Origin of the sequence: Sphingobium sp. YR768, from assembly GCF_900111125.1 — a bacterium.
GTDB lineage: Bacteria > Pseudomonadota > Alphaproteobacteria > Sphingomonadales > Sphingomonadaceae > Sphingobium.
In genome coordinates this window covers 1-44,539 of the sequence record NZ_FOGE01000034.1, presented here as the reverse complement: position 1 = coordinate 44,539, position 44,539 = coordinate 1, and the positions used below count along the sequence as shown (strand labels likewise).

Genomic DNA, 44,539 nt, shown 5'->3' with positions numbered 1-44,539 from the left:
GCATCGGATCGCTGCTCGATGCTTTCAGTCCCGCAGAATGCCGCAAATATCTCATCAATTCCGGATACGGATCAATCTGATGTCATCCGACTCTAAATCTTTCCAGTTCGGCTCTGCGTTATCTTAGCTGCCCTTTTTACAATAGATAGTTGCTTTCATTGCATATTCGAAGCGCATGAACGCAGCTATAAATTCGCAAATAAGCGCAGCGTCGATCTGAAGCTCTTCAAATGGCGACTTCAATGCGCCGCGCCCCAACTCGGCCCCGTGCCAATCTCCACGCCGAGCGGGACGCTCAGCTTCACGATCGGCTCGGCCGCGCTCTCCATCACCTGCCGGATGACCGCGCTGGCCGCTTCCACGTCGCCTTCGGGCAGTTCGAACACCAGTTCGTCATGCACTTGCAGCAGCATCCTGACGTTGGGCAGGGCCGCCGCCTCCAGCGCCGGTCCCATGCGCGCCATCGCCCGTTTGATGATGTCGGCGCTGGTCCCCTGAATCGGCGCGTTGATCGCGGCGCGTTCGGCGCCCTGCCGTTCGTGCTGGACCGATGCTTTTATGCGCGGGAACCAGGTTTTCCGGCCGAACAGCGTTTCGGTATAGCCACGCTCGCGGGCCTTCTCGATCGTTTCGTTGATATAGATGCTGATGCCGGGGAAGCGCTCATAATAGCGGCTGATCATGTCCTGCGCCTCGTCCGCGCTGATCTCCAGCCGACCGGCCAGCCCCCAGCGCGAAATGCCGTAGAGGATGGCGAAGTTGATCGTCTTCGCCCGGCCGCGCGTGTCGCGATTGACCTCGCCGAAGAGCTGCGTCGCGGTGGCGGCGTGAATGTCCTCGCCATTGGCGAAGGCTTCCTTCAGTGCAGGCACGTCGGCCATGTGGGCCGCCAGCCGCAGTTCGATCTGGCTATAGTCCGCCGCCAGGATGACATTGCCCGGTTCCGCGATGAAGGCATGGCGGATCTGCCGGCCGACTTCGGTGCGGATCGGGATATTCTGGAGGTTCGGATCGGTCGAGGACAGGCGACCGGTCTGCGCGCCGGTCAGCGAATAGCTGGTGTGGACGCGGCCTGTATCCTTGTTGATCTGCGCCTGAAGCGCGTCGGTGTAAGTGGACTTCAGCTTCGATAGCTGCCGCCATTCCAGCACTTTGCCGGCGATCGGCGCGCCTTGGGCGGCCAACTGCTCCAGGATGGTGACGTCGGTGGAGTAGGCGCCCGACTTGCCCTTCTTCCCACCCTTATACCCCATCTTGTCGAACAGGATCGCGCCCAGTTGCTGGGTGGAGCCTATGGCGAAGGGTTGCCCTGCAATCTCGTGAATCTCGGTTTCCAGCGCGGCGATGCCGGCGGTGAATTCGGCCGACAGGCGGGACAGATGCTCGCGATCGACCTTGATCCCCTGATGCTCCATGCCTGCGATCACGCCGACCAGCGGCCGGTCGACCAGTTCATAGACGCGGTTTACGCCCTCGTTGGCGACGCGCGTCTTGAACCGCTTCCACAGGCGCAGCGTCACATCGGCATCCTCGGCCGCATATTCAGTGGCGCGGGGCAGGGGGACTTCGGCGAAGCTGATCTGGCTCTTGCCGGTGCCGACCACCTCCTTGAAGCTTATACATGTATGATTGAGGTGGGTCTTCGCCGCCTCGTCCATGCCATGACCAGCCAGCGATTGCCCTGCATCCAGGTCGAAGCTCATGACGATCGTGTCATCATAGGGTGCGATCTCGATACCGTGACGGCGGAGCACGGTCAGGTCATATTTCAGATTCTGGCCGATCTTGAGGATGGAGTCATCCTCCAGCAACGGCTTCAGCTTGGCGATGACCAGCGCCTTGTCGAGCTGCTCGGGGCGTTCGGCGAACATGTCGGTGCCGCCATGGCCGACCGGGATGTAGCAGGCCTTGTTGGGGCCGGTGGCCAGGCTGACGCCGACCAGCTGGCAGGATATGGCGTCGAGCATGTCCGTCTCGGTATCGACCGCCACCAGCCCCTCGGCATAGGCGGCGGCGATCCAGCGGTCGAGCGCCTCCTCCGTCACGACGGTTTCATAGAGGCTGCGATCGATCGCCGGTTCTTCCGCAGGCGCCGGTGCGGTGGGGGCCGCAGGTGCGCTGGCCGTCGCGGTCGCTGCTACCGGGGCGGCAGCGGCTGGCCCGCCGAGGCGGTTGAGCAATGTCTTGAAGCCGTGGTGCGACAAAAATTCCTGCAAAGGCTCCTTGGGAATGCCCTTGAGCGTCAGATCGTCCAGCGGTTCGGGCAGGTCCATGCTGTCATGCAGCGCCACCAGCCGCCGCGACAGCCGGGCCATGTCGGCATGGGCGATCAGGTTTTCCTGCATCTTCGACTTCTTCATCGAAGGAGCAGCCTCCAGCGCGGCCTCCAGCGATCCATATTCGGTGATCAGCTTGGCCGCCGTCTTGGGACCGATGCCGGGGATGCCGGGGACGTTATCCACGCTGTCGCCCATCAGCGCGAGGACGTCGCCCAACTGCTCGGGCTGCACGCCGAACTTGCCGACCACATAGTCCGCGCCGCGCCGCTCATTCTTCATCGTGTCGTACATGTCGACGCCGGGCTGGATCAGCTGCATCAGATCCTTGTCGGAGCTGACGATGGTGACATGCCATCCCGCGCGCACGGCGGCCTGCGTGTAACTCGCGATGATGTCGTCGGCCTCGAACCCCGCTTCCTCGATGCACGGCAGGGAGAAGGCGCGGGTCGCGTCGCGGATCATCGGGAATTGCGGGACCAGATCCTCCGGCGCGGGCGGACGGTTCGCCTTATACTGGTCGTACATGTCGTTGCGGAAGGTGTGCGATCCCTTGTCCAGCACCACGGCCAGATGGGTGGGGCCTTCCGCTTTACCCAGTTCCTCCGCCAGCTTCCACAGCATCGTCGTATAGCCATAGACCGCGCCGACCGGCTGGCCATGCTGGTTGGTGAGCGGGGGAAGCTGATGATAGGCGCGGAAGATATAGCCGCTGCCGTCGACGAGATAGAGATGATTCTGGGTCATGGGGGAGGGGATAGCGGGTAAAGAGCGCCCCCTCCAGCCTTCAGGACCAGTCGCGCGTCAATGCCTCCGCCGTGGCGTCCATCAGACGCGGCTCGCCGCTGCCGGTCAGGGCATAGGACATGTCGCCGCGCCGCCAATAGGCGACCGATTCCGCCCCTTCCTGCACCGCGTCGGGCCGCTCGGGCGCGCGGCTGCGATCACGGAGCGCAAAGAGCGAGAAATTCTGTCCTCCTTCCGTTTTCACCGCGATCACCAGCGCCGGGCCGCGTTCGGTGGGGAAAAGCTGCACGTCGGTCACGCGCCAGTTGTCGGGCAGATGCGGCATGGCGATCTTGGTATTGAAGGCGATTTCGCGGGCGTCATATTTGGGCGTTTCCACCTGCGACACCATGGCGGCGCGCATCATGGCGATGCGGTGCGAATTGACTGCATAGTCGACATAGTCGGGTGGGCCGGAGGGGCGCAGGAAGACCATTGCCAGACCGGCGGCGGCCGCGAGCGGGGCGACCAGAGGCAGGGACCGGCGCCATCGGGGCCCGGCAGGCATCGCCTTCAACCGGGCGGCGCTGTCGAGCATCGCTTGGGGCGGGCTGTCCGGCTGCGGGGTCATCAGGCGCAGCGCGCTGCGGGTCGACAGGTCGGCCATGACCTGCGCCGCCTGATCGGGATGGCGGGACAGATGGGTTTCCACCACGAAGCGGCGGGGCAGGTCCAGCTGATCATCGACATAGGCGTCGATCTCCAGCGCGTTCACGTCATTGGTCATCTTGTCCTCCCACAATCCGCAGGCGCGGCGCTAACGTCTTCGAAGATGGCCCACTCTCTTCGCGCAGCGCGGCGCGTGCCCGCGACAGGCGCGACATCACCGTGCCGATCGGCACGCTCAGCACGTCGGCCGCCTGTTGATAACTCATCCCCTCGATCGCGGTGAGGTGCAGCACGGCGCGCTGGGCGTCGGGCAGGGCAGCAAAGCCCCGCGCAATCTCCGCCAGTCGGACATGCTCCTCCTGCTGCGGATCGATGCTGGACGTCAGACTCTCGGCAAAACGGTCGTTGCGCCGGGCTTCGGCCGCCTGTCGCCGCTTGCCCGACACGAAGACATTATGGACGATCGCCAGCAGCCACCGGGTGCGGCTGCGTTCGGGCTGATAGGTCGCCTTGCGCTCGATCGCGCGGAGCAGGGCGTCCTGCACGACATCGTCGGCATCCACATCGTCACGGGCCAGGACGCGTGCATAGCGGCGCATCGCCCGCAGGTCCGCTTCCATGTCGTGCCGGTCGTCCATCATCGTCGCTTATCCCGTGCCGGTGCGGGGCGGGCAAGCGGCAAGCAGTCGGGGCGATGGCTGACGCGGCAGAAGGCCGGCATAGGCCTGCACCACGGCGTCCAGCACATCCTCCCACCGATAGGCCGATGCCGCCTGTGCCGCCGCCTGCCGCATCGTAGCGAGCCGGTCCGGATGGCGCATCATGGCGATGGCCGCGTCGGCATAGGCCATGGCATCGGCGGGCGGCAGCAACAGGCCGGTGCGGTCGTGGTCGATCAGGGCGCTGGCGCTCGGCACATCGGCCGACAGCACCGCAAGGCCGGATGCCATCGCCTCCAGATTGACGTTGCCGAACGCTTCGGTGACGCTGGGGTTGATCAGCAGGTCGGCGCTCGCCACCGCCCGGCCCAGATCGGTGCCGCTCTGATGCCCCAGAAAGGTGGCGTTAGGGAGTCGCTGGGCCAGCCAGCCGCGCGCCGGCCCTTCGCCCACGATCAGCGGGCGGACATGATGGCCCTGCGCCCGGATCGCGGCGATCGCATCGGCAAAGATGCCAAGGCCCTTTTCCAGCACCAGCCGCCCGAAGAAGAGCGGCACGATATCGCTATCCTCATAGCCATGGGCGGCGCGGAAGGCGGGATCGCGCAAGCTGGGCGAAAAGCCATGGGGATCGATGCCCCGGCTCCAGATCGCGACCCTGTCTGCGCCATGGCGGGCCGCCATCTCGTCGCGGATCGGCGGGGTCGGCGCCAGGATCAGGTCCGCGTCGCCATAAAAGCGATTGAGGTAGCGCTCCATCGTTCCGCGCAGGAAGGACAGGCGATAATAGTCCAGATAGGTTTCGAACCGGGTATGCAGGCTGGCGACGACGGGAATGCCGCGTGACCGGCCATAATGTTGCGCCTGCCGTCCCAATCGGTCGGGGCAGGACAAATGGATGATGTCCGGCGCAAAGGCTTCCAGATCGCGCCTTACCCCGCGCGTCAGGCCGATTGCGACCCGATATTCCGGGCGGCCCGGAATGGCGAGTGAGGGCACCGACCGGACATCGCCGATCGACTGGAAAGCGGGCCAAGGCGCGGTCGGCGAATAGATGCGCACCGCCATCCCGGCCCGGTGCAGCAAATGTCCGACCAGCCGGTTGAGCGCGCGATTGGCGCCATCCTGCACGCAATCATAATTGCCGGAAAACAGGGCGACGCGGATCGGTCGGCGACCGGACCGGTCGGGGCGCAGGGGGACGATATTCTGGTCGGTCGGGAACGGGCTATGGGCATTCATGACCGGCTTACGCCTGTCGGGGGTGGTTTATTCCCTGCGAAAGCCAGCTATGGAAATAGGATGTGCGCCGCTTAACTTCGCATGTTTCCCGCGGATTCTGACATTTTGTTGCGCTGCCTTGATCCTATCGGAAAGGGGCGATGTTCAAGGTCTGGCGCGATTATGACGGTTGGAGAGGGGATAGGATAGTTATACGCCGCCGGCTTCGTCCTGCGGCGGGACGACCGGCTCCATCGGCCGCCGCACGCCCAGCGCATGGCCGATCAGCAGCACGGGCAGCAACACGCCGATCCCCACGAAGATGGCCATCAGCCGTTCGAGCGCCGGTTCCAGCCCGACGGCATCATAGCGATCGGGCACCAAAGTCACCAGCACGGCCAGCGTGAATTGCGTGCCGATATAGCGATGGGCCGGGTCGCCATTTTCCAGATGCCGGCCCAGCGTCACGCCGATCAGCGTGCCGATCAGCAGCAGCGTGGGCGATCCGTTCGCGGCGAAGAGGAAGGCGGCGGCAAAGAGCGCACCGACGCCGCAGCCGATGATCCGCTGAAGGATGCGGCGGCTGACGGGGACCAGCCCGCTATGGCCGATGCCGGTGATCGGCAGGACCATCACCGCCATGACCATGATCGCCCCCTGCGCCAGCGCGGGCAGGCGGAAAGCTGCGCCCAAAGCCACCAGCAGCGCCAGCGCGACCCCAGCCTGACAGGCGTGGCGGAAGGCGTCGCGATGCCACCGCGCGCTGGGTGGCGGCGGATTGGGCGGGGCGGGCCAGCGCCGCCGCAGGCTGAGCGTGGACAACAGGCTGACGACCAGACAGGCGGCAATGCCCGCCACCGTTTCCAATATGCGGGTCTGGACGAAATCGCGCAGCGCGATGTCGGGATGCTCCAGCTTGTCGAGCATCACCATGGCGAAGGTCAGGCCGAAGAAGAGCCAGGCATAGGAACGGCGCGAGGCGATCGCTGCATAGAGGCTGACCGTGCCCACCAGCATCATCGCCAGCGCGGCCAGCGGCCAGCCGGGCAATATGACCGGCGCCGCCGCCAGCGCCAGCCCGCCGCCCGCCACCGTGCCGACGATGCGCAGCGCCCCGCGCATCAGCGTTTCGGTCACATGGCCGCGCATCACCATATAGCCGGCAAAGGCGGCCCAGGAGACATGATGCGCGCCCAGCAGATGCGCGAACAGGATCGCCAGCAGCACCGACGCGGCGCATTCCGCCTCGTCAATCGTGCGCGGGGTCACCCGATCCAGCAGCTTTGTGCCTGATGCCATGCCTATCCCATGCCGCACGGCGAAGGCGATTGCCAGCCTGCGACGGAACAAGTGGCCGCGCCGATTATTTCCGATCCGTTTCCGGGCTGTTTGTGGGAGGGGCGGATATGAAGGCGGCGCGTATCGTGGCGGTTCTGGCAGGGTTGCTATCCATGTCTGCCCTTGCTGCGGCAAAGGAATCGACGGGGCGCGATCTCTGTGCGGATCGGCCGGGCCTCGGCACGCCAGCCTGTACGGTGGAGCCGGGGCATATGGTCTTCGAAGTCGGGCTGGGCGACTGGACGCACGAGCGCGATGCGCAGAGTCGCACCGACACGATCGAGGCGGGCGATATGCTGCTGCGGGTCGGGCTGACCGACGATCTGGAGGCGCAATGGGGCTGGAGCGCCTATGGCCATGTCCGCACGCGCGACCGGTTGAGCGGCGCGGTCGACCGGGATGATGGCGTGGGCGACATGACGCTGGCGCTGCGGCGGAACCTGCATAATCCGGACGGATCGGGCTTTTCGGTCGCGCTGATGCCCTATGCCAGCCTGCCCGTCGGGGGAAAAGCGATCGGCGCGGGGGACTGGGGCGCGGGCCTGCTGCTGCCGGTCAGTTTCGATCTGGGCCATGGCCTGTCGCTGGGCGTGACGCCGGAGGTCGATGCGGCGGTGGACGAGGATGGCGACGGCCGCCATCTGGCCTTTGGCAGCGTCATCGGGCTGGACGTGGCGCTGGGCGATACCCTGTCGGCGACGATCGAAACCTCGTTGATGCGGGATGATGATCCTGGCGACCATGAAACGCAGGCACTGGGCGGGCTGGCGCTGGCCTGGCAGCCGACCGACGCCATGCAGTTCGACATCGGCGTTGCGACCGGCCTGAACAGCGCCAGTCCGGACAGTGAAGTCTATCTGGGACTGGCGCGGCGTTTTTAGAGCATGAGGTTATAACCATAACCCGTTCGCCCTGAGCCTGTCGAAGGGCGCGTAAGGTTCGTTCCTATCGCGCGTGCTTCGACAAGCTCAGCACGAACGGAGTAAGTTAAAGCATGTTGCGCCAGTGCACGTCGCTAAACCAGCCCGCTTCATCACCGTTCGTGGTTGGCCGCGACCGCCTTGGCCACGCCCTGCATCAGCGCCCAGCGTTCGGGGATCGACACGGTGGTCGATCCGATCATCACCGCGACCGCATAGCTGGTGCCATCGGGCGCGGTCATGATGCCGATATCGTTGAAACCGGTGGAGCGCGGCGGCAGATCCTGCCCGGTGCCGGTCTTGTGCAGATAGGACCAGCCCGGCGGCACGCCGCCCTTGATCCGCTGCGGCCCGGTCTTGGCTTCCGACATGATCGACAGCAACAGGCGGGACGAGGCGCTGGACAGCATTTCATTCTGCTTCAGCTTCGCCAGCGCCTGCACGATCGAGGCGGGGGCCGCGCCGTCTGGCGGATTGGCCAGATAATTGTCGAGCGCCTTCACTCGCACTGCCATCGGCAGCTTGGCGCGGGCGGCGTAGAAATTGCGGCCGATCGAATAATCCTGTCGCCAGTCCATGCCCGCCGTCGCCGACTGCAACAGCCGTTCGCCGGGGCCAAAGCGGATATCCTTGATCATCCGCCGGGCCAGGAAGCCGCGCACCGCATCCGGCCCGCCGACCGCGCGCAGCAGCGTGTCGTTGGCGGTATTGTCGCTCTGCGTCATCGCCCGGCGCATCAGGTCGGAATAGCTGCTGGTCCAGCCGCCATTTTGCGCGACCAGCGCGGCGGTCGGCTGATGGAACAGGGTCAGGTCGTTGCGGGTGATGGTGGTCGTGTCGGCCAGCCGCAGCTTGCCCCGGTCGACCGCGTCGAGGAAGGTCATCGACACCCAGAGCTTGGACACGCTCTGCTGCGGGAACAGGGCGTTGCCATTCCAGGCGACGGTCCAGTCGGAGCCGATGCGGCGGACGGCGATGCCCACCTTGCCCCGGAAGCTCTGCCCCAGATTGCGCACGACATTGACCAGCGCGGGCGGCGGCGCCTCATGCTGGTCGACGGCCTGATAGGGCAAGGGCGGGTTGACGACCGGGCGGATCGGCCAGGTGTTGGTCGTGGGCTGCGGGCGGCCGGGCAATGGCTTTTGCGGTGATGCGGCAGCGGCCTCCGCCCGGCGCGGTTCGGGCGCACCCACGCAGGCGGACAATGCCGCCATCAACAGGACCAGGCGCGCCGATCCGCCCCGGCTTTTATTCGATGTCATCCGCGTCCCCGCACTCTTTACAGGCCATAAGGCGCGGCCTGCCCCATATCCGGCAAGGTCCGTGCGACGAATGATTCCACAAATGCGATATAAGGAGGATGAATGCCGCAACCTACCGGATCGGGCAGGACGTGCGCTCAGTTGCGGTTCAGCGGCGGACGGGCAATAGCGGCGGCATGATCGGGATGATGGACAGACGGGCATGGCTGCTGGGTGCAGCGGCGGCAGGGATGATGGCGGGTGGTGGCGTGGCATCGGCCGCGCCCTTTGCATCGCGCAGGATCGCCGTGACGGTGCGGGGCCAAGGGCGTGATGTTCTGCTGGTCCCCGGTCTGGCGAGCGGACCGGGCATCTGGAACGGGGTGGTCGGAGCCTTGCCGGGCTATCGCTATCATCTGGTCCATGTGCGTGGTTTTGCAGGCCTTGCGCCGGAGGCCAACGCCAGCGGCACGCTGTTGCAACCGATCGCCGATGAAATTGCCCGCTATGTGCAGGGCGCCGGGCTGAAGCGTCCGGCGATCGTCGGCCATTCCATGGGCGGCACGCTGGCGCTGCTGCTGGGGCTGAAGGGGCTGGCGGGCCGGGTCATGGTGGTCGACATGCTGCCGGCCGGTGCGGCGATGGTCTGCGGCACGGCGAGCGGCATGGGCTTTCTGGCCGATCAGTTGAGCGGCTATCTGACCGGGACGGCGGCGGGGCGGCGCTATCTGGCGCAGATGGTCGGGCAAATGCCTGGCGCGCAGGGCAGCGATCCCGACGTCATCGCCAATGCGCTGCGCGATCTGGCGAACACCGATCTTGGCCCGCAATTGCCGCGCCTCGCCGTGCCGCTGGAGGTGGTCTATGCGGTCGGATCGGACATGCAGCAGGCCGCCGCGATCACCAGCCGCTTCCGCACCGACTATGCCGGCAAGAAGGATGCGCGGTTGAAGGCGATCGGCCCCAGCGGCCATCTGGTGATGGCGGACCAGCCCGCCCGCTTCACCGCGACGCTCAGGGATTTTCTGACCATTTGACGCCGGTCAAAGCGGGCGCGGGAGAGGGCGGATAGGGAAGAGATCCCGGATGCGCTTGCAGCGCGTCCCTCCTCCACCTCATGGCGCGGCGTCCACTACCCCGGACGACCGCGCCGTTTTTTATGGCGCCAGCACCGTGTCCACCGCCCGGTCCAGCGTTTCGGGATAGTCGAGCGTGTAATGGAGGCCCCGGCTTTCCTTGCGGTGGAGGGCGGAGCGGACGACGAGGCGGGCGACTTCCAGCAGGTTGCGCAATTCGATCAGGTCGGGCGTGACGCGGAAATTGCCGTAATATTCGTCCACTTCCTTCGCCAGCAGGTCGATGCGGTGCTGGGCGCGCTCCAGCCGTTTGGTGGTGCGGACGATGCCGACATAGTCCCACATGAAACGGCGGATTTCCTTCCAATTATGCTGGACGATGACCTCTTCGTCGCCATTGGTGACGCGGCTTTCGTCCCATGGCCGGATCGGCGGCGGCGGGGGCAACTCGTCCCAATGCGCCCGGATATGCTTGGCCGCCGCCTCGCCGAAGACGAAACATTCGAGCAGCGAGTTGGACGCCAGACGGTTCGCGCCGTGCAGGCCGCTTTCGCTGACTTCGCCGGCGGCATAGAGGCCGGGCAGGTCGGTGCGGCCGTCCAGATCGATCACCACGCCGCCGCAGGTATAATGTTGCGCGGGGACGACCGGGATAGGCTCCCTGGTGATGTCGATGTCGAGGTCCAGCAGGCGCGCATAGATGGTCGGGAAGTGGTGCTTCACGAATTCCGGGTCTTTATGGCTGATGTCCAGATGGACATAGTCCAGCCCCAGGCGCTTGATTTCATGGTCGATGGCGCGGGCCACCACGTCGCGCGGGGCGAGTTCGCCACGGGCGTCGAAGCGGGGCATGAAGCGCTCGCCGCCGCCGGCCACGCCGGGGGGCAGTTTCAGATGGCCGCCTTCGCCGCGCACCGCTTCGGTGATCAGGAAATTCTTGACCTCCAGATCATAGAGGCAGGTCGGGTGGAACTGGTTCATCTCCATGTTCGACACGCGGCAGCCCGCGCGCCAGGCCATGGCGATGCCGTCGCCGGTCGCGCCGCGCGGCGCGGTGGAGAAGAGATAGGTGCGGCCCGCCCCGCCGGTGCACAGGATCGTCGCGCGGCCCAGAATCGCGTCGACATGGCCGGTCGCCCGGTTGAAGGCATAGACGCCCCAGACATGGCCGTCGCCCGAATAGCGCTCCCCATGGCGGGAGGTGATCAGGTCGATCGCGACCATATCCTCCATCAGGGTGATGTTAGGATTGGCGCGGGCGGCCTTCAGCAGCGCGACCTGTACCGCATGGCCGGTGGCGTCATCGACATGGACGATGCGGCGGTGGCTATGGCCGCCCTCGCGGGTCAGGTGCCAGCGTTCGCCGAATTCTTCGCCGCCGTTGAAGGGCACGCCCAGATCGGCGAGCCGGTCGATCGCGGCGGGGGCTTCGGAGACGACGAATTCCACCGTTTCCAGATTGTTGAGGCCCGCGCCCGCGACCATCGTGTCATGGACATGTGCCTCGAAACTGTCACCCGCGTCGAGTACGGCGGCAATGCCGCCCTGCGCCCAGTTGGTCGACCCGCCATCCAGCGCGCCCTTGGCCAGCACCAGCACCTTGCGATCCTGCGCGAGGTTGATGGCGGCCGTCAGCCCCGCCGCGCCGGAACCAATGATGACGATGTCGTGGGTGGTGGTGGGCATCTGCGTTCTTGCTGCTTCTTACTTACTCCCCTCCCGCAGGCGGGAGGGGTTGGGGGTGGGCTTGCGCAAGGGTGGTTTTGATGTGCGACACCACGCCTTCAAGGTTTGTCATCACATCGTCATTGGAAATACGCAAGATTTGGAAGCCAAGCGAACGGCAGCATGCATCGCGTCGACTGTCATGGCTGACGTTCTGATAGTGGCTTGTGCCGTCAAGTTCGATGATGAACTTCCGCTCCCGGCACAGGAAGTCGGCGAAATAAGGACCGACTGGCATTTGACGGCTGAACTTCTGTCCCAGCTTTCGCCCCTTCAGGCACTGGCATAGCAATTGCTCAGGCGTGGTGACGCTGCTGCGTAATTCTTTTGCGCGAGCGGTCGCGCGTTGTTTGAAAGGTTGCGCTGGCCCACCCCCCGATCGGGGTAAACAGCGCCCCGCGCTGTTTAGGGCAATTTGGGGGATTGCCCGACCCCGATCGCCCCTCCCGTCAACGGGAGGGGGAACAGGTGGCGCTTCATCTCTCACTCAGCCGCCGCGGTCAGGTTGAGGAATACATCCTCCAGATCGGGGTCGCGCGTGACCACGTCGACGATGGCAAGGCCGCTCGCCTGCACGGCGCTGAGCACCTGGCCGGCATTGGCGCGGTCCTTCATATAGGTGATGGTCAGCGTGCGTTCGCCCGACAGTTCGACCTTTTCGAAACAGGGCGCGTCGGGGGCTACCGTCACGTCGCGGTCGACCGTGACCTGCACCACCTTTTCCTGCGCCATCGCGAGCAATTCGCGGGTCGGCTTGTCGGTGATGACCTGCCCATGGTTGATGATGCCGATACGGTCGCACAATTGCTCGGCTTCCTCCAGATAATGGGTGGTCAGCACGATCGTCACGCCCAGGGCATTCAATTCACGCACATATTGCCACAATTGCTGGCGCAGTTGCACGTCGACGCCGGCGGTCGGCTCGTCCAGCACCAGGATCGGCGGGCTGTGCACCATCGCCTTGGCCACCAGCAGGCGGCGCTTCATGCCGCCCGATAGCGTGCGGGCATAGGCGTTCGCCTTGTCGTCCAGATGGACCGCGCGCAGCAACTCCATCGACCGGCGCCTGTCCTTGGGCACGCCATAGAAGCCGGCGGTATTCTCCAGCGTCTCGAACGGGGTGAAGAAGGGGTCGAAGACGATTTCCTGCGGCACGATGCCGATGCTGTTCTTCGCATTGCGCGGGTGCGCGTCGATATCGAAGCCCCAGATGCTGACATCGCCGGCCGTCTTGTTCACCATGCCGGCCAGAATGTTGATCGTGGTCGACTTGCCGGCGCCATTGGGGCCGAGCAGCCCGTAAATCTGGCCGCGTGGGATAGTGAGATTGATCCCGTCGAGCGCGCGCTTGCCGCCCTTATAGACTTTGGTGAGGTTGCGGATCTCGATTGCGGCTTGCGGTGCGTCGGTCATGGCTGATCTCTATGGGGATCGTAGCGGGGGAAAGAAAGGGGGGATGTCCTCGTGGCGATATGACTGACAAAGTTCAGGATGTCGTCGGCTTACTTTGTAATCGGGATATGCTTGCGAATAGAATTGGGTGCAGAAAATCGAGATTAATGGATATTTCAGTTTAAAAATGAAATAAAGTATGCTTCATTCAGGAAGAGGATCTTTTCCTTCGAATACTAGTCCAGCATTTATGATGGTAACGCCTAGCTGATCCAAGTTCTTGTAGCCTTCCGATAGCTCTTGCAGTTCCAGCGTGCGGCTTGTGTCTTCTCCCTTTCGTGGCTTCCGTTTCAAAACATATTCTTCATCGGGACCGATTCCGGCCCAGAATCCATGGACTATGTCGTTACGAAGTTGGCGGAGTGGGACGTGTGCGATTATTATTTTATGAAGATAGGGGGTTGTATCATGATCTGGGCCAAGGTCGTGTATGGTCTTGCGTATTTCTATTTCATAAGAAGAAATTTGACTGTCTAGTAGATTGTCTCGCAGATTTACATAATCTACTTGGCGTATGCGCGAAAGCATGCCAGCTAGCATTCGTTCATGCTTAGCCCACGTCATGACAAATTGTCCAATCAAGAAAGGGACGGTAATCATGCGTGTTTGAGCTTTTGGTATTCCGGGCAATATTTCTGAAAATATGCGATCAATCATAAAATTAATCCTAAATTTATTAATTTTATCTGTGAAATTCACCGCATTATTTTGGTGATTAGGCAGTTTTCGAATGCTTATTTTCTTAATGGTGTGCCAAAATAAGTTAAAACTGATCGGCGATATCCATCAGGCCCAGCAGCTTCTTCGGCGCGATCTGGCGCCAGCTGGCGCGGAGGCGGTTGGCGATATGGTCCCAGTCGGTGTCGCCCAGATCGAGGCGGATGCCGACCCAGTCGGTGCCGAAATAGGCGGGGCGGTAATAGCGTTCCGGGTCCGCTTCCATCAGCGTCGCCTGTTCCTCCGGCGCGGTGGTTTTCACCAGCACGGCGATGATGCCGTCGCCATGATGATCGCGGGTGAAATAGGCGAATTTCTTGCCCTTCATGACGCCGAAACAGGGCATGCCGTGCGAGACGATCTCGTCCGCCTGCGGCAAGGCGAGCGCGGCTTCGCGGACCTTGTTCAGCAGCCAGTCGGGCTGGCGTTCGCGGGTGACGAAGCTGGCGAGGGTGCGGGAATAAAGCTGATGCTCGGCGATGAGGATGCGGGCAGCGAGGCTGCTTTCGGTGTCGCCGGGCAGGATCGCCACCGGGGTCTGGCCCAGGACCGGGCCGTCGTCCAGTTCGGCGGTGACGATATGCACCGAGCAGCCGGCATGGCTGTCCCCTGCGTCGATCGCGCGCTGGTGGGTGTCGAGGCCTTTGTATTTGGGCAGCAGGCTGGGGTGGATGTTGAGCATCCGACCTTCCCAGCCCGACACGAACTCCGGCGAGAGCAGGCGCATATAGCCGGCGAGCGCAACATAATGGGCGCCGGCGTCGCGTAGCTGCGCGTCGATGATGCGGTCGAACTCGGCGCGTTTGAGGCCCTTGTGGCTCTGGCCGAAGGTCGCGATGCCTTCTGCGGCGGCAAGGGCGAGGCCCGGCGCGTCGGGATCGTTGGCGGCGACCAGCACGATCTCATAGGGGCAATCGGCGGCCTTGGCTGCGTAGAGCAGGGCCGCCATGTTCGAGCCACGGCCGGAAATCAGGACGCCGACTTTTGCTTTGGCCATTTCAAAACTCCGTTCGGGCTGAGCCTGTCGAAGCCCTGCTCTTTCTATAAAGAGAAGTACGGCCCTTCGACAGGCTCAGGGCGAACGGAAAATTTTGATTGCTTACCCCAGATGCGTGGCGGACCAGTCCGCCTTGGCGCTCCAGGTCTCGGCGCTGCCCTTGACGGTGCATCCCTTTTCGCCTTCTTCCACCGCGCCGATGCGGAACACGGTTTCGCCCGCATCCTCCAGCGATTTCGTCACGGCGGCGACATGCGCCTCGTCCACGGCCAGCACCATGCCGACGCCGCAGTTGAAGGTGCGCGCCATTTCTTCCGGCTCGATATGGCCCTGCGCCTGGAGGAAGGCCATCAGGCGGGGTTGTTCCCACGCATCGGCGTCGACCGTGGCATGGGCGCCTTCGGGCAGGACGCGGGGGATGTTTTCCAGCAGGCCGCCGCCGGTGATGTGGGCCAGCGCATTGATCATGCCAGCGCGGACCAGCGGCAGCAGGCTCTTCACGTAAATCTTGGTCGGCGCCATCAGCGCGTCGATCAGCAGCACTTCATTGTCGAAGATCGCCGGGCGATCGAGCTTCCAGCCCTTGTCGGCGGCGAGGCGGCGAACCAACGAGAAGCCGTTCGAATGCACGCCCGAAGAGGCGAGGCCGATGAGGACGTCGCCGGCCTTCACCCGGTTGCCGGTCAGCGCCTTGCTGCGTTCCACCGCGCCGACGCAGAAGCCGGCAAGATCATAGTCGCCCGGACCGTACATGCCCGGCATTTCGGCGGTTTCGCCACCGATCAGCGCGCAGCCGGCCATGCGGCAGCCTTCCGCGATGCCGGCGATGACGCGCTCGGCCACGCCCGACTCCAGCTTGCCGGTGGCATAATAGTCGAGGAAGAAGAGGGGTTCTGCGCCCTGCACGATCAGGTCGTTGGCGCACATGGCGACCAGGTCGATGCCTACGCCGTCATGGCGATCATGGTCGATCGCCAGCTTCAGCTTGGTGCCGACGCCGTCATTGGCGGCGACCAGCAGCGGGTCGTCATAGCCCGCGGCCTTCAGGTCAAAAAAGCCGCCAAAACCGCCCAGTTCGGCGTCGGCGCCGGGGCGGCGGGTGGCCTTGGCCAGGGGCGCAATGGCGCGGACAAGGGCGTTGCCGGCGGCGATGTCGACGCCAGCCTTGGCGTAGCTGTAGGATTCGTTGTCGCTCATGAGGCTGCGCTCTACGGTCGAAACGGCGCTATGTCGAGTTTTGCACCGCCATAACCCATATCTCCGTTCGCCCTGAGCCTGTCGAAGGGCCGTTCTGCCTTATCCGGCCTCATCCAAAAGAAAGGGCGGGGCTTCGACAGGCTCAGCCCGAACGGGGAAAGGGGATGCCGGGTGCACCTATTGCCAACACGGACTCTTAGCTGGGGATAAGTCTCGCCTTGGCGCTTGGCATCACGGGCAAATCCCGCCAAAAGGGCGCCCGTGAGCCTGAGCCAGTCCCTTTTCCGCCCCGCAGCCGTCCTGCGCCTGCTCTCGCGGCCCGTCCAGATCCTGTTCGCCATCGCGCTGGGCCTCGCCGCTGCGGCGCTGTTCGCGCAGATGGAGGGGGAGCGGGGCGTGCCGCCGATCGCCAGCGGCGGCGATTTCGAGGTGCGCGGGGTAAAGGTCGACGTCTATGCCAAGGATGCCGACAGCGCGCGTTATGCCGGCTGGCGCATGGCGCAGCGGAAGGCCTGGCGGATGCTGTGGACCCGCACCCATGGCGGAGGCGGCGCCCCGGCTCTGTCCGATTCGCAACTTGAGGCGATGATCTCCGGCATCGAGGTCGAATATGAGCAGAATGGCCCCAATCGCTATGTCGCGACGCTGGGCATATTGTTCGATCGCGCACGGACCGGGCAGTTGCTGGGCGTGTCCGGCAATGTGATGCGGTCGCCGCCTTTGCTGGTGATCCCGGTGCTATGGGATGGCGGATCGGCCGTATCCTATGAGCGGATCAATGAGTGGCAGAAGGCCTGGGCGCGATACCGCACCGGGGACAGCGCGATCGATTATGTGCGCGTGGCCGGATCGATCGCCGATCCGATCCTGCTGAACGCGGGCCAGACCGGGCGGCGCGGGCGCCTTTGGTGGCGCGTGCTGCTCGACCAATATGGCGCCGCCGACGTGGTGATCCCGATCGCACGGCTGGACCGGGCCTATCCGGGCGGTCCCGTCACCGGCACCTTCACCGCCCGCTATGGCCCGGACAACAGTCTGATCGGCAGCGTGACGCTGCGCGCGTCGAACGACAGCGGCATCGCCCAGATGATGGACGAGGGCGCGCGGCGCATTGACGAGCTTTATATCCGTGCGCTCAATGACGGCCGCCTGCGCCCCGACCCGTCGCTGATCATCGAGGAGCCGGTCGATCCCGACGCGCTGGCGATCGAGAATGCGGCCGACACGCCGATCGAGGCGCTGGACGTGCCAGTCACGCCCACTGCGGGCACGACCAGCTTCACCATCCAGTTCGATACGCCCGATGTCGGATCGGTGGGGGCAGGCGAATCGACGCTGCGCTCCATCCCTGGCGTCCGGTCGGCTGCGACCAGCAGCCTGGCGCTGGGCGGCACGTCGGTCATGCAGGTCAGCTTCGATGGCACGGTGGAGATGCTGCGCGCCGGGTTGCAGGCACGCGGCTATAATGTCGCCGCATCCGGCACCACGCTGCGCATTACGCGCCGGCAGGCATCCCCGCCGCCGCAATGAGCCAGATCAGCCTGCCTTTCGACTGGCATGGTGGGGCCGGGGCAGGGGATTTCCTGGTCAGTGACGCCAACCGCCTTGCCGTCGCGCATCTGGAGCGCTGGCGTGACTGGCCGCTGTCGGTCAGCGTGCTGACCGGGCCGCCGCTATCGGGCCGGTCGACGCTGGCCTGGCATTTCGCGCAGATGAGCGGGGGCGAGATCATCGACGATGCGCAGGGGCAGGACGAACATCGCCTGTTCCACGCCTGGAACGAGGCGCAGACCGAAAGGCGCCCGCTGCTGATGATCGGCCGGACGGCGCCCGCCAACTGGACCGTGGCCCTGCCCGACCTGCGGTCGCGTCTGGCCGCCGCGCCGCATGTGGCGATCGAGGAGCCGGACGAGGCGCTGGCCCGTGCGCTGATCTGCCGCGCGTTCGACCTGGCCGGGGCCAATTATGCGCCCGATGTGCCCGACTGGCTGCTGCGCCGGGTCGAGCATCGTTATGGCGCCATCGCGGAGGTAACGCAGTTGCTCGACCGGGCGGCGCTGTCATCTGGCCGTAAGATTTCGGTCGCAATGGCGAAAGAGGCCCTGCAATCCGCAGGTTTTTTGCCTATAGTCCCGCCCGATCCATCCACCGACCAGCGCGAGTAATCCGTGGCCGAAGCCGATCCCATCACCATCCTGGCCCCTGCCAGCGACCGCTATTTCAACCGCGAACTGTCCTGGCTGGCGTTCAACCAGCGGGTGCTGGAAGAGGCGATGAACCGCGCCCATCCGCTGCTGGAGCGGTTGCGATTCCTGTCGATTTCGGGCGCGAACCTGGACGAGTTCTTCTCCGTGCGCGTGGCGGGGCTGAAGGGGCAGCAGTTGCAGGATGTCGATCTGCGCTCCGCCGACGGGCTGACCCCGGCGCAGCAGCTGGGGGCCATCACCGACACCACGGCCGCGTTGATGCGCGCGCAGCAGAAGGTGTGGGGCGCGCTGCACGGCGAACTGACGCAGGTGGGGATGGAGGTGATCGGCCCCGCGGCCGAGATGGACTATCCCTGCGCCAACTGGCTGCGCGATCATTTTCTGACGCAGATTTTCCCGATCCTGACGCCGCAGGCGCTGGACCCGGCGCATCCCTTCCCCTTCATCCCCAATCAGGGGCTGTCGATCGTCTTCGATCTGGAGCGGCTATCCGACAAGCAGCCGATCCGCGAACTGGTGATGATCCCGTCCTCGCTCGCCCGCTTCGTGCGCATTCCCGGAGAGCCGGCGCGCTATATGGCGCTGGAGGCGGTGATCCGGCGCTTTTCGGCCGATCTCTTCCCCGGTTATCGGGTGCGCAACAGCGGCGTGTTCCGCATCATCCGCGACAGCGATATCGAAATCGAGGAAGAGGCGGAGGATCTGGTCCGCTATTTCCGCAGCGCCATCAAGCGTCGCCGCCGCGGTCGCGTGATCCGCATGGAGATAGAGGAGCGCATCCCCGAGCCGGTCGAGGAAATGTTGCAGGACATGCTCCAGGGCCATGAGGCGATCGTGGTCGAGGTGGAGGGCTTCATCGGCATCGGCGATCTGTCCGGCATCGTCGACGCCGATCGGCCCGATCTGAAGTTCGAACCCTATGTTCCCCGCTTCCCCGAGCGCATCCGCGAATATGGCGAAGACTGTTTCGCCGCGATCCGGGCCAAGGACATCGTCGTCCATCACCCCTATGAGGCGTTCGACGTCGTCGTTTCCTTCCTGAAGCAGGCGGCGTCCGACCCGGACGTGGTGGCGATCAAGCAGACGCTCTATCGCGCGGGCAAGCAGTCGGCGATCATCCGCGCCCTCATCGACGCGGCCGAGGCGGGCAAGTCGGTCACGGCGGTGGTCGAGTTGAAGGCGCGCTTCGACGAGGAGCAGAACATGCTCTGGGCCGACGCGCTGGAGCGGGCCGGCGTGCAGGTCGTCTATGGCTTCATCGACTGGAAGACCCATGCCAAGGTGTCGATGGTGGTGCGGCGCGAGGGCGAGCAGTTCCGCACTTACTGCCATTTCGGCACCGGCAATTATCATCCGATCACCGCCCGCATCTATACCGACCTCAGCTTCTTCACCGCCGATCCGGCCTATGGGCGGGACGCCGCGGCGCTGTTCAACTATATCACCGGCTATGTCGAACCGCAGAAGCTGGACCGGCTGGTGATCAGTCCGCGCAACCTGCGCGATACGTTGTGCGCGTGCATCGACGCGGAAATCGACCATGTCCGTGCGGGACGTCCCGGAACCATCTGGGCCAAGATGAATAGTCTGGTCGATCCGGCGATCATCGAGAAACTCTATGCGGCCAGCAATGCAGGCGTTCAGATCGACCTCATCATCCGTGGCATTTGCTGCCTGCGGCCCGGCGTGCCGGGCATGTCGGAAAATATCCGGGTGAAGTCGGTCGTCGGCCGCTTTCTGGAACATAGCCGCATCGCCGTGTTCGGAAATGGCAAGGCGCTGCCGAACAATGGCGCGAAAGTCTATATCAGTTCGGCCGACTGGATGCCGCGCAACTTCGACCGGCGCGTCGAATTCCTCGCCCCGGTGGAAAATGAAACGGTGCATGACCAGATCCTGGATCAGGTGATGGTCGCCAATCTGATCGACACCGAGCAAAGCTGGTCGCTGGACAGCGACGGCCTGTACACAAGGCTGGAGCCGGGCGACAAGCCGTTCAACCTGCATCGCTATTTCATGACCAACCCGTCGCTGTCCGGGCGCGGCGCGGCCTTCGACAATGAGGCGGTGCCCACGCTCCGCCTGCGCGGAAAGGTCTGACCGGCGATGAATTCGATGCTGAGCCGTGTTCGCGCCGTCGCCGAAACCATGGCGACGTCGCCTGAACCGGCGCATGCGCGCACCGCCATCATCGACATTGGTTCCAACAGCGTGCGTCTGGTCGTCTATGACGGGCCGCGCCGCATCCCCTTCATCCTTTTCAATGAAAAGGTGATGGCCGGGCTGGGCGCATCGCTGGCGAAGACCGGCGCGATCGAGCCGGAAGCCATGGAGCGCGGCCTGCGCGCCGTTGGCCGCTTCGTGCATCTGTGTCGCGCGATGAAGGTGACGGACATTCGCTGCGTTGCCACGGCGGCGGTGCGGGACGCGACCAACGGGCCGGACTTCATCGCCCGCGCCAAGGCGCTGGGCCTGACCGTCGAACTGCTGACCGGCGCGCAGGAAGCGATCGGTGCGTCGATGGGCGTGCTGTCCGGCATTCCCGATGCGGATGGCATTGTCGGCGATCTGGGCGGTGGCAGTCTGGAGCTGGCGCGCATCCGCAAGGGGCGGGTCGAACAGACGATCTCGCTGCCGCTGGGCGTGCTGCGTCTGCCGCAGATCCGCGCGAAAGGGCCGCGCATATTGGAGCGCACCGTCGCCCGGATGCTGGAAAAGGCTGGCTGGAAGTCCGAGCCTGACCTGCCTTTCTATCTGGTCGGCGGATCGTGGCGTGCGCTCGCCCGCTTCGACATGCAGTTGACCAGCTTTCCGCTGCCGGTCGTCCATCAATATGAAATGACCGCTGCGCGCGCGGAGCAGCTCACCCGCATCGTTTCCCATGTCGACCGCACCCGGTTGAAGCAGATCCCGGCGATGACCGGATCGCGTGTGCCGACGCTGCCCGATGCGACCGCTTTGCTGTCGGTCGTGGTGCGGCAGTTGAAATCCAGCCGCATGGTCGTGTCGGCCTATGGTCTGCGCGAAGGACTGCTGTACGAAGCCTTGCCGCCCGATATTCGCGCGCATGATCCGCTGCTGGTCGCGGCCGAGGCGGAAGGGGAGGCGCAGGCGCGCTTCCGGGGCCATGGCGACCGGATCGACCGCTGGATCGCGCCGCTCTTTCCCGATGATGACGCCGCCGCGCGCCGCATCCGCCGCGCTGCCTGTCTGCTCGCCGATGTCAGCTGGCGGGCGAATCCGGACTTCCGCGCCGAACGCGGCGTGGAGATCGCGCTGCACAGCAATTGGGTCGGCATCACGGCGGCCGAACGGGCCATGCTGGCGCAGGCGCTGCATACGCATTTCGGCGGCGGCCTGGCCGCGCCGCTCGACCTTGATCGCATCGCTTCCCCTGACGCGTTGCGCCGCGCCGCGCTCTGGGGTCTGGCCATCCGTCTGGCCCAGCGCCTGTCGGGCGGGGTGGAAGGGCCGCTGGCGGTGTCGCATCTGGAGCGGGAGGAGGAACGTATCGTCCTCAATCTGCGCGGTGAGGATGCCGACCTCTATGGCGAAGCGGTGGAGCGCCGGTTGCGCAATCTGGCGCAGGCGATGGGCGTGAAATATCAGTTGCTGGGGGGATAGGGCGGGAACGTCCTGCGAACGGCTATATCTACGAATTCGTCATGCTGAACTCGGTTCAGCATCCATTTCTCCATTCGCGCTGGAACTGGCGGAGGTGCGGTAGGCAGAATAGTCGCCATGATCGCACCTCCGCAAAGGCGGAGGATGCTGCACGATGGATGCTGAAACAAGTTCAGCATGACGGTGGAGGAGGTTGGCGCCGCGACGCCAGTCCGCATCTTCCCCCGCCGCGTAAATGCCGGTAAAGGCGGCCGATGACTTCCACGCCCGCGCCCATCAGCCGTTCGCTCTTCTTCTTTTCCATCTTCTATGGCGGCATGGTCTGCATCGCGGGCGTGCTGGGGAACAAGCAGGTGGCGCTCGGCCCCCTCTCCGCGATCGGGCCGATGGTGGGGCTGGGGCCGCTGGCGGTGGAGGCGGGCATCTTCGCCTTCCTGTTGCTCGTCACCATTTCCAGCGCGGTCGCCGAATTGCATGGCCGCGCCGTCGCCAACCGGCTGGTGCAGATCGGCTTCCTGCCGCTGATCGCATCGATCCTGCTGTCGATCGTGGTGCTGGCAGCCCCCCCGGCCGGGGATATGGACCCGGAGCGGGCCAAGGCCTTCGCGATGATGATGGGCGGCACGCCGCGCATCTGGCTAGGCGGGATCATCGCCTATGGCATTTCGCAGACGCTGAACGTCACCTTGTTCGCCGCGCTAAAGGGGCGGGAGGGCAGCCGCCTGTTGTGGATGCGCGCGGCGCTGGCCAGCATCCTTTCCCAGATTGTCGACACATTGCTGTTCGTGACCATCGCCTTCTATGGCGTTTTCCCGATCGGCGAACTGCTGATGGGCCAGATGATGGCCAAGGTGCTGCTGTCGGCCATTCTCGTGCCGCCGGTCATCTATCTGCTGGTTGGCCTGGGGCGGCGACTGGATCGGTAATATTGGTTCGCGCAGAGGCGCAGAGTGCGCAGAGAAGAGCGCGCCGAAGGCCTCTTTACAGCCTGCTGTTTACATCAGGCGCATGTTGAAAAGAGCGGCTTTGCCGCTCGTCCATATCCTCCGCGCTCTCTGCGCCTCTGCGCGAACAATTTTCTTCCAAACTTGCCCCCACGGCCCTTTGGTCTTATGCGCGCGCGCATGAACAGCAAGCACGCCCCTGATCCCGCGCTCCTCGCGAAGGCCGAAACCCTTGTCGAGGCGCTGCCCTATATGCAGCGATATGCCGGCAAGACCTTCGTCGTGAAATATGGCGGCCACGCCATGGGCGATCCCGAAGCGGCGCGCGACTTCGCCGAAGACGTCGTCCTGATGAAGGCGGTGGGCATCAATGTCGTCGTCGTCCATGGCGGCGGGCCGCAGATCGGCGCGATGCTCAAGAAGCTGGGCGTCGAATCCCAGTTCGTCGGCGGCCTGCGCGTCACCGACGCGGAAACCGCCAAGATCGCCGAAATGGTGCTGGCCGGTTCCATCAACAAGGAAATCGTCGGCTGGATCGCTGGCGCGGGTGGCCGGGCGGTCGGTATCTCCGGCAAGGATGGTGGCCTGGTCCTGTGCGAAAAGGTGCTGGGCAAGCGCGAGGCGGACCCCAATTCCGGGATAGAACGCAATGTCGATCTGGGCTTCGTGGGCGATCCGGTGTCGGTCGATCGCCGCATTCTCGACACGCTGGCGCAGGACGGCATCATTCCGGTCGTCGCGCCGGTGGGCATCGGCACCGATGGCCACACCTATAATGTCAATGCCGACACCATGGCCGGGGCGATCGCCGCGGAACTGAAGGCGTCGCGCTTCTTCCTGCTGACCGACGTGGCCGGCGTGCTGGACAAGGACAAGAATCTGCTGACCGATCTCGATCCGGCGGCGATCGAATTGTTGCAGGCGGACGGCACGATCAGCGGCGGCATGATCCCGAAGCTGGAAACCTGCGTCCGCGCGGTCGAGGGCGGGGTGGACGCCGCCGTCATCCTCGACGGCCGGGTGCCGCACGCGATGCTGCTGGAAATCTTCACTGACCGGGGTGCGGGTACGTTGGTGCGGAAGTAGGTCCTATCCATTCCCCTCCCTTTTAGGGAGGGGTTAGGGGTGGATGCGAGCGGAGCGAGCCTGCGTCATTGAGAGGGCAGAGCGATTGCTGTGCAATCGCACCCACCCCCGGCCCCTCCCTTGAAAGGGAGGGGAGGTTATGAGCGGACCAGCACGCCCGGATCACGCCACGCGATCCGCTTTTCCGGCAGCGTTTGCCCGTCAGGACCGGGCTTGTCCCAGTCCTCGACCTCCACGCCGCCGCGCGCTGCATAAAAGCCACGCGCCGCGACATTGTCGGTGTAGCACCACAGGAACAGGCCCGCATCCGGCCAGCCCGCCAGCGCCCACCGGGCCGCCTGATCCAGCAGTGCCGTGCCGATGCCGCCGCCCTTTGCACCGGGCAGCGCATGCAGATTGTCTACCAGCGTGCCCCATATCGGATCGGACCCGCCTATGACGCAGGTAAAGCCGACCGGCTCGCCATCCCGCTCCGCAAGAATGACGCGCTGGCCCGGCGCCGGCGACTCCAGCCGCTGCGTCCATGTCGCCAGTCGTTCCGCCTCTATCGCGTCGGCCAGCCAGGCGGGGTCCATGATATGGGCATAGGCGATGCGCCAGCTTGCCACATGGATGGCGGCGATCAGCGGGGCGTCGGCGGGTGTTGCATCTCGAAAGTCCATGCGGCCCTATAGCCGCCTTCTCAGGGCTTTGGCAGAATTTGCGCGGCCGTTGGTGGATTTTGCGTCGCACCATAGTTGTCGCGGTGCGGCCTCTTCGGCTAGAGCGGCCTTCACGCATATTTGGAGACCCCTGTGGCCTACGCGCTCTATCAGATCATCGACATCCTGCTGACCGTGCTGCTGTGGATCGTTATCGCCCATGGCGTCATGAGCTGGCTGGTCGGTTTCAACATCGTTAACCTGTCCAATGATTTCGTGCGCGCCATCTGGGTCGCGCTCGACCGGATCACCGCGCCCATCTATGCGCCGATCCGCCGGATCATGCCCGATCTGGGCGCGCTCGACCTGTCGCCCATGGTCGTGCTGATCGGCATCGTCATCATCCGCCGCGCGATCCTGCCGCCGCTCTTCCTGATGTGAGCGTCTGGACGCAGGCGGGCGACGACCTGCTGCTGAGCGTCCGGCTGACCCCCGGATCGGCGAAGGAAGACATAGGCGGCAGCTGGACCGATGCGCATGGCGCGCACTGGCTGTCCGCCCGTGTCCGCGCCGTGCCGGAAAAGGGGCGTGCCAATGATGCGCTGATCGCGCTACTGTCGAAACGGCTGGATTGGCCCAGGGGCGCGATTTTGCTGGAATCGGGCGACACCAACCGGCTAAAGCGGCTGCGGATCATCGGCGGTGGCGGCGCTCTGGCGCGCCTGACCGGCCTCCTCGAAAATTGGGTAGAAGTGACATGACCATCGGCAAGCTCATCGACGGCAAGGCGTTCGCGGCAGGATTGCGCGACAAGATTGCCATTGGCGTCACCGGCTTCGTGGAGCGGGCCGGGCGCAAGCCGGGTCTGGCCGTGGTGCTGGTGGGCGAAGACCCGGCCAGCAGCGTCTATGTCCGATCCAAGGGCAAGATGACCGTCGCGGTCGGCATGGACAGCTTCGAATTCAAGCGCCCGGACAGCATCGGCGAGGACGACCTGCTCGACCTGATCGAGGAACTGAATCAGGATGACCGGATCGACGGCATATTGGTGCAGTTGCCGCTGCCCAAACATATTGACGAAGCCGCCGTGATCGCCGCGATCGACCCGTCCAAGGATGTGGACGGCTTCCATGTCGTCAATGCCGGCCGCCTGGCCACGGGGCAGGAGGCTTTGGTGCCCTGCACGCCGATGGGCTGCATCATGTTGCTGAAGGATGAACTGGGCGACCTGTCCGGGCTGGAGGCTGTCGTCGTCGGCCGCTCCAACATCGTCGGCAAGCCCATGGCGCAGCTGCTGCTGGCCGAAAACGCGACCGTCACCATCGCGCACAGCCGCACCCATGATCTGGCCAGCGTCGTCCACCGCGCCGACATCGTCGTCGCCGCCGTGGGCCGCGCGGAAATGGTCAAGGGCGAATGGATCAAGCCGGGCGCGACCGTGATCGACGTCGGCATCAACCGCGTCGCCGATGTGGAGGATGAGGGCAAGAGCCGCATCGTCGGTGACGTCGCCACGGCCGAAGCGCTGGCCCATGTCCGCGCCATCACCCCGGTCCCCGGCGGCGTCGGGCCGATGACGATCGCGGTGCTGCTGCGCAATACGCTGGTCGCCGCCCATGCCCGCGCGGGCTTTGCAAAGCCCGAGGGTCTGTGAAGGCGCGGCTGGCCCTGCTGACATTGGCGGCCGTGGCACTGGTTGCTGCGAAGCCGCCGCTGCGGTTCCAGCCCGATCCCAGCAGCGTGATCGCCGCGGAAATCGCCTTCAACCGGCTGGCGCAGCAGAAGGGGCAATGGACCGCCTTTCGCGAAACCGCCGCTGACGATGCGGTGATGTTCGTGCCGCAGAAGGTGCTGGCGCAGGACTGGTTGCGCAAACAGGCCGATCCGCCTGCATCGGTGACATGGTCGCCTTCGATCGTCTATGTCTCCTGCGACGGCAATCTGGCCGCCAGCACCGGCAACTGGAAGCGGCCGGACGGCTCGGTCGGCTATTTCACCACCCTGTGGCGCCGCGACAAGAAGGGGCGCTGGCACTGGATTCTCGACCATGGCGACACGCTCGCCACCGCGCGGGAAGCCCCTGAATTCCTGACCGGCAAGGTCGCCACCTGCAAGGGCGGCCCGCGCCCCGAAGGCCCGCCGGTGAAGGGTGCCCCGCCGCCGCCCGACGAAAGTCTGGTCTGGAGCGCCGATGTCGCCGCCGACAATAGCCGCCGCGTCACCGTGAAGATATGGACCGGCACCACTTATGAAACCGTGATCGATGATGAGGTGAAGGCCGGATCATGACAGCCCTGTTCCTCTCCGCCTTCGTCACCCTGTTCGTGGTGATCGACCCGCCGGGCTGCGCGCCCATCTATGCCAGCCTGACGTCCGGCGCCAGTCAGGCGCAGCGCCGGGCGATGGCGATCCGCGCGGTCGGCATCGCGGCGGCGATCCTGCTGGTCTTCGCCCTGTGGGGCAAGCAGTTGCTGGGCGTGCTGGGCATCGCGCTCGACAGTTTCCGCATCGCGGGCGGTATCATGCTGTTCATGATCGCGATGGACATGGTGTTCGAAAAGCGCACCCAGCGGCGCGAGGACCGGGCCAACAAGATCAGCACCGAAGAACCGCATGTGGAGGATGTGTCGGTCTTCCCCATGGCGATGCCGATGATCGCCGGGCCGGGATCGATCGCCACCGTCATGCTGCTGATGTCGCGCGCCAATGGCATGGCGGAGCGCGCCGTGGTGCTGGGCGCGGTGGTGCTGACGCTGGCGCTGATGCTGGGATCGCTGCTTGCCGCCGGGCCGCTGATGGCGCTGCTGGGCCGCAAGATCGAGGCGGTCATCACCCGCCTGCTGGGCGTGCTGCTAGCCGCTCTGGCCGCGCAGTTCGTGATCGACGGGATTAAGGCGAGTTTCTAGGGGCGTCGCGCGTTAAGTTGAGATTGCCTTTCAACCCGTTCGCTCAGGGCGACGGGCAGAAAGGAAGAGCCCGTCCGGAATATCGCTCCGGACAGGCCCTAGCCCTTTCACTTATCCGCGCACGTCGCCTTCCGTTACCGGCGCGATCTTGATTTCGACGCGGCGGTTGGCGGCCTTGCCTTCTTCGGTCGCGTTGGAGGCGATCGGCTGGCTTTCGCCATAGCCGCGCGTGGCGAGGCGGGCCGACTGCACGCCCTTGCTCACCAGATAATCGGCGACCGACTGGGCGCGCCGTTCGGACAGCGTCTGGTTATAGGCGTCGGAGCCGTCGCTGTCGGTGTGGCCCAGCACGTCGATATAGGTTTTGGGATATTGCGCCAGAACCGATGCGACTTCGTTCAGGGTCGGCTGGAACTGGGGCTGCACGTCCGCCTTGTTATAGGCGAAGGTGATGCCGGACGGCATGCGCAGCAGCAGATTGTCGCCATCGCGAATCACGTCCACGCCGGTGCCGGCCGTCTGTTCGCGCAGCTTGCGTTCCTGTGCGTCCATATAGGCGCCGATGCCCGCGCCTGCGACCGCGCCGATACCCGCGCCCAAAATCTTTTCGGTGCGGTCGCGCCGCCCGCCGACCAGATCGCCCAGCAGATAGCCGCCCAGCGCGCCGCCAATGCCGCCGATCGCGGCCTTGGAAATGCTGCGCTGACCCGTCTGCGGGTCGGTGGTGCAGGCGGTGGTGGCAAGCATCGCGGCCAGACCGGCTGCGCCCATGATGCGGGTAGAAATCCTCATTGTCCTGTTCCCTTGTCTTCTCGTCCGCCGGGGCGGATGCCCCCCTCAATGGCCGAGTTGAAGCGTTTGTTCCACAACCGAACTGAACTCATGATGATGGCGATGTTGTGAAATTGAAAGATTCGGGGTTATAGGTGGGAACTGACCACCATGGCCACGAACATCCCCCATAATCCGACGCCCTTTCCCTGGGTCGACCTCATCATCATTCTGGCGCTCGTCGCCATCAATGGCGTGTTCGCTATGTCCGAACTGGCGATCGTGTCCGCGCGCCGGCCCCGGCTTCAGGCGCTGGAAAAAGCGGGGCGCAGCGGCGCCCGCACCGCGCTGGAACTGGCGGCCGATCCAGGCAAGTTCCTGTCGACGGTCCAGATCGGCATCACCCTGATAGGCATCATATCGGGCGCCTATTCGGGCGCCAGCCTGGGCGGACCGACCGGCGAGCGGCTGGAAATGCTGGGCCTGTCGCCCAACATGGCGGAAAATGCCGGCTTCGCGCTGGTCATTGGCCTGACCACCTATGCCTCGCTGATCGTGGGCGAGCTGGTGCCCAAGCAGTTCGCGCTGCGCAAGCCGGAGCCGATCGCGCTGGTGGTGGCGACGCCGATGCTGTGGCTGTCCAAGATTACCGCGCCCGTCGTCTGGGTGCTGGATGCATCGAGCAGCCTGATCTTCAAGCTGCTGGGGCTCGCCCGCGAATCGGAAAGCCATGTCACCGCCGAGGAACTGCATCTGATCGTCGCCGAGGCGAGCAAGTCCGGCGTGATCGAGGAAAGCGAACGGGCGATCATTTCGGGCGTGGTGCGGCTGGCCGACCGCCCGGTGCGCGAGGTGATGACCCAGCGCATGGATGTCGACTGGATCGATATCGCTGCTGACGAGGCGACGATTCGCGCTCGCCTGCTCGATACGCCGCACACCCGCCTGCCGGTGGGGCGCGGATCGGTCGAGGACATCATTGGCATCGTGCAGGCGCGCGACATCATGACCGCGTTGTTTCGGGGCGAATCGCTTGATCTGGAAGCGCTGATGCGCCGGGCGGAAGTGGTGCCTGATCAAGTCGATGCGATGGACGCGCTGGAAGTGCTGCGCCGGTCCGACGTGCCGATGGTGATGGTGCATGACGAATATGGCCATTTCGAAGGGATCGTGACCCCGGCCGACCTGCTGTCCGCCATCGCCGGCCATTTCGTGTCCGACCGCGACGCCTATGACGAACCGGACATGGTCGAGCGGGAGGATGGCAGCCTGCTGGTGTCAGGCCAGATGCCGATCGACCAGCTGGCCGAGCGGATCGACATCAACCTGTCCGAAGACCGCGACTATGCCACCGTGGCGGGCCACGCTTTGTGGCTGCTCAAGCGCCTGCCGGAAGTGGGCGACTATGCCGAGGATCAGGGCTGGCGTTTCGAGATCGTCGACATGGACGGCCGCAAGATCGACAAGCTGCTGGTGGCCGCCCGCTGAGGGGGCTGAGCGATCATTGGAGATCAGCCAGACGTCTTCGGAGATCGACTTTCCCGTCACCCCAGCGAAAGCTGGGGTCTCAGGCGATGGCGGGATAGGCTTGGGTAAGCGCCACGCTCAACTGTTTCGCGCCATCGCCTGAGATGCCAGCTTGCGCTGGCAAGACGATGAAAAAATCAGTTCACGACCATTTGCGGTCAGTTAGAGAAGGCTATCTTGTCGCCAATTGCGGCCGCTGCGTGGCTGTGCAAGATAGCTGGATGAGTTGGCTGAAAAATGACGATAACCCATAGACACTCGAAGCTGCTCATTGGTCTGTCCAGCCTACATGGGTAAAGCTCTACACGATCTGTATTGGGCTGCCCGCTTGGATATTTTTGATGGTTGGCATCTTCGCAGCTGATTTTGGTGATGTTGCCATGAATGTGGCAACGGTGCTTTTTGCGGCGGCGGCAGTGATACAGATGTTTTTCGTTTTTCGAGGCTATTGGCGAATGGACATCTAAGTCCGCTTTCCATCGATTGCTTGCAAAAAGCTGATTGACCGCAATTCGCTTGCTCCACCCAAGAAAAAGGCGGCCCGGAAGCCCGGACCGCCCTACATATTCTCAACCCGAAGCGGATCAGTTCGTGGCTGCTATGCCCTGATCGGCCATCAATTGGCTCAATTCGCCCGCTTCATACATTTCCATCATGATGTCGCTGCCGCCGACAAATTCGCCCTTCACATAGAGCTGGGGGATGGTCGGCCAGTCGGAAAAGGCCTTGATGCCCTGACGGATCGCCTGATCCTGCAACACGTCGACCGTTTCATAGGTCACGCCCAGATGCTCCAGGATCGCGATGGCGCGGCTGGAAAAGCCGCACTGGGGGAAAAGCGGGGTGCCCTTCATGAAAAGCAGCACGTCGCTGCCCTTGACGATCTCGGCGATCCGCTGCTGCACGGCGTCGGTCATGTGAAAATTTCCATTCCTGTCTGGCGTCCCGCATGGCCGGACGCGAATCTCTGGGCCGTTAATTGGGAACGGCGGTGGTCAGTTGCAAGGCGTGGAGCACGCCGCCCATGCGGCCGCCCAGCGCGGCATAGACGGCCCGCTGCTGTGCGACGCGGCTGAGGCCACGAAAGCTCTCCGCCACGACCTTCGCCGCATAATGATCGCCATCGCCGGCCAGGTCGGTAATCTCGACCTGCGCATCGGGAATGGCGGCGCGGATCATGTCCGCAATATCGTCAGCAGCCATCGGCATCGTTCGGGTTGCCTTACTGTGCTTCGATGAACATGCGGCGGGCGATCACCGCCTGCTCTTCCAGCGCGGCCCGCACGCCGGGCTCATCGATATCGATGCCGGCCGAGGTCATGTCCCCCACCAGCTTGCGGATGACGTCTTCGTCGCCCGCTTCCTCGAAATCGGCCTGCACCACTGCCTTGGCATAGGCGTCGGTTTCTTCCGGGGTCAGGCCCATCTTCGCAGCGGCCCATTCACCCAGCAGGCGGTTGCGGCGCGCCTGAATGCGGAATTCCATTTCCTGATCATGGGCGAACATGTTTTCGAACGCCTTTTCGCGATCGTCGAAGGTGGTCATGCGTCAAAAGCCCTGTTGCAAATCGGTTCTGGACCAAGAGATAGGCAGAAGCGGGGAATTACGCAACGGCGGCGGGGACGATCCACGGGCGATCCTGCGCGACTTTCGCCTCATAGCTGTCGATCACATCGACGTCGTCCAGCGTCAGGCCGATTTCATCCAGCCCGCCCAGCAGGCAATGTTTGCGGAACGGATCGATTTCGAAGCTGAAGCGATCCTGAAACTGGGTGGTCACGGTCTGTGCTTCCAGATCGACATGAATCGGATCGGTCTTCGCCACTTCCAGCAGCCGATCGACCGCGTCCTGCGGCAGGACCACGGTCAAAATGCCGTTCTTGAAGGCGTTGCCGGAAAAGATGTCGGAAAAGCTGGGCGCGATCACCACCTTGATGCCGAGGTCGCCGAGCGCCCAGGCGGCATGTTCGCGGCTCGATCCGCAACCGAAATTGTCGCCTGCGATCAGGATCGGGCTGCCGGCATAGGCGGGATCGTCAAAGACATTGCCCGGTTCCTTGCGCAGCACTTCGAACGCGCCGCGCCCCAGGCCATTGCGGGAAATGGTCTTGAGCCAATGCGCCGGGATGACGATGTCGGTGTCGACATTCTTCATCCCGAACGGATAGGCGCCGCCTTCGACGGTGGTCAGCTTGTCCATCAGTGAACCTTCTTCACCTGCGGCGCCGGTGTGTCTTCGGCGCGACCCAGCGTCGCGGCCATCGCCGCGCTGGCCAAAGCGCCCAGCGTCAGCAGCCAGAAAATCTTCTTCATGCGACCAGCCCCTCTTTGTTATTCAGCAGTTCCCGAACGTCGGTCAGCCGGCCAGTGATGGCCGCTGCCGCCGCCATTTCGGGCGACACCAGATGGGTGCGCGATCCCGGCCCCTGACGGCCCATGAAATTGCGGTTGCTGGTCGATGCGCAGCGTTCGCCCGCGGGCACCTTGTCCGGGTTCATGCCCAGGCAGGCCGAACAGCCCGGCTCGCGCCATTCGAAACCGGCGTCCAGGAAGATGCGATCCAGCCCTTCGGACTCGGCCATTTCCTTGACGAGGCCGGAGCCCGGCACGACCATGGCATGCTTGATGCCCGACGCGATATGCCGCCCCTTCAGCAGGGCAGCAGCAGCGCGCAGATCCTCGATCCGGCTGTTGGTGCAGCTGCCGATGAAGATATGCTCGATCGCGACGTCGGCCATCTTTTGCCCGGCGGTCAGGCCCATATAGTCGAGCGACTTCTGCGCCGCCGCCTGCTTGGACGGGTCGGCAAAGCTCTGCGGATCGGGGACCACGCCGGTCACGGCCACCACATCTTCCGGGCTGGTGCCCCAGGTGACGGTGGGGACGATATCGGCGGCGTCGATCACCACCGTCTTGTCGAAGACGGAGCCCTCATCGGTGACGAGCGCCTTCCACCAGGCGACGGCCGCTTCGAAATCCGCGCCCCTGGGCGCCATCGGCCGGCCCTGAATATAGGCGAAGGTCTTTTCGTCAGGGGCGAACAGGCCCGAGCGCGCGCCCGCTTCGATCGACATGTTGGCTACGGTCAGTCGACCCTCGATCGACATGTCGCGGAATACGGAACCGCGATATTCCATGACATAGCCGGTGCCGCCCGCCGTGCCGATGGTGCCGCAGATCGCCAGCGCGACATCCTTGGCCGTGACGCCGGGCGCCAGTTCGCCATCGACCACGACAGCCATGGTCTTGGATTGCTTGAGCAGCAATGTCTGGGTGGCCAGCACATGTTCGACTTCAGATGTGCCGATGCCGAAGGCCAGCGCGCCCAGCGCGCCGTGCGAACTGGTGTGGCTGTCGCCGCAGACCAGAGTCGTGCCGGGCAGGGTGAAGCCCTGTTCCGGTCCCACGACATGGACGATGCCCTGTTCCCGGTCCGCGTCGCCGATCAGGCGCACGCCAAATTCGGGCGCATTGCGCTCCAGCGCGGCGAGCTGCTGCGCGCTTTCCGGATCGGCAATCGGAATGCGATGGCCATCCGCGTCGCGGCGCGGCGTGGTGGGCAGGTTATGATCGGGCACCGCAAGGGTCAGATCGGGCCGGCGCACCTTGCGGCCGGCAAGGCGCAGCCCCTCGAACGCCTGCGGGCTCGTCACTTCATGGACGAGGTGGCGGTCGATATAGATGAGGCAGGTGCCGTCAGGACGCCGTTCGACAACGTGCGCGTCCCAGATCTTTTCGTACAGAGTGCGTGGCTTGACCATAATGTCCTCCCCCTAGACCCGTCGGGCAGATCGGGAAAGGGGGTGAACGACCGATTTAACCTGTTTTTCCTTTCAACCGGGCAAGAATGTTACAGGCTATTCGGCTGGCAGCGAAGGCTGCCGCACCGGCCCGCACCCCCACCCGACAGCCCAGACATGGTATCCTAATGGGAGGTCGGGTGGGGGTGTGGGCCGGTGCCGCATCGAAAATGCGCTCTTTCGCGCATTTTCCAGACCAACGATTACACTGCCCGATAGTCTTCCACGATGCGCCCAGCAGCGCCGATTTCCGCCTCATGGCTCTCTTCGCGCCATGTCTCGGCCAGCGCTTCGGCTTCCCACTGCTGCATGGCGTGGTGAGCCAGCATATGATCGACCCAGCCCTGCGCGACCGGGCCGACGTCGAGCCCATAGGTGCGTACGCGAAAGGCAACGGGCGCGTAGAAGGCGTCGATCGCGGTGAAGGTCCGGCCAGCGAGGAACGGCCCGCCGAACCGGTCCAGCCCCTGTTCCCACACTTCGCGCAGCCGGGCGATATCCCGGTTGAGGGCAGGGGAGTGGAGATGCGGCTCCACCCGGACGCCGACATTCATGGTGCAGTCGTTGCGCAGCGTGGAAAAGCCGCTGTGCATTTCGGCCGTCGCGCATTGGGCAAAGGCGCGCGCGGCTTCGTCCCCCGGCCAGACGCCGGGATGGCGATCGGCCAGATAGAGGATGATGCCAAGTGAATCCCAGACGGTGCGATTCCCGTCGAGCAGCGCAGGCACCTGACCGGTGGGGGAAAAGCTACGAAAGGCGGCATAATTGGTGGCGCTGGCGAAGGGTTCGATCCGGTCCTCGAACGGGAGGCCCAGCGCCTTCATCAGCACCCATGGGCGCAGCGACCAACTGCTGTAATTGCGGTTGGCGGTGATCAGTATGTAGGCCATCGATCAAACTCCCCATCTATGCATGCGGTGCGCCGCTTAGCGCATCGGGGAACGGCCTGACAGGCGGAACGATCCATGGGTCTGACAAGCTGAGCTTATGAGTGCGAGCGGGCAGATCAGTGGGCGCCTGCCTCTATGCCGCCGGCAGCCGCAACCGCACCAGCAATCCGCCCAGATCCTCGCTTTCTTCAAGCATCACCGACCCGCCGTAGATTTCCGCCACGTCGCGCACGATGGCGAGGCCGAGGCCGGTGCCCGGCTTGCCCGAATCGAGGCGGACGCCGCGGTCGAAGATGCGGACGCGGTCGGCTTCGGGGATGCCCATGCCGTCATCCTCCACCTGTATCTCGACCATGCCGCCTGCGCGCGCCACGACCGTGGCGAACACGCTGCCGCCGCCATATTTGGCCGCGTTCTCTATGAGGTTGCCCAGCATTTCGTCCAGATCCTGCCGCTCGACGCGGACGGCGGCGTCCTTGTCGCCGTCCATGTCGACGCGGGCGTCGGGATAAAGGCGCTGGACCGCGCGCTCGACGGCGGTGAGGCTGGCCCAGACTTCGGCGCGGCTCTGCGCCGCGCCGCGTCGGCCGACGGCGCGGGCACGGGCGAGGTGATGGTCGACCTGCCGCCGCATCGTCGTCGCCTCGCGGATCACCGCATCGCCCAGGTCCGGGGCCTGCGCGGTGGCGGCGTTCATGATGACGGTCAGCGGCGTCTTGAGCGCATGGGCGAGATTGCCGGCATGGGTGCGGGCTTCCTCCGCCTGCCGCTCATTATGGGCGAGCAGGGCGTTCAGCTCCTCGACCATGGGCAGCACTTCGGCCGGCATGGCTTCGGTGACGCGACTCTTCTGCCCGTCGCGCATCTTGATGATTTCCAGCCGCACCTTGCGCAGCGGGCGCAGGCCATAGATGGTCTGGATCGTCGCCAGCACGAACAGGCCCAGCGCCAGCAGCGCGAAGCTGTTGAACAGCGTGGCGCGGAGCGTCTTGATCTGTCCGTCCAGCCCTTCGCGCGCCTGCGCCACCATGAACAGCCAGCGCGTGTTGGAGCCGGGCAGCAGCACCGTCCGTTCCATGATGCGCAGATCTTCGCCCGGAAACTGCTTGCTGTTATAGACGTGAAGCTGCCGGTCATGATGTTCGGCCGGGGCCTTCAATGCCCGGTCCCATAGCGAGCGGGAGCGCCAGTCCTCATGTCCCTTGGCGCTGATCTGGTAATAAAGGCCGCTATTGGGCTCCAAAAAGCGCTGGTCGGCCAGTTCGCGATTGAACAGCACTTCGCCGTCCGGGCCGATTTCCGACGCGGCGATCATCGCGGTCAGCACATAATTCATGCCGTCGTCGAAATTGCGCGTGATCGCGTCCGACAGCACCCGGTCCAGCGCCACGCCCCCGCCGATCAGCAGCACGCTGATCCACAGTGCGGCAATGCCGATCATCCGCCGGCTGATGGAGCCGGTGGAGCGGACGGGGGGAGGGGATGCGGGGTCGGTCATATTTCCCTCATTCCCGTTCGGGCTGAGCCAAGTCGAAGCCCATCACTGAGCGAAGCGAAGTGGCTTCGCCTCCGCTCAGCCACGCCCTTCGACTTCGCTCAGGGCGAACGGGGGAGGAGGCAGATGTGATTACCGCCCCGGCTCGTCCAGGCTGTAGCCAAGGCCGCGGATGGTGGTGATGACGTCGGCGCCCAATTTCTTGCGGATGCGCGTCACGAACACTTCGATCGTGTTGGAATCGCGGTCGAAATCCTGATCGTAAATATGTTCGATCAATTCAGTGCGGCTGACCACCTTGCCCTTGTGATGGAGCAGGTAGGAGAGGAGCTTATATTCCTGTGCGGTCAGCTTTACCGGGTCGCCCTTGAGCGTCACCTTGCCCGACCGGGTGTCGAGCCGCACGTCGCCGGCGATCAGTTCGCTCGACGCATTGCCGGACGCGCGGCGGATGAGCGCGCGCAGGCGGGCGATCAGTTCCTCGCTCTGGAAGGGCTTGGCGAGATAATCGTCCGCGCCGGCATCCAGCCCGGCCACCTTGTCCGACCAGCTATCACGCGCGGTGAGGACCAGCACAGGGAAAGCGCGGCCTTCCTTGCGCCAGCGGTCCAGCACGGTCAGGCCGTCGATCGTGGGCAGGCCCAGGTCCAGCACCACCGCGTCATAGCTTTCGGTGGACCCCAGGAAATGCCCATCCTCGCCATCGGTGGCGAGGTCCACGGCATAGCCCGCGCCCTCCAGCGTGTTCCTGAGCTGCTGGCCCAGATTCGGTTCATCCTCGACGATCAGCAGGCGCATGGGGCTTAGTCCGTTTCTGTTATGAATATGTCTGGCGGGCGCGCGGGTCAGCGCGCCATGCCGATGATATCGCCTGTCCGGCCGTCGGCATCAACCCACACCACCTTGCCGTCCTTCACATATTTCAGGCGGTATCGGTTGGCGGAGGGGTTGAATTCGCTGCCGACATAAGTGGCGCCGTTCACGGCCGCGTCGACCCGGCGCTTGATCATGGCAAATGGCATGACCTGTCCGTCCAGCATCGCCCGGCGCGCGGCATCCTGTTCGTCACGGCGATTGCCGGCGTCGGCGGCGGGCGCCATCAGGGCCATGGCAAGTGCGGCCGTGATCGCCGGTGTCAGAAAGCGAGTCAGGCTCTTCCTCTTCATCATCATGGGCATGGCATAGACGAAAGGCATTGAACAGGTGGTGAATGAGGGCGCAGAATAGCGCGCCCTCCTTTCTCCGTCAGCCGTCCGAAATCGCGACCCCATCCCTTCGCTTCGAATGCACCCTGCCATGGCGATATGATGGCAGGGTGCAACTGTCCTGGGGAAGGGGAAGGTTAGCGCGCGCCCTCCGCGTAATAGCGTTCCATATCCAGCCGCATCTGGTGCAGCGCTTCCGGATTCAGATAGACCATGTGGCCCGCCGGATAATATTTGAACTGGAGATTCTGGCGCAGCGCCGGTTCCAGCATCATGTGCTTGAGGTCCCGCTCGGTCGAGAAGAAGGGCGTTGCCATGTCATACCAGCCGTTCAAGGACAGCACGCGCATATGCGGGTTGGTGCGCATCGCGGCGGAAAGGTCGGCGGTCACGTCGGCGACATTCTGCTTGCCGCCTTCCGGGGGCGAATGGCTCCAGTCCCATTTGAAGTCGCCGCCTTCGCGCGCGCTCAGGCGATAGTCGAGGTCGGTCTTGTAGCCGATCTTGTTGGTCAGCTGGTCCAGGAAGCTGCCGACATAAAGGCCGGTGATGCCGGTGCTGGACGGGTCGAATTCCGGTTCCTCGCCCGCTGCGTCGGCATCAATGCCCTTGTAGCGGCTGTCGAAACGGCCGATCGTCTCATGCCCGTCACGCAGCAATTCCTTGCGGAAACGGGACAGGCTGACGCGCAGATTGGCGCGCTTGAGATAATCGACCGACAGGCCGGTGAAGCGGCTCAATTGCTGGGCGATCTGATCCGTCTCTTCCGCGCTGAGGTCGGATCCCTTGAGCAGCGCCGTGGCATAGGGACCGTTGGCGAAGATGCGGGCTTCCTCGATAAAGGCTTCCAGGCTGGCGGGGCGGCCGCCGGGGACGCGGTTATGATACCAGGCGGTCGCGGCATAGCTGGGCAGATAGCCGACATGGATCGCATCGAAGCCCGACTGGCGGATGCCGTAATTCATGATCGACGACAGCAGCACCACGCCGTTCAGCGCCAGCCCGCGATCTTCGAGTTGATAGGCGAGTGCGCCCGACCGGGTCGTGCCATAGCTTTCGCCGAAAATATATTTGGGGGATGCCCAGCGGCCATTTTTCGTCGTGTAACGGATGATCGCCTTGGCAAAGGCATCTACATCGCCATCGACGCTGTAGAAGTCGGACGGCTTCGCATCGCCCAATATGCGCGAATAGCCCGACCCGATCGTGTCGAGATAGACCATGTCGGTGCTGCCGATCAGGCTGTCATTATTCGGGCCGACGTCGAAAGGGGCGGGCCTGACCGCTTCGGGATTGCCGGTGCGCACATGTTCCGGCGCAAAGCTGCCCATGCGCAGCCACAGCGAGGAGGAACCGGGGCCGCCATTATAGAGGAAGGTGACGGGGCGGTTCTTACCTTCGGCCGTGTAGGCGGTGTAGAACATGCTGGCGACCGGCTTGCCCTGGGCATCGCGGATGGTGAGCGTGCCGGCGGTCTGGGTGTAGGGGATCGCCTTGCCATCGACATGGGCGGTGCCCTTGCTGCTCTGCGTCACTTCCTCGACCGGGGCGCTGGCCCAGTTGGCGGCGACCTCTCCGGCGATCTTGTCGGCATGTTGTTTCGCGGCGTCGGGCGCGTCCTTCTGCGCGAGGGCCGGGGCGGCGAGGGCGATGAGGGAGGCGAAGGAAAGGGTGGCGGCAAACCGCATGGGGGGAAGGCTCCTTGCAGGGATATGCTATATTATTGGCGACGCGCCGCACCATAGAAAGGTCGACCCGTGGGGCAAGGGGCAATTTGACTGGTGTAAAGCAAGGGGGCTTTGATCCCTCTCCCCCCTTGGGGAGAGGGCTGCGCAGACTTCGCAGCTTGCTGCCTAGTCGTAGCTGGTGAGGGGGATGCAGCGTCGCCGGAATAAGGCGACATCGCGCCAATCCCCCTCATCTAACTCCGCCTAGTCGCTATGCGATAAGGCTTCATATCCTTCTCCCCCACAAGGGAGGAGGAGCCTCAACCCCGCCTTAGCCCCTCGATCGCCGCAGCCACATCATCGTCGCTATTATAGATATGTGGGGAGAAGCGGATGGCGCCGCCTTCCAGTTTCGATGCGGCGGTGGCGATCTTCGCCTGCCACAGTTTCGCGCGAAGAGCAGTCACGTCCTTGCCGGGGAAGGCGACGGTGATGACCGGGCCGGTGATTGCCGCCGCGCCGCTACCGAACAGGCGGGTGCCGGAAACGCCCGCGATCGCCTGCCGCATGGAGGCTGCACGCTGGCGCACGGCCTGATCCATCGCCGCGTCGCCCACGCCGTCCAGCACGTCCAGCGTCGCGGCGATCGCCATCAGCTTGGGGTCGTCGCGCTGGCCCGAAATTTCATATTTCTGGGCGGTGTTCAGGTTCGCTTCGTCGGTCAGCCAATAGCCATGGCTCATCATGATCGGCTGGAGTTCCGCCTGCCGTTCCTGCTTCACATAGAGCATGCCGCCTTCCAGCGGCCCCATCAGCCATTTATGCGTGCTGCCCGAATAGCTGTCCACGCCCAGCGCCGCGAGATCGAGCTGCATCCAGCCGAAGGTCTGCGCGCCATCGGCATGCAGCCAGATATTCTTCGCCTGCGCCAGCTTCGCAATCTCCGCGACCGGATAGATTATGCCGGTGATATTGCTCATATGGGAGAGGAAGATCGCTTTCGTATTGGGCGACACGGCGGCGGCGATGCTGTCGAACAATAGCTGCGGCGATTTGGCGTCGACCGGCACCGACACGACATGCAGGTCCAGCCCTTCGCGCTCCGCCCGCAATTTCCAGCTATCCCACGTCGAGGGATGATTATGGTCGGTCAGGATGATCCGGTCGCCAGCCTTGAGCGCCAGCCCGCGCACGGCGACGGTGTTCGCTTCGCTGCTATTGCGGACCAGCGCGATTTCCTGCGCCGTGACATTCAGCCGCGCGGCGATTCGGGCGCGCAGTGCATCGGCCGCCTTGGGATAGAGGGCGCGGCGCTCGACCGACGGGTCCATCTGGAAGGCGCGGGTTTCGCTTTCATGCACCGCCGCCACGCTGCGGAAGGTCGGTGCGATATTGGCGGCGTTGAAATAGCGGATCGCCGGGTCGAGCAGCATGGCGTCGCGCAGCGCGGGCTTGCCGGCTGCGCTCAGCATGCCGGGCGTCAGCGCCAGCGGGGCCGCGATGGCCGCGGCCTGCATCAGGGTGCGGCGGCTGATCAGCGGGCTGTCGGTCATGGGCGTCTCCTTCTTGGACACAGGGATGGACGGATCGGGCAGGGCGATCCGCCACCCGACCCTTGCCGCATCGCATCATTTCCTGTAGGGGCGCGCCCGATAGTCCTGGACAGGCGTGGTGCCGGCCGGGAGAACCCGAATCCCGAAGGCACAATATGTCCCTGCGTAATATCGCGATCATCGCGCACGTCGACCATGGCAAGACCACCCTCGTCGACCAGCTTTTCCGCCAGTCCGGCACCTTCCGCGACAACCAGCGCGTCGAAGAACGCGCCATGGACAGCAACGACCTGGAAAAGGAGCGGGGCATCACCATATTGGCGAAGCCCACCTCGGTCGAATGGAACGGCACCCGCATCAACATCGTCGACACGCCCGGCCACGCCGACTTCGGCGGCGAAGTGGAGCGCATCCTCTCGATGGTCGACGGCGTGATCCTGCTGGTCGATTCGTCGGAAGGCGCGATGCCGCAGACCAAGTTCGTGACCGGCAAGGCGCTGGCGCTGGGCCTCAAGCCCATCGTCGTCGTCAACAAGGTCGACCGTCCCGACGAGCGCATCCAGGAAGTGCTGGACGAAGTGTTCGACCTGTTCGTGACGCTGGAAGCCAATGACGAACAGCTCGACTTCCCGGTCCTCTACGCATCGGGCCGTAACGGCTATGCCAGCGAAGACCCGCAGCGCCGCGAAGGCACGCTGGAGCCGCTGTTCCAGAAGATCGTGGACCATGTGCCCGCGCCGTCGCTGGATCAGGACGCACCGTTCAGCTTCCTCGTCACGCTGCTCGACCGCGACAACTTCCTGGGTCGTATCCTGACCGGCCGCGTCCAGTCGGGCACGGTCAAGGTCAACCAGCCGATCCACGCGCTCGACATGGACGGCAACGTCATCGAAACCGGCCGCGCGTCGAAGATCATGTCGTTCCAGGGTCTGGACCGCGTGCCTGTGGATGAAGCCAAGGCTGGCGACATCATTTCGCTGGCCGGTCTGGCCGTTGCGACCGTGGCCAACACCATCTGCGACACCGCCGTCAGCGAACCGATCCAGGCCCAGCCGATCGATCCGCCGACCCTGTCGATGCGCTTTGCCGTGAACGATTCGCCGATGGCGGGCCGCGAAGGCAGCAAGGTGACGAGCCGCATGATCCGCGATCGTCTGGCCCGCGAAGCCGAATCGAACGTCGCCATCAAGGTGACCGAATCGGAAGACAAGGACAGCTTCGAAGTCGCCGGCCGTGGCGAATTGCAGCTGGGCGTTCTGATCGAAACCATGCGCCGCGAAGGCTTTGAACTGGGCATCTCGCGTCCGCGCGTGCTGTTCGGCGAAGACGAAAATGGCGCCAAGACCGAGCCTTATGAAACCGTCGTCATCGACGTGGACGATGAATTTTCCGGTACGGTCGTCGACAAGATGAACATCCGCAAGGCGGAAATGACCGACATGCGTCCCTCTGGCGGCGGCAAGACCCGCATCACCTTCTCCGCGCCCTCGCGCGGCCTGATCGGCTATCATGGCGAATTCCTGTCCGACACGCGCGGCACGGGCATCATGAACCGCCTGTTCGAGAAGTACGGCCCCCACAAGGGCAAGATCGAAGGCCGCAAGAACGGCGTGCTGATCTCCAACGGCGCTGGCGAAGCCAATGCCTATGCGCTGGGTCCGCTGGAAGAACGCGGCATCCTGTTCGTGGGCGTGGGCGAAGCGCTGTATGAAGGCATGATCGTCGGCGAGAACGCCAAGCCGGAAGATCTGGAAGTCAACCCGATGAAGTCGAAGGCGCTGACCAACTTCCGCGCCAGCGGCAAGGACGACACCGTTCGCCTGACCCCGCCGAAGAAGGCTACGCTGGAACAGGCGATCGCCTATATCGACGATGATGAAATGGTCGAAGTGACGCCCAAGACCATCCGTCTGCGCAAGCGCTACCTGGACCCGAACGAGCGCAAGCGCATGAGCCGTTCGAAGGCCGCCTGATTTAAGGTAGACAAGTTTCGAAAAGGGCCGGTGTCGCGAGGCGCCGGCCCTTTTCCGTCAGAGCGTGACGATAACAATTTGAATCGTCATTGCGAGCGCAGCGAAGCAATCCAATGCTGCGCCATAGATTGCTTCGCTGCGCTCGCAATGACAGTGTGGGTCAGAGCAAAGTCATCACAGTCCAGAAGGAAATGGGATCATCATGGCCGACCTCTATTTAAAGGCCCTTACCGCCGAACGGCGTTCGCTCTGGGCCGAATGCCGGCTGAAGGGCTTGGCGAAGGACACCCCACAGCGTCTGCGCATTGTTGAAATCGATGCGCTGCTGGCCGCGCACAAGGCCAAGCAGGAAGGCCCGAAATCCAAATCCTGACGCTGGTCCTTTTGCTCAACTCATAACGGGTCCACCATAACGCATTGGAAGCAGCCTTTGCGGCGGCCTAGCCTTCGGTCCAAGATCAGATCGAAAGGCAAGGTCCATGACAGAGCAGATATTAGGGCAGCGGCACATCAAGCTTGGTTTCATCCTGCACGGCGTGGGACGCACCTGGAACGACTGGCGGCATCCCGACCGCGATGGCAATGCCAGCACCAGCTTGTCCCATTATCAGCAGCAGGCGGCCAGCGCGGAACGCGGCAAGTTCGATTTCCTGTTCGTGGCCGACAGCCTTTCCATCAACGAGAAATCCAGCCCGCATTATCTCAACCGGTTCGAGCCGATCACGATCCTGTCGGCGCTGGCGGCGACGACGTCGCGCATCGGTCTGGTCGCGACCCTGACGGTCAGCTATTCCGAACCCTTCAACGTCGCACGCCAGTTCGCCTCGCTCGATCATCTGAGCGGCGGGCGGGCCGGCTGGAACGTCGTGACCAGCTGGCTGGGCGATACCGCCGCCAATTTCAGCAAGACCGAGCATCCGGCCCATGCCGTGCGCTATCGCATCGCGGCGGAATATCTGGATGTGGTGCAGGGGCTGTGGGATAGCTGGGAAGCGGGCGCCCATGTCGCTGACAAAGAGACGGGGCAGTTCGTCGATCCCGACAGGCTCCACCGCCTCGACCATAAGGGCGAGCATTTCCAGGTGCGCGGGCCGCTGAACATCAAGCGCACGCCGCAGGGCCAGCCGGTCATCTTCCAGGCGGGCGCGTCGGACGACGGCCGCAGCTTCGCCGCGCGCCGGGCGGAGGTGATCTTCACCCACGCCGCCACGCAGGAAGACGGCCAGGCCTATTATGCCGATGTGAAGGCGCGGGCGAAGGGCTTTGGCCGGGACGCGGACAAGCTGTTCATCCTGCCCGGCATCGCGCCGATCGTCGGCGATACGGATGCGGAGGCGGACGCACGCTATCGCGAACTCGCCGCGCTGGAATCGATCGACACCGGCCTTGGCTATCTGTCGCGCACCTTCAACGACCATGATTTCCGGCAATATGATCTCGATGCGCCCTTCCCGGATGTCGAGCATATCGGCCTCAACAGCCAGCAGAGCGGCACGCTGCGCATATTGGCGGAGGTGCGGGCGGAAAATCTGACCCTGCGCCAAATCGCCGAGCGGCTGGCCACGCCGCGCGGCGCCTTTGTCGGGTCGCCCGAGACGGTTGCCGACCGGTTGCAGGCCTGGTTCGAAAGCGGCGCGGCCGACGGCTTCGTCCTGTTCGAACCGCTCCCGGGCCAACTGGAGCAATTTGTCGACAAGGTGATCCCGATCCTTCAGGCGCGCGGCCTGTTCCGCACGGATTATGAAGGCACGACTTTCCGCGCGCATCTGGGCCTGCCGGAGCCGGACAATCGCTACACCGCCGCGCGAGAGGCGAAAAGCGCCGCCTGATCGCGGAGTTCCCCGCCAGATCATGAAAGGGGGCTGCTCTGGTCGGAGCGGCCCCATCTTTGTCCCGCGTGTCGAGAAAGGGGCTATCCCAACCTTTCGGCGCAGGCGATGCTAGAGTCGGATGACATCAGATTGATCCGTATCCGGAATTGATGAGATATTTGCGGCATTCTGCGGGACTGAAAGCATCGAGCAGCGATCCGATG

Annotated in this window: 43 protein-coding genes; 18 read left to right on the top strand and 25 right to left on the bottom strand. The window is 64.2% G+C overall.

The features are described 5' to 3' along the window. Positions 1 to 239: 239 nt before the first annotated feature. The 5 genes from polA to BMX92_RS23070 all read right to left on the bottom strand — a co-directional run bounded on the left by polA (position 240) and on the right by BMX92_RS23070 (position 6,850). Positions 240 to 3,023: a DNA polymerase I gene (gene polA, locus BMX92_RS23090; protein ID WP_093020936.1), complete on the bottom strand. Its 2,784-nt coding sequence runs from the start codon at positions 3,021 to 3,023 to the stop codon at positions 240 to 242. 40 nt (positions 3,024 to 3,063) lie between these two features. Next, a complete protein-coding gene (locus tag BMX92_RS23085; protein WP_093020934.1) occupies positions 3,064 to 3,789 on the bottom strand; it encodes an anti-sigma factor family protein in 726 nt (241 codons plus the stop codon). After that, entirely contained in the window at positions 3,779 to 4,312 is a 534-nt protein-coding gene (locus BMX92_RS23080; RefSeq protein WP_256213569.1) for a sigma-70 family RNA polymerase sigma factor, read from the bottom strand. The genes BMX92_RS23085 and BMX92_RS23080 overlap by 11 nt, the downstream gene beginning before the upstream one ends. A 6-nt stretch (positions 4,313 to 4,318) precedes the next feature. Then, positions 4,319 to 5,572, bottom strand: a complete 1,254-nt coding sequence (locus tag BMX92_RS23075) for a glycosyltransferase family 4 protein (protein WP_093020932.1) — start codon at positions 5,570 to 5,572, stop codon at positions 4,319 to 4,321. A 189-nt stretch (positions 5,573 to 5,761) separates the two neighbouring features. Next, positions 5,762 to 6,850 (bottom strand): FUSC family protein, encoded by a 1,089-nt coding sequence (locus BMX92_RS23070; RefSeq protein ID WP_093020930.1) that lies wholly within the window; start codon positions 6,848 to 6,850, stop codon positions 5,762 to 5,764. Between the two features lie 107 nt (positions 6,851 to 6,957). Between BMX92_RS23070 and BMX92_RS23065 the strand changes: the two genes are divergently transcribed. Next, positions 6,958 to 7,770, top strand: a complete 813-nt coding sequence (locus tag BMX92_RS23065) for a transporter (RefSeq protein WP_177185216.1) — start codon at positions 6,958 to 6,960, stop codon at positions 7,768 to 7,770. 152 nt (positions 7,771 to 7,922) lie between these two features. Here BMX92_RS23065 and BMX92_RS23060 read toward each other — a convergent pair whose 3' ends face one another. Continuing rightward, complete coding sequence (locus BMX92_RS23060; RefSeq protein WP_093020929.1) at positions 7,923 to 9,071, bottom strand: serine hydrolase; 1,149 nt, start codon at positions 9,069 to 9,071, stop codon at positions 7,923 to 7,925. Positions 9,072 to 9,256: 185 nt separating this feature from the next. On the opposite strand from BMX92_RS23060, the gene BMX92_RS23055 reads away from it, so the two are divergent. Continuing rightward, the gene (locus BMX92_RS23055; protein WP_093020940.1) at positions 9,257 to 10,087 is read left to right on the top strand and encodes an alpha/beta fold hydrolase; all 831 of its coding nucleotides are present in this window, start codon (positions 9,257 to 9,259) and stop codon (positions 10,085 to 10,087) included. Positions 10,088 to 10,207: 120 nt separating this feature from the next. On the opposite strand, the gene nadB is transcribed toward BMX92_RS23055, so the two are convergent. The 6 genes from nadB to purM form a co-directional block, all read right to left on the bottom strand. Beyond that, positions 10,208 to 11,812, bottom strand: a complete 1,605-nt coding sequence (nadB, locus tag BMX92_RS23050; protein ID WP_093020927.1) for an L-aspartate oxidase — start codon at positions 11,810 to 11,812, stop codon at positions 10,208 to 10,210. 22 nt (positions 11,813 to 11,834) lie between these two features. Beyond that, positions 11,835 to 12,338: an endonuclease domain-containing protein gene (locus tag BMX92_RS23045; RefSeq protein WP_256213568.1), complete on the bottom strand. Its 504-nt coding sequence runs from the start codon at positions 12,336 to 12,338 to the stop codon at positions 11,835 to 11,837. Beyond that, positions 12,335 to 13,264 carry an ABC transporter ATP-binding protein gene (locus BMX92_RS23040; protein WP_093020925.1) on the bottom strand — a complete coding sequence of 310 codons (930 nt, stop codon included), beginning with the start codon at positions 13,262 to 13,264 and terminating at the stop codon, positions 12,335 to 12,337. Before BMX92_RS23040 ends, BMX92_RS23045 begins: the two co-directional genes overlap by 4 nt. Positions 13,265 to 13,447: 183 nt before the next feature. Then, entirely contained in the window at positions 13,448 to 13,960 is a 513-nt protein-coding gene (locus tag BMX92_RS27060; RefSeq protein WP_143066855.1) for a hypothetical protein, read from the bottom strand. Positions 13,961 to 14,066: 106 nt separating this feature from the next. After that, on the bottom strand, positions 14,067 to 15,017 hold the full coding sequence (gene purN, locus BMX92_RS23035; protein ID WP_093020923.1) for a phosphoribosylglycinamide formyltransferase: 951 nt from the start codon (positions 15,015 to 15,017) through the stop codon (positions 14,067 to 14,069). Positions 15,018 to 15,119: 102 nt separating this feature from the next. After that, complete coding sequence (gene purM, locus BMX92_RS23030; protein ID WP_093020921.1) at positions 15,120 to 16,214, bottom strand: phosphoribosylformylglycinamidine cyclo-ligase; 1,095 nt, start codon at positions 16,212 to 16,214, stop codon at positions 15,120 to 15,122. A 261-nt stretch (positions 16,215 to 16,475) separates the two neighbouring features. On the opposite strand from purM, the gene BMX92_RS23025 reads away from it, so the two are divergent. The 6 genes from BMX92_RS23025 to argB all read left to right on the top strand — a co-directional run bounded on the left by BMX92_RS23025 (position 16,476) and on the right by argB (position 24,075). Continuing rightward, entirely contained in the window at positions 16,476 to 17,744 is a 1,269-nt protein-coding gene (locus BMX92_RS23025; RefSeq protein WP_093020919.1) for a hypothetical protein, read from the top strand. After that, positions 17,741 to 18,379, top strand: coding sequence for a chromosomal replication initiator DnaA (locus BMX92_RS23020; protein ID WP_093020917.1), 639 nt, complete (start codon positions 17,741 to 17,743; stop codon positions 18,377 to 18,379). The genes BMX92_RS23025 and BMX92_RS23020 overlap by 4 nt, the downstream gene beginning before the upstream one ends. Before the next feature lie 3 nt (positions 18,380 to 18,382). Next, entirely contained in the window at positions 18,383 to 20,521 is a 2,139-nt protein-coding gene (locus BMX92_RS23015) for an RNA degradosome polyphosphate kinase (RefSeq protein ID WP_093020915.1), read from the top strand. 6 nt (positions 20,522 to 20,527) lie between these two features. Then, positions 20,528 to 22,045 (top strand): Ppx/GppA family phosphatase, encoded by a 1,518-nt coding sequence (locus tag BMX92_RS23010; RefSeq protein WP_093020913.1) that lies wholly within the window; start codon positions 20,528 to 20,530, stop codon positions 22,043 to 22,045. A gap of 254 nt (positions 22,046 to 22,299) precedes the next feature. Continuing rightward, positions 22,300 to 22,971 (top strand): queuosine precursor transporter, encoded by a 672-nt coding sequence (locus BMX92_RS23005; RefSeq protein WP_093020911.1) that lies wholly within the window; start codon positions 22,300 to 22,302, stop codon positions 22,969 to 22,971. Positions 22,972 to 23,157: 186 nt separating this feature from the next. Next, complete coding sequence (gene argB, locus BMX92_RS23000) at positions 23,158 to 24,075, top strand: acetylglutamate kinase (protein WP_093020909.1); 918 nt, start codon at positions 23,158 to 23,160, stop codon at positions 24,073 to 24,075. Positions 24,076 to 24,212: 137 nt separating this feature from the next. On the opposite strand, the gene BMX92_RS22995 is transcribed toward argB, so the two are convergent. Further along, positions 24,213 to 24,737, bottom strand: coding sequence for a GNAT family N-acetyltransferase (locus BMX92_RS22995; protein WP_093020907.1), 525 nt, complete (start codon positions 24,735 to 24,737; stop codon positions 24,213 to 24,215). Between the two features lie 132 nt (positions 24,738 to 24,869). Here BMX92_RS22995 and BMX92_RS22990 point away from each other — a divergent pair, with 132 nt between their 5' ends. The 5 genes from BMX92_RS22990 to BMX92_RS22970 are packed head-to-tail and all read left to right on the top strand — an operon-like array spanning position 24,870 to position 27,622. Continuing rightward, positions 24,870 to 25,157, top strand: a complete 288-nt coding sequence (locus tag BMX92_RS22990; RefSeq protein WP_093020905.1) for a YggT family protein — start codon at positions 24,870 to 24,872, stop codon at positions 25,155 to 25,157. Continuing rightward, on the top strand, positions 25,154 to 25,477 hold the full coding sequence (locus tag BMX92_RS22985) for a DUF167 domain-containing protein (protein WP_093020903.1): 324 nt from the start codon (positions 25,154 to 25,156) through the stop codon (positions 25,475 to 25,477). Before BMX92_RS22990 ends, BMX92_RS22985 begins: the two co-directional genes overlap by 4 nt. After that, on the top strand, positions 25,474 to 26,370 hold the full coding sequence (gene folD / locus BMX92_RS22980) for a bifunctional methylenetetrahydrofolate dehydrogenase/methenyltetrahydrofolate cyclohydrolase FolD (RefSeq protein ID WP_093020901.1): 897 nt from the start codon (positions 25,474 to 25,476) through the stop codon (positions 26,368 to 26,370). Before BMX92_RS22985 ends, folD begins: the two co-directional genes overlap by 4 nt. Beyond that, the gene (locus BMX92_RS22975; protein ID WP_093020899.1) at positions 26,367 to 27,005 is read left to right on the top strand and encodes a YybH family protein; all 639 of its coding nucleotides are present in this window, start codon (positions 26,367 to 26,369) and stop codon (positions 27,003 to 27,005) included. Before folD ends, BMX92_RS22975 begins: the two co-directional genes overlap by 4 nt. Further along, positions 27,002 to 27,622, top strand: coding sequence for a MarC family protein (locus BMX92_RS22970; protein ID WP_093020897.1), 621 nt, complete (start codon positions 27,002 to 27,004; stop codon positions 27,620 to 27,622). The genes BMX92_RS22975 and BMX92_RS22970 overlap by 4 nt, the downstream gene beginning before the upstream one ends. Positions 27,623 to 27,733: 111 nt before the next feature. On the opposite strand, the gene BMX92_RS22965 is transcribed toward BMX92_RS22970, so the two are convergent. Then, complete coding sequence (locus BMX92_RS22965) at positions 27,734 to 28,414, bottom strand: OmpA family protein (RefSeq protein WP_093020895.1); 681 nt, start codon at positions 28,412 to 28,414, stop codon at positions 27,734 to 27,736. 150 nt (positions 28,415 to 28,564) lie between these two features. Between BMX92_RS22965 and BMX92_RS22960 the strand changes: the two genes are divergently transcribed. Then, entirely contained in the window at positions 28,565 to 29,881 is a 1,317-nt protein-coding gene (locus BMX92_RS22960) for a hemolysin family protein (protein WP_093020893.1), read from the top strand. Positions 29,882 to 30,261: 380 nt separating this feature from the next. Continuing rightward, positions 30,262 to 30,387, top strand: a complete 126-nt coding sequence (locus tag BMX92_RS28160; protein WP_256213567.1) for a hypothetical protein — start codon at positions 30,262 to 30,264, stop codon at positions 30,385 to 30,387. A 117-nt stretch (positions 30,388 to 30,504) separates the two neighbouring features. On the opposite strand, the gene grxD is transcribed toward BMX92_RS28160, so the two are convergent. The 11 genes from grxD to BMX92_RS22905 all read right to left on the bottom strand — a co-directional run bounded on the left by grxD (position 30,505) and on the right by BMX92_RS22905 (position 40,531). After that, positions 30,505 to 30,837 carry a Grx4 family monothiol glutaredoxin gene (gene grxD / locus BMX92_RS22955; RefSeq protein ID WP_093020891.1) on the bottom strand — a complete coding sequence of 111 codons (333 nt, stop codon included), beginning with the start codon at positions 30,835 to 30,837 and terminating at the stop codon, positions 30,505 to 30,507. A gap of 58 nt (positions 30,838 to 30,895) precedes the next feature. Next, entirely contained in the window at positions 30,896 to 31,129 is a 234-nt protein-coding gene (locus BMX92_RS22950) for a BolA/IbaG family iron-sulfur metabolism protein (protein ID WP_093020889.1), read from the bottom strand. Between the two features lie 13 nt (positions 31,130 to 31,142). Further along, entirely contained in the window at positions 31,143 to 31,466 is a 324-nt protein-coding gene (locus BMX92_RS22945; protein ID WP_093020887.1) for a DUF1476 domain-containing protein, read from the bottom strand. 58 nt (positions 31,467 to 31,524) lie between these two features. Further along, entirely contained in the window at positions 31,525 to 32,121 is a 597-nt protein-coding gene (gene leuD / locus BMX92_RS22940; protein ID WP_093020885.1) for a 3-isopropylmalate dehydratase small subunit, read from the bottom strand. 109 nt (positions 32,122 to 32,230) lie between these two features. After that, positions 32,231 to 33,682: a 3-isopropylmalate dehydratase large subunit gene (gene leuC, locus BMX92_RS22935; RefSeq protein ID WP_093020883.1), complete on the bottom strand. Its 1,452-nt coding sequence runs from the start codon at positions 33,680 to 33,682 to the stop codon at positions 32,231 to 32,233. A 242-nt stretch (positions 33,683 to 33,924) separates the two neighbouring features. Further along, positions 33,925 to 34,611, bottom strand: coding sequence for a glutathione S-transferase family protein (locus BMX92_RS22930; RefSeq protein WP_093020881.1), 687 nt, complete (start codon positions 34,609 to 34,611; stop codon positions 33,925 to 33,927). Positions 34,612 to 34,744: 133 nt separating this feature from the next. Then, the gene (locus tag BMX92_RS22925) at positions 34,745 to 36,052 is read right to left on the bottom strand and encodes a sensor histidine kinase (RefSeq protein WP_093020879.1); all 1,308 of its coding nucleotides are present in this window, start codon (positions 36,050 to 36,052) and stop codon (positions 34,745 to 34,747) included. A gap of 186 nt (positions 36,053 to 36,238) precedes the next feature. Then, on the bottom strand, positions 36,239 to 36,904 hold the full coding sequence (locus BMX92_RS22920) for a response regulator transcription factor (protein ID WP_093020877.1): 666 nt from the start codon (positions 36,902 to 36,904) through the stop codon (positions 36,239 to 36,241). Between the two features lie 47 nt (positions 36,905 to 36,951). Then, a complete protein-coding gene (locus BMX92_RS22915; protein WP_093020875.1) occupies positions 36,952 to 37,302 on the bottom strand; it encodes a hypothetical protein in 351 nt (116 codons plus the stop codon). Positions 37,303 to 37,448: 146 nt separating this feature from the next. Next, on the bottom strand, positions 37,449 to 38,999 hold the full coding sequence (locus BMX92_RS22910) for a S10 family peptidase (RefSeq protein WP_093020873.1): 1,551 nt from the start codon (positions 38,997 to 38,999) through the stop codon (positions 37,449 to 37,451). Between the two features lie 299 nt (positions 39,000 to 39,298). After that, on the bottom strand, positions 39,299 to 40,531 hold the full coding sequence (locus BMX92_RS22905; RefSeq protein WP_093020871.1) for an aminotransferase class V-fold PLP-dependent enzyme: 1,233 nt from the start codon (positions 40,529 to 40,531) through the stop codon (positions 39,299 to 39,301). A gap of 155 nt (positions 40,532 to 40,686) precedes the next feature. Between BMX92_RS22905 and typA the strand changes: the two genes are divergently transcribed. The 3 genes from typA (at position 40,687) to BMX92_RS22895 (ending at position 44,333) form a co-directional block, all read left to right on the top strand. Beyond that, entirely contained in the window at positions 40,687 to 42,504 is a 1,818-nt protein-coding gene (gene typA / locus BMX92_RS22900) for a translational GTPase TypA (RefSeq protein WP_093020869.1), read from the top strand. Between the two features lie 202 nt (positions 42,505 to 42,706). Further along, positions 42,707 to 42,877 carry a hypothetical protein gene (locus tag BMX92_RS27525; protein WP_177185215.1) on the top strand — a complete coding sequence of 57 codons (171 nt, stop codon included), beginning with the start codon at positions 42,707 to 42,709 and terminating at the stop codon, positions 42,875 to 42,877. Between the two features lie 106 nt (positions 42,878 to 42,983). Next, positions 42,984 to 44,333 carry an LLM class flavin-dependent oxidoreductase gene (locus BMX92_RS22895; RefSeq protein ID WP_093020867.1) on the top strand — a complete coding sequence of 450 codons (1,350 nt, stop codon included), beginning with the start codon at positions 42,984 to 42,986 and terminating at the stop codon, positions 44,331 to 44,333. The last annotated feature ends 206 nt before the right edge of the window (positions 44,334 to 44,539 follow it).

Bases quoted from the DNA above. Each gene is read 5' to 3' on its own strand.
- BMX92_RS23065 (WP_177185216.1), top strand. From the start codon at position 6,958: ATGAAGGCGGCGCGTATCGTGGCGGTTCTGGCAGGGTTGCTATCCATG.
- polA (WP_093020936.1), bottom strand. From the start codon at position 3,023: ATGACCCAGAATCATCTCTATCTCGTCGACGGCAGCGGCTATATCTTC.
- BMX92_RS22910 (WP_093020873.1), bottom strand. From the start codon at position 38,999: ATGCGGTTTGCCGCCACCCTTTCCTTCGCCTCCCTCATCGCCCTCGCC.
- argB (WP_093020909.1), top strand. From the start codon at position 23,158: ATGCGCGCGCGCATGAACAGCAAGCACGCCCCTGATCCCGCGCTCCTC.
- BMX92_RS23060 (WP_093020929.1), bottom strand. From the start codon at position 9,071: ATGACATCGAATAAAAGCCGGGGCGGATCGGCGCGCCTGGTCCTGTTG.
- BMX92_RS27525 (WP_177185215.1), top strand. From the start codon at position 42,707: ATGGCCGACCTCTATTTAAAGGCCCTTACCGCCGAACGGCGTTCGCTC.
- BMX92_RS22970 (WP_093020897.1), top strand. From the start codon at position 27,002: ATGACAGCCCTGTTCCTCTCCGCCTTCGTCACCCTGTTCGTGGTGATC.
- BMX92_RS23055 (WP_093020940.1), top strand. From the start codon at position 9,257: ATGATGGACAGACGGGCATGGCTGCTGGGTGCAGCGGCGGCAGGGATG.
- BMX92_RS22915 (WP_093020875.1), bottom strand. From the start codon at position 37,302: ATGCCTTTCGTCTATGCCATGCCCATGATGATGAAGAGGAAGAGCCTG.
- BMX92_RS23020 (WP_093020917.1), top strand. From the start codon at position 17,741: ATGAGCCAGATCAGCCTGCCTTTCGACTGGCATGGTGGGGCCGGGGCA.
- leuD (WP_093020885.1), bottom strand. From the start codon at position 32,121: ATGGACAAGCTGACCACCGTCGAAGGCGGCGCCTATCCGTTCGGGATG.
- folD (WP_093020901.1), top strand. From the start codon at position 25,474: ATGACCATCGGCAAGCTCATCGACGGCAAGGCGTTCGCGGCAGGATTG.
- nadB (WP_093020927.1), bottom strand. From the start codon at position 11,812: ATGCCCACCACCACCCACGACATCGTCATCATTGGTTCCGGCGCGGCG.
- BMX92_RS23070 (WP_093020930.1), bottom strand. From the start codon at position 6,850: ATGGCATCAGGCACAAAGCTGCTGGATCGGGTGACCCCGCGCACGATT.
- BMX92_RS23040 (WP_093020925.1), bottom strand. From the start codon at position 13,264: ATGACCGACGCACCGCAAGCCGCAATCGAGATCCGCAACCTCACCAAA.
- BMX92_RS22950 (WP_093020889.1), bottom strand. From the start codon at position 31,129: ATGCCGATGGCTGCTGACGATATTGCGGACATGATCCGCGCCGCCATT.
- typA (WP_093020869.1), top strand. From the start codon at position 40,687: ATGTCCCTGCGTAATATCGCGATCATCGCGCACGTCGACCATGGCAAG.
- purM (WP_093020921.1), bottom strand. From the start codon at position 16,214: ATGAGCGACAACGAATCCTACAGCTACGCCAAGGCTGGCGTCGACATC.
- leuC (WP_093020883.1), bottom strand. From the start codon at position 33,682: ATGGTCAAGCCACGCACTCTGTACGAAAAGATCTGGGACGCGCACGTT.
- BMX92_RS22995 (WP_093020907.1), bottom strand. From the start codon at position 24,737: ATGGACTTTCGAGATGCAACACCCGCCGACGCCCCGCTGATCGCCGCC.
- BMX92_RS23085 (WP_093020934.1), bottom strand. From the start codon at position 3,789: ATGACCAATGACGTGAACGCGCTGGAGATCGACGCCTATGTCGATGAT.
- BMX92_RS22945 (WP_093020887.1), bottom strand. From the start codon at position 31,466: ATGACCACCTTCGACGATCGCGAAAAGGCGTTCGAAAACATGTTCGCC.
- BMX92_RS22965 (WP_093020895.1), bottom strand. From the start codon at position 28,414: ATGAGGATTTCTACCCGCATCATGGGCGCAGCCGGTCTGGCCGCGATG.
- BMX92_RS22925 (WP_093020879.1), bottom strand. From the start codon at position 36,052: ATGATCGGCATTGCCGCACTGTGGATCAGCGTGCTGCTGATCGGCGGG.
- BMX92_RS22960 (WP_093020893.1), top strand. From the start codon at position 28,565: ATGGCCACGAACATCCCCCATAATCCGACGCCCTTTCCCTGGGTCGAC.
- BMX92_RS22895 (WP_093020867.1), top strand. From the start codon at position 42,984: ATGACAGAGCAGATATTAGGGCAGCGGCACATCAAGCTTGGTTTCATC.
- BMX92_RS22905 (WP_093020871.1), bottom strand. From the start codon at position 40,531: ATGACCGACAGCCCGCTGATCAGCCGCCGCACCCTGATGCAGGCCGCG.
- BMX92_RS22920 (WP_093020877.1), bottom strand. From the start codon at position 36,904: ATGCGCCTGCTGATCGTCGAGGATGAACCGAATCTGGGCCAGCAGCTC.
- BMX92_RS23080 (WP_256213569.1), bottom strand. From the start codon at position 4,312: ATGATGGACGACCGGCACGACATGGAAGCGGACCTGCGGGCGATGCGC.
- BMX92_RS23075 (WP_093020932.1), bottom strand. From the start codon at position 5,572: ATGAATGCCCATAGCCCGTTCCCGACCGACCAGAATATCGTCCCCCTG.
- BMX92_RS23005 (WP_093020911.1), top strand. From the start codon at position 22,300: ATGACTTCCACGCCCGCGCCCATCAGCCGTTCGCTCTTCTTCTTTTCC.
- BMX92_RS27060 (WP_143066855.1), bottom strand. From the start codon at position 13,960: ATGATTGATCGCATATTTTCAGAAATATTGCCCGGAATACCAAAAGCT.
- purN (WP_093020923.1), bottom strand. From the start codon at position 15,017: ATGGCCAAAGCAAAAGTCGGCGTCCTGATTTCCGGCCGTGGCTCGAAC.
- BMX92_RS22930 (WP_093020881.1), bottom strand. From the start codon at position 34,611: ATGGCCTACATACTGATCACCGCCAACCGCAATTACAGCAGTTGGTCG.
- BMX92_RS28160 (WP_256213567.1), top strand. From the start codon at position 30,262: ATGGTTGGCATCTTCGCAGCTGATTTTGGTGATGTTGCCATGAATGTG.
- BMX92_RS23010 (WP_093020913.1), top strand. From the start codon at position 20,528: ATGAATTCGATGCTGAGCCGTGTTCGCGCCGTCGCCGAAACCATGGCG.
- grxD (WP_093020891.1), bottom strand. From the start codon at position 30,837: ATGACCGACGCCGTGCAGCAGCGGATCGCCGAGATCGTCAAGGGCAGC.